43 protein-coding genes and 1 tRNA gene (1 of these 44 only partly in view) are annotated in these 47,284 nt (G+C 64.9%); 24 read left to right on the top strand and 20 right to left on the bottom strand.

Annotation, left to right across the window (positions count from 1 at the left end; translation table 11 throughout):
• Positions 1–98 precede the first annotated feature (98 nt).
• Both metH and FFS68_RS09200 read left to right on the top strand, forming a co-directional pair.
• Positions 99–2,720, top strand: coding sequence for a methionine synthase (gene metH, locus FFS68_RS09205; RefSeq protein ID WP_137752888.1), 2,622 nt, complete (start codon positions 99–101; stop codon positions 2,718–2,720).
• A 93-nt stretch (positions 2,721–2,813) separates the two neighbouring features.
• Positions 2,814–3,767: a right-handed parallel beta-helix repeat-containing protein gene (locus FFS68_RS09200; RefSeq protein ID WP_137752887.1), complete on the top strand. Its 954-nt coding sequence runs from the start codon at positions 2,814–2,816 to the stop codon at positions 3,765–3,767.
• Positions 3,768–3,831: 64 nt separating this feature from the next.
• Here the strand turns inward: FFS68_RS09200 and FFS68_RS09195 are convergent, their stop codons facing one another.
• The 5 genes from FFS68_RS09195 to FFS68_RS09175 all read right to left on the bottom strand — a co-directional run bounded on the left by FFS68_RS09195 (position 3,832) and on the right by FFS68_RS09175 (position 8,245).
• Entirely contained in the window at positions 3,832–4,338 is a 507-nt protein-coding gene (locus FFS68_RS09195; protein WP_137752886.1) for a YbjN domain-containing protein, read from the bottom strand.
• Positions 4,339–4,473: 135 nt separating this feature from the next.
• Complete coding sequence (locus FFS68_RS09190; protein ID WP_137752885.1) at positions 4,474–4,815, bottom strand: accessory factor UbiK family protein; 342 nt, start codon at positions 4,813–4,815, stop codon at positions 4,474–4,476.
• A gap of 37 nt (positions 4,816–4,852) precedes the next feature.
• Complete coding sequence (locus tag FFS68_RS09185; protein ID WP_137752884.1) at positions 4,853–5,404, bottom strand: TspO/MBR family protein; 552 nt, start codon at positions 5,402–5,404, stop codon at positions 4,853–4,855.
• Positions 5,405–5,465: 61 nt separating this feature from the next.
• Positions 5,466–6,206 carry a TlyA family RNA methyltransferase gene (locus tag FFS68_RS09180; protein ID WP_137752883.1) on the bottom strand — a complete coding sequence of 247 codons (741 nt, stop codon included), beginning with the start codon at positions 6,204–6,206 and terminating at the stop codon, positions 5,466–5,468.
• On the bottom strand, positions 6,206–8,245 hold the full coding sequence (locus FFS68_RS09175; RefSeq protein WP_349290377.1) for a thioredoxin family protein: 2,040 nt from the start codon (positions 8,243–8,245) through the stop codon (positions 6,206–6,208). The genes FFS68_RS09180 and FFS68_RS09175 overlap by 1 nt, the downstream gene beginning before the upstream one ends.
• A 128-nt stretch (positions 8,246–8,373) precedes the next feature.
• Between FFS68_RS09175 and FFS68_RS09170 the strand changes: the two genes are divergently transcribed.
• Together FFS68_RS09170 and proC are read left to right on the top strand one after the other, a co-directional pair.
• Positions 8,374–10,047 (top strand): alkaline phosphatase family protein, encoded by a 1,674-nt coding sequence (locus tag FFS68_RS09170; RefSeq protein WP_137752882.1) that lies wholly within the window; start codon positions 8,374–8,376, stop codon positions 10,045–10,047.
• A gap of 20 nt (positions 10,048–10,067) precedes the next feature.
• Positions 10,068–10,898, top strand: coding sequence for a pyrroline-5-carboxylate reductase (proC, locus tag FFS68_RS09165; RefSeq protein ID WP_137752881.1), 831 nt, complete (start codon positions 10,068–10,070; stop codon positions 10,896–10,898).
• Here the strand turns inward: proC and FFS68_RS09160 are convergent.
• Positions 10,895–11,407 carry a MarR family transcriptional regulator gene (locus FFS68_RS09160; protein WP_137752880.1) on the bottom strand — a complete coding sequence of 171 codons (513 nt, stop codon included), beginning with the start codon at positions 11,405–11,407 and terminating at the stop codon, positions 10,895–10,897. The genes proC and FFS68_RS09160 overlap by 4 nt on opposite strands.
• Before the next feature lie 78 nt (positions 11,408–11,485).
• On the opposite strand from FFS68_RS09160, the gene FFS68_RS09155 reads away from it, so the two are divergent.
• From FFS68_RS09155 to FFS68_RS09100, 12 genes are all read left to right on the top strand, one after another.
• Positions 11,486–12,571 carry a branched-chain amino acid aminotransferase gene (locus FFS68_RS09155; RefSeq protein ID WP_137752879.1) on the top strand — a complete coding sequence of 362 codons (1,086 nt, stop codon included), beginning with the start codon at positions 11,486–11,488 and terminating at the stop codon, positions 12,569–12,571.
• Between the two features lie 56 nt (positions 12,572–12,627).
• A tRNA-Gln gene (locus tag FFS68_RS09150) sits at positions 12,628–12,702 on the top strand.
• Between the two features lie 411 nt (positions 12,703–13,113).
• Positions 13,114–15,417 (top strand): TonB-dependent receptor, encoded by a 2,304-nt coding sequence (locus tag FFS68_RS09145; RefSeq protein WP_249340100.1) that lies wholly within the window; start codon positions 13,114–13,116, stop codon positions 15,415–15,417.
• 16 nt (positions 15,418–15,433) lie between these two features.
• Positions 15,434–16,684 (top strand): MFS transporter, encoded by a 1,251-nt coding sequence (locus FFS68_RS09140; RefSeq protein WP_171003794.1) that lies wholly within the window; start codon positions 15,434–15,436, stop codon positions 16,682–16,684.
• Between the two features lie 108 nt (positions 16,685–16,792).
• Positions 16,793–17,986 (top strand): amidohydrolase family protein, encoded by a 1,194-nt coding sequence (locus FFS68_RS09135; protein WP_137752877.1) that lies wholly within the window; start codon positions 16,793–16,795, stop codon positions 17,984–17,986.
• A gap of 80 nt (positions 17,987–18,066) precedes the next feature.
• Positions 18,067–18,972 (top strand): LysR family transcriptional regulator, encoded by a 906-nt coding sequence (locus FFS68_RS09130; protein ID WP_137752876.1) that lies wholly within the window; start codon positions 18,067–18,069, stop codon positions 18,970–18,972.
• Positions 18,973–19,111: 139 nt separating this feature from the next.
• Positions 19,112–20,122 (top strand): Rieske 2Fe-2S domain-containing protein, encoded by a 1,011-nt coding sequence (locus tag FFS68_RS09125; RefSeq protein WP_212742337.1) that lies wholly within the window; start codon positions 19,112–19,114, stop codon positions 20,120–20,122.
• 69 nt (positions 20,123–20,191) lie between these two features.
• A complete protein-coding gene (locus FFS68_RS09120) occupies positions 20,192–20,992 on the top strand; it encodes an acetoacetate decarboxylase family protein (protein WP_137752875.1) in 801 nt (266 codons plus the stop codon).
• The gene (locus tag FFS68_RS09115; protein WP_137752874.1) at positions 20,992–21,861 is read left to right on the top strand and encodes an SDR family NAD(P)-dependent oxidoreductase; all 870 of its coding nucleotides are present in this window, start codon (positions 20,992–20,994) and stop codon (positions 21,859–21,861) included. The genes FFS68_RS09120 and FFS68_RS09115 overlap by 1 nt, the downstream gene beginning before the upstream one ends.
• Positions 21,855–23,192 (top strand): MFS transporter, encoded by a 1,338-nt coding sequence (locus tag FFS68_RS09110; RefSeq protein ID WP_137752873.1) that lies wholly within the window; start codon positions 21,855–21,857, stop codon positions 23,190–23,192. Before FFS68_RS09115 ends, FFS68_RS09110 begins: the two co-directional genes overlap by 7 nt.
• A gap of 114 nt (positions 23,193–23,306) precedes the next feature.
• Complete coding sequence (locus FFS68_RS09105) at positions 23,307–24,785, top strand: NAD(P)/FAD-dependent oxidoreductase (RefSeq protein ID WP_349290376.1); 1,479 nt, start codon at positions 23,307–23,309, stop codon at positions 24,783–24,785.
• A gap of 26 nt (positions 24,786–24,811) precedes the next feature.
• On the top strand, positions 24,812–25,684 hold the full coding sequence (locus FFS68_RS09100) for an SDR family NAD(P)-dependent oxidoreductase (protein WP_137752871.1): 873 nt from the start codon (positions 24,812–24,814) through the stop codon (positions 25,682–25,684).
• On the opposite strand, the gene FFS68_RS09095 is transcribed toward FFS68_RS09100, so the two are convergent.
• Genes FFS68_RS09095 through FFS68_RS09070 form a run of 6 tightly spaced genes read right to left on the bottom strand, consistent with a single transcriptional unit; the run spans position 25,681 to position 31,965 of the window.
• The gene (locus tag FFS68_RS09095; RefSeq protein WP_137752870.1) at positions 25,681–27,153 is read right to left on the bottom strand and encodes an FAD-dependent oxidoreductase; all 1,473 of its coding nucleotides are present in this window, start codon (positions 27,151–27,153) and stop codon (positions 25,681–25,683) included. The genes FFS68_RS09100 and FFS68_RS09095 overlap by 4 nt on opposite strands.
• Complete coding sequence (gene dmpG, locus FFS68_RS09090; protein ID WP_137752869.1) at positions 27,150–28,196, bottom strand: 4-hydroxy-2-oxovalerate aldolase; 1,047 nt, start codon at positions 28,194–28,196, stop codon at positions 27,150–27,152. Before dmpG ends, FFS68_RS09095 begins: the two co-directional genes overlap by 4 nt.
• Positions 28,193–29,137, bottom strand: a complete 945-nt coding sequence (locus FFS68_RS09085; RefSeq protein ID WP_137752868.1) for an acetaldehyde dehydrogenase (acetylating) — start codon at positions 29,135–29,137, stop codon at positions 28,193–28,195. The genes dmpG and FFS68_RS09085 overlap by 4 nt, the downstream gene beginning before the upstream one ends.
• A 9-nt stretch (positions 29,138–29,146) precedes the next feature.
• Positions 29,147–29,938 (bottom strand): fumarylacetoacetate hydrolase family protein, encoded by a 792-nt coding sequence (locus FFS68_RS09080; RefSeq protein WP_137752867.1) that lies wholly within the window; start codon positions 29,936–29,938, stop codon positions 29,147–29,149.
• Positions 29,925–30,743 (bottom strand): alpha/beta hydrolase, encoded by an 819-nt coding sequence (locus FFS68_RS09075; protein WP_137752866.1) that lies wholly within the window; start codon positions 30,741–30,743, stop codon positions 29,925–29,927. Before FFS68_RS09075 ends, FFS68_RS09080 begins: the two co-directional genes overlap by 14 nt.
• A 13-nt stretch (positions 30,744–30,756) precedes the next feature.
• Positions 30,757–31,965 carry an acyl-CoA dehydrogenase family protein gene (locus tag FFS68_RS09070; RefSeq protein WP_137752865.1) on the bottom strand — a complete coding sequence of 403 codons (1,209 nt, stop codon included), beginning with the start codon at positions 31,963–31,965 and terminating at the stop codon, positions 30,757–30,759.
• A gap of 377 nt (positions 31,966–32,342) precedes the next feature.
• Between FFS68_RS09070 and FFS68_RS09065 the strand changes: the two genes are divergently transcribed.
• From FFS68_RS09065 to FFS68_RS09050, 4 genes are read left to right on the top strand one after another with little or no spacing between them, the layout of a single operon-like run.
• Entirely contained in the window at positions 32,343–33,233 is an 891-nt protein-coding gene (locus tag FFS68_RS09065; RefSeq protein ID WP_137752864.1) for a VOC family protein, read from the top strand.
• Between the two features lie 41 nt (positions 33,234–33,274).
• Entirely contained in the window at positions 33,275–33,652 is a 378-nt protein-coding gene (locus FFS68_RS09060; protein WP_137752863.1) for a nuclear transport factor 2 family protein, read from the top strand.
• A 1-nt stretch (position 33,653) separates the two neighbouring features.
• A complete protein-coding gene (locus tag FFS68_RS09055; RefSeq protein WP_137752862.1) occupies positions 33,654–34,859 on the top strand; it encodes an acetyl-CoA C-acyltransferase in 1,206 nt (401 codons plus the stop codon).
• 16 nt (positions 34,860–34,875) lie between these two features.
• Positions 34,876–35,631 carry a glucose 1-dehydrogenase gene (locus tag FFS68_RS09050; protein ID WP_137752861.1) on the top strand — a complete coding sequence of 252 codons (756 nt, stop codon included), beginning with the start codon at positions 34,876–34,878 and terminating at the stop codon, positions 35,629–35,631.
• 223 nt (positions 35,632–35,854) lie between these two features.
• On the opposite strand, the gene FFS68_RS09045 is transcribed toward FFS68_RS09050, so the two are convergent.
• Positions 35,855–37,540 carry an FAD-dependent oxidoreductase gene (locus FFS68_RS09045; protein ID WP_249340099.1) on the bottom strand — a complete coding sequence of 562 codons (1,686 nt, stop codon included), beginning with the start codon at positions 37,538–37,540 and terminating at the stop codon, positions 35,855–35,857.
• Positions 37,541–37,763: 223 nt separating this feature from the next.
• On the opposite strand from FFS68_RS09045, the gene FFS68_RS09040 reads away from it, so the two are divergent.
• Positions 37,764–38,285 (top strand): Lrp/AsnC family transcriptional regulator, encoded by a 522-nt coding sequence (locus FFS68_RS09040; protein WP_037511520.1) that lies wholly within the window; start codon positions 37,764–37,766, stop codon positions 38,283–38,285.
• Entirely contained in the window at positions 38,282–38,752 is a 471-nt protein-coding gene (locus FFS68_RS09035; protein ID WP_137752859.1) for an Lrp/AsnC family transcriptional regulator, read from the top strand. The genes FFS68_RS09040 and FFS68_RS09035 overlap by 4 nt, the downstream gene beginning before the upstream one ends.
• A gap of 223 nt (positions 38,753–38,975) precedes the next feature.
• On the opposite strand, the gene FFS68_RS09030 is transcribed toward FFS68_RS09035, so the two are convergent.
• From FFS68_RS09030 to FFS68_RS09005, 6 genes are read right to left on the bottom strand one after another with little or no spacing between them, the layout of a single operon-like run.
• The gene (locus FFS68_RS09030) at positions 38,976–39,443 is read right to left on the bottom strand and encodes a nuclear transport factor 2 family protein (protein WP_137752858.1); all 468 of its coding nucleotides are present in this window, start codon (positions 39,441–39,443) and stop codon (positions 38,976–38,978) included.
• Complete coding sequence (locus FFS68_RS09025) at positions 39,430–40,518, bottom strand: DUF1214 domain-containing protein (RefSeq protein ID WP_137752857.1); 1,089 nt, start codon at positions 40,516–40,518, stop codon at positions 39,430–39,432. Before FFS68_RS09025 ends, FFS68_RS09030 begins: the two co-directional genes overlap by 14 nt.
• Positions 40,519–40,520: 2 nt before the next feature.
• On the bottom strand, positions 40,521–41,306 hold the full coding sequence (locus FFS68_RS09020; RefSeq protein ID WP_137752856.1) for an SDR family oxidoreductase: 786 nt from the start codon (positions 41,304–41,306) through the stop codon (positions 40,521–40,523).
• Positions 41,290–42,558, bottom strand: coding sequence for an NADH:flavin oxidoreductase (locus FFS68_RS09015; protein WP_171003793.1), 1,269 nt, complete (start codon positions 42,556–42,558; stop codon positions 41,290–41,292). Before FFS68_RS09015 ends, FFS68_RS09020 begins: the two co-directional genes overlap by 17 nt.
• 33 nt (positions 42,559–42,591) lie before the next feature.
• Positions 42,592–43,386 (bottom strand): glucose 1-dehydrogenase, encoded by a 795-nt coding sequence (locus FFS68_RS09010; RefSeq protein WP_137752855.1) that lies wholly within the window; start codon positions 43,384–43,386, stop codon positions 42,592–42,594.
• A 35-nt stretch (positions 43,387–43,421) separates the two neighbouring features.
• Complete coding sequence (locus tag FFS68_RS09005) at positions 43,422–44,501, bottom strand: Rieske 2Fe-2S domain-containing protein (protein ID WP_137752854.1); 1,080 nt, start codon at positions 44,499–44,501, stop codon at positions 43,422–43,424.
• 139 nt (positions 44,502–44,640) lie between these two features.
• Between FFS68_RS09005 and FFS68_RS09000 the strand changes: the two genes are divergently transcribed.
• Positions 44,641–45,417 (top strand): SDR family oxidoreductase, encoded by a 777-nt coding sequence (locus tag FFS68_RS09000; protein ID WP_137752853.1) that lies wholly within the window; start codon positions 44,641–44,643, stop codon positions 45,415–45,417.
• Between the two features lie 28 nt (positions 45,418–45,445).
• Here FFS68_RS09000 and FFS68_RS08995 read toward each other — a convergent pair whose 3' ends face one another.
• Positions 45,446–46,381, bottom strand: coding sequence for an alpha/beta hydrolase (locus FFS68_RS08995; RefSeq protein ID WP_137752852.1), 936 nt, complete (start codon positions 46,379–46,381; stop codon positions 45,446–45,448).
• On the opposite strand from FFS68_RS08995, the gene FFS68_RS08990 reads away from it, so the two are divergent.
• Positions 46,380–47,284, top strand: partial view of a LuxR family transcriptional regulator gene (locus tag FFS68_RS08990; protein WP_249340098.1) — the 5' portion only. It continues 283 nt past the right edge of the window; the window shows 905 of its 1,188 coding nt (coding positions 1–905); the start codon lies at positions 46,380–46,382; its stop codon lies beyond the right edge, outside the window. The genes FFS68_RS08995 and FFS68_RS08990 overlap by 2 nt on opposite strands.

The following is a 47,284-nucleotide window of genomic DNA, read 5'->3' as shown; positions in this document are numbered from 1 at the left end:
CTCCCCGTCAGGGGAGGGGTTGGGGTGGGGGTCGCAGCTCTATGCTGCGACCCCCACCCCAACCCCTCCCCTGACGGGGAGGGGCTCGAAAGCATGAGATGACCGAGACCCTTTCCGCTACCAATTTCGTCAATATCGGCGAACGCACCAACGTCACCGGATCAGCGGCGTTCAAGAAATTGATCCTCGCCGACGATTACACCGCGGCGGTCGAGGTCGCGCGCCAGCAGGTTGAAAATGGCGCGCAGGTGATCGACGTCAATATGGACGAAGGCCTGCTCGACGCCGAATATGCGATGACGACTTTTCTGAAGCTGATCGCCGCCGAACCCGACATCGCGCGCGTCCCGGTGATGATCGACAGCTCGAAATGGTCGGTGATCGAGGCAGGGCTGAAATGCGTCCCCGGCAAGCCGATCGTCAATTCGATCAGCATGAAGGAGGGTGAGGAGCCCTTCCTCGAACACGCCCGCAAATGCATGGCCTATGGCGCCGCGGTCGTCGTGATGGCGTTCGACGAGGTCGGGCAGGCCGATACGATGGAACGCAAGATCGAAATTTGCGCGCGCGCCTATGACCTGCTGATGACGATCGGCTTTCCGCCCGAGGACATCATCTTCGACCCCAATGTCTTCGCGGTCGCGACGGGGCTGGAAGAACATGACAATTATGCGGTCGATTTCATCGAAGCGGTCAAGGTCATTCGCGTCCGCTGTCCGCACGTCCATTTCTCGGGCGGGCTGTCGAACCTATCGTTCGGCTTTCGCGGCAACGAGACGGTGCGCCGCGCAATGCACAGCGTGTTCCTCTATCACGCGATCCCCGCCGGGCTCGACATGGCGATCGTCAACGCGGGCCAGCTCGACGTGTACGACACGATCGATCCCGAACTGCGCGAGGCGTGCGAGGATGTCGTGCTCAACCGCAAAAAGGATGGCGAGGTCGAAAGCCCGACCGAGCGGCTGATCGCACTCGCCGAACGCTATAAGGGCACCAGCCCGGCGCAGGAAAAGGCCGCCGAAGAATGGCGCGGGTGGGACGTTGCCAAGCGGCTCGAACATGCGCTGGTCAAGGGCATCGACGCCTATGTCGTCGACGATACCGAGGAAATGCGGCAACTGCTGCCGCGCCCGATCGAGGTGATCGAAGGGCCGTTGATGGACGGCATGAACGTCGTCGGCGACCTGTTCGGGTCGGGCAAGATGTTTCTGCCGCAGGTCGTGAAATCGGCGCGCGTGATGAAGAAAGCGGTCGCGCATCTGCTGCCCTTCATCGAAGCCGCGAAGGAGCCGGGTGCAAAGGGCAAGGGCAGGGTCGTGATGGCGACCGTCAAGGGCGACGTCCATGATATCGGCAAGAATATCGTCGGCGTCGTGCTCCAGTGTAACGGCTTTGAAATCGTCGACTTGGGCGTGATGGTGCCTTGGTCGAAGATCCTCGAGGCGGCGAACGAGAATGACGCCGACATGATCGGCCTGTCGGGCCTGATCACCCCCTCGCTCGACGAGATGGTGACGGTGGCCGAGGAAATGCAGCGCGCCGGGATGACGATGCCGCTGCTGATCGGCGGCGCGACGACGTCGAAGGTCCACACGGCGCTGCGCATCGATGTCGCCTATCAGGGGCCGGTGCTCCACGTCCTCGACGCCAGCCGCGCGGTGGGTGTCGCGACCGCCTTGGTCAGCGACACCGGGCGCGACGCCTATGTGCAGGGCTACAAGGACGATTACGCCCATATCCGCGACGTGCGCGCGGGCAAGGGGCAGAGCGTGTTGCACAGCCTGGAGGAGGCGCGCGCCAATTATTACGACGCCTATCTCAGCGATAAGCCGCCGCCGCCGCTGCATCCCGGCTTGCATCGCTTCGACGACTGGTCGCTCGAAAATTTGCGCGAATGTATCGATTGGACGCCTTTTTTCCGCGCGTGGGAATTGCATGGCACCTGGCCGTCGATCATGGACGACGACGTCGTCGGCGAAACCGCGCGCGCGCTCAAGGCCGATGCCGATGCGATGCTCGACCAGTTGATCGCCGAAAAATGGCTGACCGCCCGCGGCGTGTGCGGTCTTTGGCCCTGCGCGCGTGACGGCGACGATGTCACCATCCACCTCGCCGAGGAAGAACGGCATGTCACGCTCTCCTTCCTGCGCCAGCAGATCAAGAAGAGCCGCGACCGCGCCAATATGTGCCTTGCCGATTTCATCGATCCGGCGGGCGACTGGATCGGCGGCTTCGCCGTCGGCATCCATGGCATCGAGCCACATTCCGAACGCTTCCGCGCCGACAAGGATGATTATTCGGACATCTTGCTGAAGGCACTCGCCGACCGCTTTGCCGAAGCCTTTGCCGAACGGCTGCACCAGCATGTTCGCACCGATTTGTGGGGCTATGCCCCCGGCGAACAGCTAACCAATGAGGCGCTGATCAAGGAGGAATATCGCGGTATCCGTCCGGCGCCGGGTTATCCTGCCTGCCCCGACCATAGCTTGAAGCCGATCCTGTTTGATCTGCTGGCGGCGGGGGAGAATGCCGGGCTGGTGCTCACCGAAAGTTTTGCCATGTTGCCGACCGCCGCGGTCAGCGGATTCTATTTCGGTCATCCGGAAAGCCAGTATTTCGGTGTTGCCCGGATCGGCAGCGACCAGCTGGAGGATTATGCGCGGCGGCGCGGGGTCGATATCGACACCGCAACGCGCTGGCTGCGGCCCAATCTGGATTAACCTGGGCGAATACGTCTGTCCGACAACGGGACGCGCCGCCGGTTAACCGCCTTCGCGAACGACTGGCGGCGCGAAACGCGTTATAAGGCTTTCATGGTAAAGTCTCTTTTTCGTCGGCCCATGTTGCCGCTGCTCGCCCTTCCGCTGCTGTTCGCCCCGGCGCCGCTGCCGGCGCAGACCGGCGGCGCGCCCTATGGTGTCGATGGCCGCAGTTTCGGGCGTCTGCAGGACGCCGTCGATGCGATCGGCGAAGGCGAGGGGACAATCAACATCGCCCCCGGCTATCACCGCGACTGCGCGGTACAGACCGCGGGCCGCATCGCCTTTGTCGCGGTAGAGCCCGGCCGCGCGATCTTCGACGGGGTGGCGTGCGAGGGCAAGGCGGCGCTGGTGCTGCGCGGTGCGGGCGCGCGGGTCGACGGGCTGGTGTTCCAGAATATGCGGGTGCCCGACGGCAATGGCGCCGGCATCCGCCTCGAACAAAGCGACCTCGACGTCGTCAACAGCCTGTTCCGCGCCAGCGAGGAAGGCATATTGACCGCCGACGATTCCGACGCGACGCTGACGATCGACCGCTCGACCTTTTCGCGCCTCGGTCGCTGCGACCGCGGCCTCAGCTGTGCGCACAGCGTCTATACCGGCCTCTATGGCCGCGTCGTCGTCACCCGCACCCGGTTCGAAAAGGGCAGCGGCGGCCATTATCTGAAAACCCGCGCGATCACGGTCGACATCAACGACAATAGTTTCGACGACACCCAGGGGACGGCGACCAACTATATGATCGACCTGCCGTCGGGATCGGTCGGCCGGATCGCGAACAATCTGTTCGTGCAGGGGCGCGACAAGGAAAATTACTCGGCGCTGATCGCGGTCGCCGCCGAGGAACGCAAGAACCCGTCGCGCGGCCTGTCGATTGTCGGCAACCGCGCCAGCCTGCCCGCGGGCTTGGACCGCAAATCGGTGTTTGTTGCCGACTGGAGCGGCGAGGCGCTGGCGATCGGGGCGAATGAGCTCGGCGCGGGATTGATGCGGTTCGAGAAAAGATAGCGCCGACGTTTTAAACTCGTTCGTGTCTCGACTTCGCTCGACACGAACGGATCAGGGGTGAGCGTTAAGCCTCGCCGCGCGTTTCGATCAGCGATGCGGCCAACGCCTCGGCGGGCGATTTGCCGCCCCACAGCACGAACTGGAACACCGGATAAAAGCGCTCGCACTCGTCGATCGCGCTTTCGATCAGCGTTTCGGTCATGTCGAGCGCCAGCGACGCGTCGCTGCCGAGCAGCATGCCGTGGCGGAACAGGATCGTCCCACTGTTCGACCACAGCTCGAAATGGCCGAGCCACAATTGTTCGTTGATCAGCGCCAGCGCTTCATGCGCCACGGCGCGTTTTTCCTCGACGACGCGGATGTCAGGAAAGGCGAGCAACTGGATGACGCCGTCGTCGGCGCGCCACACGGCGCGCAGCTCATAGGCGGTCCAGCTGCCCTGCGCGGTCGCGACGATCTCGTCCTCGCCGACCATTTCGTGCGGCCAGTCGTGCGCGGCAAAATAGGACGCCAGCATGTCCATCGGTGCCGCGTCCTGGCCGTCTTCGTCGTCGTAAATATCTTCGCTCATGGGGGCGCTTTAGCGAGTGTTCGATCTGGTGGCGAGTCGCTATGCCCACCACCAATCGTCATCCCGGCGAAGGCCGGGATCTCGCCAGTGCGCAAAGGCGCGAGGATGAGACCCCGGCCTTCGCCGGGGTGACGACTATGCTTTGGGCGCAGCTTTCGGCTTCGCGGCAGGCTTTGCCGCTGCTTTCGGCGCGGGCGCAGGCTTCGCAGCCGCGGCCTTGGGCGCACCCGCAGACTTCGCTACGCCTTCCAGCTTGTCGAGCCGCGCCTTCAGCGCTTCGGTTTCGGCGCGCGCGGTTGCCGCCATCTGCTTCACCGCTTCGAATTCTTCGCGGCTGACGAAATCCATCCGGCCGACCCATTCCTTGGCGCGTTCGCGCATCGCGGCTTCGGCCTCGCGGCCGGCACCGGCAACGGTTCCGGCAACGCCGTTCACCATCTTGGCCAGATCGTCGAAAAAGCGGTTTTCGCTCTGCATCTTAAAATTCCTTTGTCGGACGTTCAGTCCCTTGCCGTCACCCTATCTGGGTGCTGGCGGCGGTGGGGACAAGGGTTTCGGCGTCGGGATTGCGCTGATCGATCTGGAAATTCAGGATCGCGGCAAAGCTCAGCCAGACCATATAGGGGACGAGCAGCCACGCCGCCGCCTTGCGGATCGGGGCAAAGGCAAAGGCGGTGGCGATCGTCACCATCAGGATGAAAATGATCAGATAAAGCGCGCTCGTCACCTGATATTGGCCAAAGAACAGCGGCGACCAGGCGAAATTCGCGATCAGCTGGACAAAGAACAGCAACAGCGCAAAGCCGCGCCCCTTCGCGCCGCGAGCATGCAGGATCATCGCGAGCGCCAGCCCGAGCATGATGTAGAGGACCGGCCACACAACCCCGAACACCCAGCCCGGCGGGGTGATCGCGGGCAGGTCGAGCGATGCGAACCAGCGATTGCCATAACCGCTGTTCGACAGCATCCCCATCAGGCTGCCGACCAGGACGATCGCGGGGACGGTCACCAGCGCCCAGCGCAGATACGACATGCGAAGCTGGCCCGGCGTAGCGATCTCGGTCATGCACATGGTCCTTTGCGCGGGAATCGGCTGGTCAAGGGTGTCGCGGGTGGCGGCGCAAGCGTCAAGCGGCAGCTTTTACGGCGACGATCAGAAATTCGACATTGCCCTCCGGCCCGGTGATCGGGCTTTCGACCGTGTCAACGACCGTCCAGTGCTTGTGTTCCAGCCAGGCTCGCACTTCTTCGCACACCCGCGCGTGCACCGCAGCGTCGCGGATCACGCCTTTTTTGCCGACTTCGTGTCGCTCGGCCTCGAACTGCGGTTTGATCAGCGCGACCATCCGCGCGCCGTCTTTGGCAAAACTCATCGGCACCGGCAGCACCTTGGACAGCGCGATGAAGCTCGCGTCGCAGACGATCAGGTCGACGGGTTCGGGGATATGCGCGGCGGTCAGGACGCGCGCGCTGGTCTGTTCGTGGACGATGACGCGGTCGTCCTGGCGCAGCTTCCACGCGAGCTGGTTGGTGCCCGAATCGACTGCATAGACGCGCGCCGCACCGCGACTGAGCAGCACATCGGTGAAGCCGCCGGTCGACGACCCGACATCGATCGCAACCGCGCCCGTCACATCCCAGCCGAGGTGGGTCAGCGCATGGTCGAGCTTGATGCCGCCGCGCGACACCCACGGATGGTCGCGGCCCTTGACGCTGATCTCGGCGTCGTCGGCGACCTGTTGTCCGGCCTTGTCGATCTTGCGGTCCCCGATGAAGGCGAGCCCGGCGAGGATCAGCGCCTGCGCCCGCGTCCGGCTTTCGGCGAGGCCGCGATCGACGAGCAGCTGGTCGGCGCGTTGTTTGGCCATCAGCCGCCCGCCTGTTCGACGAGCAACCCGGGAGTCAGGATTTGCGGCAGGATCTCGGGTTTCGTCGCACCGGGCGCATACCACAGGTAAAGCGGTACGCTGTTGCGGCCATGGTCGGCCAGGGTGCGGGTGATCACCGGGTCGCCGTTGGTCCAGTCGCCGACCAGCGTGACGACCCCCGCCTTGCCGAACGCCTCCTGCACCGTCTGACGGTTGATCGCGCCGGCTTCGTTCGCCTTGCACGACAGGCACCAGTCGGCGGTGAAATAGACGAACACCGGTTTGCCGGTCGCGCGGGCTTTGGCGAGGGCGGCGGGGGAGAAGGTCGATCCGCTCGCCGCGGTCGTGCGTTCGGTGTCGGCAACTTCCGTGACGGTGCCGCCAAGGCCAACCACGAAGAGCAGCCCGGCGGCGATCAGCAGCCAAGGTCGCCGGTCGCCGCGCTGCATCGCGCCATAATGAGTGAGCACGACCAGCGCCATGGCGACCGCGACGATCGGCCAAATGAGCTGCGACCCGCTGCCCAATTGCCGCCACAGCAGCCAGCCGAGCGCGAGCGCCGTCAGCCCCATCGGCAGCGCCATCCATTGGCGAAACCGGTCCATCCACGGCCCCGGCTTAGGCAGCCGGTTGCGCAGCGCCGGGACGAACCCGATGGCAAGGAAGGGGAGGGCGAGGCCGAGCCCTAGCCCGCCGAAGATCGGGAGCGCCGCCCAGGCCGGTAGCACGAGCGTGGCGCCCAGCGCGGCACCGAGCAGCGGGCCGCTGCACGGGGTTGCGACAAAGGCGGCGAGCGCGCCGGTCCAGAAACCGCCCGCCGCGCCGCCCGTGTCCGCCAGCGCCTGCCCGCCGCCAAAGGACGGCAGTTCATAGGCGCCGAGCAGGTTCAGGGTGATCGCGAGGGCGAGGATCAGCAGCGCGAGCACGCTGAGCGGATGCTGCAACTGAAACGCCCAGCCGACCTGCTCGCCCGCCGCGCGGAGAGCCAGCAGCGCGCCGCCGAGCAGCAGTGCAGTGACGACGGCGCCCGCGGTATAAGCGAGCGCCTCGACCTTCGCCGACCGTGCATCACCGCCCGAGCGCGCGAGGCTGAGCGCCTTGAGGCTGAGGATCGGAAAGACGCAGGGCATCAGGTTGAGGATCAGTCCGCCAAGGATTGCGCCGCCTAGCGCGGTCCAGAACAGGGTGATGTCGATGCCGCGGCTTTCCGTCCGGATCGCTTTGCCGGCCGCCGCGACGGTGCCGGGTTCGAAGCGCACCGAAAGTCCGCGCCCGTCGCCGAGCTTGAGCAACGCCGCAATCGGCCCTTGCACCTCGCCCTTGGTGCGGGTCTCGACGATGATCTGGTCCCCGTTGCGGCTGAAACTTTGCCGCGCGGCATAGTCGACAAGATTCTGCGTTTCGACAAACAGATGCGGCGCATCGAGCGCGGCGCCTGCGGGCAAGGGGACGCCAAAGCGCACCATGTCGCCGCGCCGCTCCCACGTGCCGCTGCGGTCGAGCGGCTGCGGCAGCAGCGCGCGCCAGCCGTCGAAGCGCGCGCGCGCTGCGGCCGGAACGGCACCGTCGCCCGCCTTCAGCGCGACCGAAATCACCGCCCTTTCCGGCACGCACACCTTGTCGGTGCAGGCGAGCCAGTTTGCGACCCCCGACAGCGTCAGGTCGGCGCCCGGCGCGATGCGGTCGTCGATCCGGACGTCGGCGATCAGCGCATAGGGATGCTCATAAACATGGTTCATCATGCCGAACAGGATCAGCGGTTCGGGGACCGGGTAGCGGAAGGGCGCGACGGTGACGCCCTCGGGCGCGTTCCATTCGACCGACGGCCCGAAACCGGCATCGCCGCCATTGACCCAATAGCCGTGCCAGCCCGCGTCGGGGGTCATCGTGAGCGCCAGCGTCGTCGCGCCGCCGGGTGTGGGCGCAGCGGATTCGGCGACCAGTTTCGGCTGGATATGCGTCGATTGCGCCCTTGCGGGGCCAGCCGCGAGCAGCGCGAACGCCAGCAGCGCCAGCGCCGCGCGCCAAAGGCTTGTCACAAAAACGTCCTTGCCGCGATCCATGCCGGTTCTGCTGTCATCCATCTCTCGAGGCTTGCCATATAGGCGGCTTTCGTCGAGAGGACAGCCCGCGCTGACACCCCTTCGCAACGGAGACGCCGCTCGTGATGCTGAAACATCTCAAAATCGCCCTGGCCGCTACACTCTGTGTAGGCAGCGCCAGCACCGTGCTTGCGCAAAATTCAGCGCCGCCGGTCGCGAAAGTGACCGCCGCGACGCCGCCGCCCAAACTGATTGTGATGGTCGCGGTTGACCAGCTGTCGGCCGACCTGTTCGCCGAATATCGTGACAAATTCACCGGCGGCTTCGCACGGCTCGCGTCGGGTGTGGTGTTTCCGTCGGGCTATCAGGCGCAGGCCGCTACCGAAACCTGCCCCGGCCATGCCACGATCCTGACCGGCAGCCACCCGGGCCGCGCCGGGATCGTCGCCAACAATTATTTCGACCTGTCGGTCGCGCGCGACGACAAGCGCATCTATTGCGCCGAGGATGAAAGTGTCGCCGGTACCGCATCGGGCGGCGGCAAATATGCGCCGTCGGTGAAGCATCTGCTCGTCCCGACGCTCGGCGACCTGATGAAGGCGCGCGACCCCGGCGCGCAGGTCGTTTCGGTTGCCGGCAAGGATCGCGCCGCGATCATGATGGGCGGGCGCCAGGCCGACGAGCTGATGTGGCTCGTTCCCGCCGGTCTCACCAGCTATCGCGGCACCACGCTGTCGCCAACCGCGACGCAGGCGGGCGCGGCGATTGCCGCCGCGATCGCGCAGCCGCGCCCGGCGATGACCCTGCCCGCCGACTGCGCGAACCACGACATCGCCATCCCGGTCGGCGACAAGGGTGCCACCGTTGGCACCGGCCGTATGGCGCGCGATGCGGGCGACTTTCGCCGCTTCCTGGCGTCGCCCGAAGCCGACGGCGCGGTCCTCGCGACCGCCGCGGCGCTGCGCCAGGCGCGCAAAATGGGCGAGGGCAGCGGCACCGATTTGCTGATCGTCGGGCTGTCGGCGACCGACTATGTCGGCCACGGCGCGGGCACCGAGGGCAGCGAAATGTGCCTCCAGATGGCGGGGCTCGACCGCGAGCTCGGCGATTTCTTTGCCCGGCTCGACGCGACCGGGATCGACTATGCCGTCGCGCTGACCGCCGACCATGGCGGGCACGACATGCCCGAACGCAACCGCCAGAACGCCTGGCCCGCCGCGCAGCGTGTCGATCCGGCGCTCGATCCCGACAAGCTGGGCAAGGCGGTCGCCGAAAAGCTAGGCCTGCCGCAGCCGCTGCTTCATGGCGACGGCCCGTTCGGCGACATGTATCTGTCGAAAGCGCTGACCGCGGCGCAGCGTAAGACCGCGCTCACCGAAATCCTCGCGCGGCTGCGCGCGCATCCGCAGATCGAAGCGGTGGTGACCGCCGACGAACTGGCGAGCCGCCCCATGCCGAAGCAGGCGCCCGATACCTGGAGCCTGCACGACAAGCTGCGCGCGTCGTTCCACCCCGCTCGCTCGGGCGATTTCGTCGTGGTGCTGAAACCGCGCGTTACCCCGATTCCCGAATCAGGGCTCGGCTATGTTGCGACGCACGGGTCGGTATGGGATTATGATCGGCGCGTGCCGATCCTGTTCTGGCGCAAGGGGCTGGCCGGGTTTGAACAGCCGAATGCGGTGATGACGGTCGATATCATGCCGACGCTCGCGGCGCTGATCGGGGTGCCGGTCGATGCGGGCCAGATCGACGGGCGCTGCCTCGATCTGTTGTCGGGTGCTGACAGCAGCTGTCGTTAAGGATCAGAAAAGAAACGACTATGAAAAAGGTTTTGCAGGACTTTTCCGGCCGGCTGCTGCTGATCGGCTGCGGCAATATGGCAGGCGCGATGCTCGATCGCTGGCTCGCCGCGGGGCTCGATCCGGCGCAGGTCGCGATCGTCGATCCGCTCGCGGCGCCGCGCGCCGGCGTCGTCCAGCATGCGTCGATCGGCGAATGGCAGGCCGCGGACGGCGCCGCCGACTGGATCATGCTGGGCATGAAGCCGCAGCAACTGGGCGATGTCGCCGATGTCCTCGCCCCGCTGGTCACGGGTGGCGTCCATTTGCTGTCGATCCTCGCCGGGGTGTCGCTCGCCGATCTGGCAGCGCGTTTCCCCGACGCGGGCGCGCAGGTTCGCATCCTGCCCAATCTTGCGGCGCGCATCGGCGCCGGGGTGTCGGCGGTCGCAACCTTGGGCGACGCCGATGAACGGGCCATTGCGGCGCTGCTCGGCCCGCTGGGCCAGACGGTGACGCTGGCCGACGATTCGACGATGGATCTGGTCACCGCCTTTACCGGCAGCGGCCCGGCGTTCGTCTTTCGCCTGATCGAATCCTACGCAGCAGCGGGTGAGCGGCTGGGCCTGTCGGCCGACGATGCGCTGGCGCTGGCCACCGCAACCTTTGGCGGCGCCACCGCGCTGCTCGCCGACAGCGGCGAAAAACCCGGGGTGCTCACCGCGCAGGTCGCGAGCAAGGGCGGCACGACGCAGGCCGGGCTCGATGTGCTCGACGGCGACGGGCAACTCGCCGCGCTGCTCACCAACGTGCTGCGCGCGGCGCGCGATCGCGGGCGCGAGCTGGCGGATATTGCGCGCGGCGAAGGCTAAGCCGGATCGCGCCCCAGCGCCGCAATGCGTTTGCGGTCGCGTACCGGGACGAGGGCCTCGCTGACGTGCCAGAATCCGGTCACCGCCTGTTGTCCGGCATGGGTATAGGCGCGGCTCATCGTGTCGCGCAGCAGCGCAAAGATTGCGGCTTCGATCGTGCGGCCGGTCTCGGTCAGGCGCAGTTCCTTTTGCCGCCGGTCGCGATTGCCGGGCCGTGTGGTCAGCATGTCGCGCGCTTCCAGCTCTTTCACGACCCGCCCCAGCGACTGTTTGGTGATGCCCAGCAGCGCGAGCAGGTCCGAAATCGTTAGGCCGGGTTGCCGCGCGATGAAATAGAGCGCGCGGTAATGTGCACGGCCCAATTCCTGCTCGGCGAGCTGCGCGTCGATCGAGCGCCACAGCGAGGCGTGCGCGAAAAACAGAAATTCGATGCCGCGGCGCACTTCGTCTTCGCGCAAGAAAAGAGCAGACGCAGCGGGGACTTGTGAAAGAAAATTTTCCTCGGCCATGGTGACTATCGTTGCGCGCCGCGCCCGTCTTTGGCAAGAGGCGCGCTCCATAGACCGCTCAGCCACAGGTGTTTTCGCATGTCCGCTCCCGCATTTACCCATCTGCCGCACCCCAATCGCGTTGCGGACGATGTACGCGCGGCAGCGATCGCCGATCCGGTGTTTGGGCGCGTCTTTACCGATCATATGGTGTCGATCCGCTACACCGAGGGCAAGGGCTGGCACGACGCGCAGGTGATGCCGCGCGGGCCGCTAACGCTCGATCCCGCGACCGCGGTGCTCCATTATGCGCAGGAAATTTTCGAGGGGCTGAAGGCGTATCGGCTCGACGACGGGTCGATGGCGCTGTTCCGGGTCGAGGCCAATGCGGCGCGCTTCAACGCCAGCGCGCGGCGCATGGCGATGGCCGAAATGCCCGAGGATTTGTTCATCGCGGCGGTCAAGGAAGCCGTCGCTGCCGACGCCGCCTGGTTCCCGCCGGTTGACGGCGGCGCGCTGTACCTGCGCCCCTTCATGTTCGCGAGCGAGGTGTTTCTGGGGGTGAAGCCCGCGGCCGAATATCAGTTCCTCGTCATCACCTCGCCGGTCGGCAATTATTTCAAATCGGGCGCGCCGGCGATTTCGCTGTGGGTGTCGGAAGATTACACCCGCGCCGCGCCCGGCGGCACCGGCGCTGCCAAATGTGGCGGCAATTATGCCTCCAGTCTGATCGCGCAGCGCGAGGCCATTTCCAAGGGGCACGACCAGGTCGTTTTCCTCGACGCCGCCGAACATCGCTGGATCGAGGAACTGGGCGGGATGAACATGTTCTTCGTGTTCGATGACGGCAGCATCGTTACGCCGCCGCTGACCGGCACGATCCTGCCCGGGATCACGCGTGACGCGATCATCACGCTGGCGCGCGGCGCCGGGTTGACGGTGCGCGAAGAACCCTATGCGATCGACCAGTGGCAGGCCGATGCGGAAAGCGGCCGCCTGACCGAGAGCTTTGCCTGCGGCACCGCCGCGGTGGTGACCCCGGTCGGCAAGGTGACGCGTGGGCAGGACAGCTTTACCATCGGCGCCGGCGGTCCCGGCCAGGTGACCGGAATGCTCAAGGACAAGCTCGTCGACATCCAGCGCGGCCGCGCCGCCGATCCGGACCGCTGGGTGACCCGGCTCTAAGCGCCGCCTTGCAATAGGCGGCGGCGCGTTATAGAGCGCGCCTCGCACCGGCCCGTTGGGGCGTCGCCAAGTGGTAAGGCAGCGGCTTTTGATGCCGCCATTCGCAGGTTCGAATCCTGCCGCCCCAGCCAGCCGGTGCCGGAAGTTTCGGCTGAAAACATAGGGATGCCGGTGCAGAATGCGGTCTGTCAGCTAGACAGATTTCGCCAGCTTTGGACTGGTTTCCGCGCCAATAATGTCCTGATTTCTTACCCGTTTTTCTTGGATTCAAGCCGAAGGTGGGACGTCCCTAGTCCAAAAGCCAGTCTCACGCCCGCTGCCCTTGATGCCCTTTGTGAAGGAAGCGTCATCGACCCCGAAACGAGCGGCTTGAGTGCCCCGGCACATCGCCCCTATTCGCCACCGGGGTGAACAGTGTGGCCACCATGGCGCGCTTTACCGTCGTGGCTCCTCGATTATCCTGAGAGCAGCTATCGGGCCGAACATGGAGAAGCCTGAAGCGCGATGGTTGAACCCAGCCGTCGCGGGACGAGGGAGGAATTATGGCAATTCTGAAAGCCGCTTTGGCGGCGGTCATGGTCGCGACTGCGTTGAGCTCGTCGCTGGTGCTGGCCCAAGAGGCGGAGAGTCAGGATGCTCAGGCCGGCGATGGAGAGATCGTCGTTACCGCGCAGCGCCGCGAGGAACGGCTGATCGACGTACCGATCTCGGTTTCCGCGGTTGGCGGCGCGGCGATCGATCGGGCGCAAGTCCGGACTGTCACCGACATCGCGACCATTGTTCCGAACATCCAGATCAACGAAACGATCGGCAACAGTTTCGGCCCGTTGATTACCATTCGCGGTCTTTCTCCCTCGGCTGACACCAGCCTCGCCCGCGATCAGCCGGTCGGTCTTTACATCGATGGCGTACCGATCGGAAAGTCGACCGGGGCGGCCTTCGACACCGTCGACCTGGAGCGGGTCGAGGTGTTGCGTGGGCCGCAGGGCACCCTGTACGGCAAGAACACGATCGGCGGCGCGGTCAATCTGATTACTCGCAAGCCGAGCGGCGAATTCGGCGGCCAGTATCTGGCCGGCGCCGGAAGCTGGGGCCAGTTCAACCAGCGGATTTCGGTCGACCTGCCCGAGGTGGCCGGTTTCAGCGCCAAGGTCGGCCTGATCACCAAGCTCGACGGCGGCTATTATCGCAATTCGGTGCGCAAGCAGAATTTCGGCGAGGAAGAATTGTGGGCAGCGCGCGCTGATCTTTTGTGGCGCCCGTCGGGCAGCTTTAGTGCGCTCTACAGCTACGACATTTCGGACAGCAAAGGCACGCCGAACCAGCTTGCCGCCACCGCGGTCACCGGATCCGGCGCGACCGCGTTCGTCAACGCGCTGCTCAGGCCCTATGTCGTGAGCGGACGGACGCGCGAAATCGGGGCGCAAAGCGCGCTGCGCAGTGACTATCGCACCAACGGTCACGCGCTGACGCTCGAATGGGAACCCGGTATCGGCGACCTCACGCTCAAATCGATTACTGCACGGCGGACCGCAATAACCCGGTCGGCGAGCGATTTCGACGGCAGCCCGCTCGACCTGCTGCGCATCATTCTCGACAATAATTACAAGCAGTTCACCCAGGAACTGCAGGCGATCGGGACCGTCGGCGACTTCAAATACACGCTGGGCGCCTTCTATCTCGACGACGATTATGACGTGTTCAATCCGCGCTGGAACTTCCAGTTCGGGGGCAATGCCTTCGACATCAGCGAACGCGGAGGCGGGTCCAGATCCTATGCCGGCTATGGCCAGCTCGCTTGGACACCGCGGGCGCTCGACGAGAAGCTCACGGCATCGGTGGGGCTTCGCTATACGCGCGAATCCAAGCATGCTCATGAGTTGCTGCTTTCCAACTCTGCCTATCGCGTCAATCCGGCCGCCCCGGGGTCGGGCGTGTTCCTGCGCGACGTGAACGGCAATCCGGTCACCCGCAGCGGCGGCCCGGCAGCGGGCGCGCGACCGGGCGCGGGAGGGATCGGCTATACCGACCTCAGCCCGCTCGAAAATTCCGGAGTTTGGAAGCGGTTCAACCCTGAACTCAACATCCTCTATAAAGTCCAGCCCGATTTCTCGATCTATGGGCGCGTGGCGACTGGTTTCAAGAGCGGCGGGATCAACGATACCGCTGCGACCAACGCCGCCTTCCTGACGCCCTATAATCCGGAAAAGCTGACATCGTTCGAGCTCGGGGTAAAATATGGGGGCTTCGGTAACGCGCTTAATCTCAGCGCAGCGGTCTATCATTCGATCTACAAGGATTTTCAGGCCGGCGTGTTCGTCCCGTCGCTGGTGACGACGAACATCATCAACGCGGGGAAGGCGAAATTCACCGGCTTCGAGGTCGAAGGAACGTTGCGCCCGGTCGAGGGGCTGAGCTTCAACTTCGGCGGCGGTTACGTCGATGCGCGCTACACCGATTTCATCCTTCCCGACGGCACCGACGTGACCGACACCTATGTGCTCTCGCGCGTACCCAAATGGAATTATCAGGCCGGCGCGCTCTATCGCCACGATGTCGGCGCCGAGCGGCTGGAGACAAGCCTGAACTACAGCTGGCGGAGCAGCCAGTTCTCGTCGATCACCCCCGATCCACTGGCCAAGATGCCGTCCTATGGCCTGCTCGACGGGCGCATCGCGCTCATAGGGATCGAACTCGGCGGCGGGACGACCGCCGAACTTGCGCTGTGGGGGAAGAATCTGACCGACAAGGAGTATAAAGTCAGCGCGATCAACCTCGGCGTCCTCACGCTCGGCCAGTACGGCGATCCGCGCAGTTTCGGCGGCGAACTTCGCATCCGCTTCTAACCGCGGCGGGGTCGGCGTGTCAGTGGTTCTGGATCCGCCGCGCACCGGGTCGCGGTGGGTCCTGCCCTTTCTCGGGGCGGTGACCTTCCTCACCGCGATCGGCAATATCGGGCTGGTGTCGATCATGCCGACGATCGGCCGGATGTTGCAGATTCCGGATTTTCTGGTCGCGGGCATCTTCTCGCTATCGGCGCTGACCTGGGCGATCAGCGCCCCATTCTGGGTGTCGCGGATCGAGCGCAAGGGCCCCAACCCCTATATCCGGGCGGGGCTCGTCGGCTTCGTCGTGTCGATGAGCGGCTGCGCGCTGTCGGTCGAACTTGGCCTGCTGGGGCTGCTCACGCCTTTCGCCGCCTTCCTTCTCTTTTCGATATTACGGTCGACCTATGGCCTGCTCGGCTCGGCGGCCGCCACCGCGACGCAGGCGCTGATCGCGGCCGAGACTACCGGCGCCGCGCGAACGCGGGCGATCACGACGCTGGCTGGCGCACTTAGCCTCGGCACAATCGTCGGACCAGCGATCGCGCCCGCGATGATCGTCGATCCGCTGGGGCCGCTCGGACCGATGCTCGGCTTTGCGCTGCTCGGCGGTTTCGCTCTTGCCGGGGCCTTCGTTTGTCTCCCGCGCGACAGGCTTGATGGTGCGTCGGTACCCGGGGGCGCGCCGAATATGTCGCTCGCGCAGGTGTGGCGGCGCAAGGGGGTTGGGCATCATCTGAGCTTCGGATTGCTGCTCTGCTCGGCGCAGGCGATCAACCTCTATACCATCGGTTTCGTGATCATCGACCGGATGGCCGAAGATCCGCTGGCGGCACAGCGGATGATTGGGCTTGCGATGACTGCCGCCGCCGCGGCCGCGCTGCTCGGCCAATGGGGCTTCGTCCGGCTGTTTTCTCCATCGCCGCTCGCGATGATGCGGATCGGCACCGGATTTGCCTTTGCCGGTAATCTTCTGGCCGTATTCGACGGAGGTGTGCAGGCCGCCGCCTTGGGCTTTGTCCTTGCCAGTTTCGGCTACGGACTGGCCCGCCCCGGGTTCAGTGCGGCGGCGTCGCTCGCGGGATCGAGCGAGGATCAGGTAGCGATCGCCTCGGCGATCACCTTTATTGCCGGGGCATCGATCACCCTACCGCCGGTCCTCGCATCCGCCGCCTATCAATGGTCGCGTCCGGCGCCGTTCGCGATTGCCGCGGCAATCGGCGGCGCCTTGCTGCTGAGCCATCTGCTGCCTGCGCTCGTCCGGCATATTGTCCATGACGAGCGATAGATCGTTCGCGCCGACCCGCTTTATCCGGCGGGCGAAGCGCATAGTGTCTGACCATGGCGTGCGCGGCGAATGATGGCCGTGCGCGGGGATGAAAACTGGAGAGAGAGTGTGGATCGTTATCTTGTCATTTCGTCGGACGGCCATGTCGGCCTGCCCCCCGAAAAATATCGGAGCTATCTGGAATCGAAATATCATCAGCAGTTCGACGAGACGGTTCAGCTCGAGATCAAGGCGCGCGAAGAGCATGAAAAACGCTTCCTGATCGACGACTTCAACAACAAGTGGCGCGCCCGCGTCGGCGACGGGCTCGAGGGCGCGTGGGATGGCACCATCCGCAACCGCGTGCTCGACGGCGACGGTGTCGCCGCCGAAGTCCTGTTTCCCGACGGGATCACCGAACGCAACGCGCCGCCCTTTGGCGCCGACATTGGCCTCCGGCCTTCGGCTTCGCGCGCCGAGCTGCAATGGGCCGGCGCGCGGGCGCACAATCGCTGGCTTGCCGAATTCTGCCAGGACGACCCGCACCGCCGCATCGGGCTCGCGGTCATCCCGGCGCTTTATGACATCGACGAGACCGCGAAAGAGATCGAATGGGCGAAGCGCCACGGCCTGAAGGGCGTGTTTTTCCCTGCGCTCACCGACGGCTACGACCTCTATAATCACACCAAATATCACCGCATCTGGGCGATGCTCCAGGAAATGAACATGCCGCTTCATTTCCACTCGGGCGCCGCGCCTGCCTATGACACCACGCAGCCCGGCTGGATCGGTACCTTCCTGTGCGAATTCGCTTTCTGGATGACGCGGCCGCTGTGGGCGATGACCTTTGGCGGCGTGTTCGAGGAATATCCGAAGCTGAAGGTTTGCTTCACCGAGGCGGGCGGCGAATTCTGGTTCCCGTGGGTGATGCAGCTGATGGATATCCGCGCTTCGGCCAAGCATACGAGCGGAAAGCTCGGCGATTATTATGCCAATATGAGCATGAAACCGAGCGAGTATTTTGCGCGCAACATCTGGGTCGGCTGTTCGGCGCTGCCCGACGAGGAAACGACGCAGGCCTATTATGACATTGGCGTCGATCGCATCCTGTGGGGCACCGATTATCCGCATCCCGAAGGCACCTGGCCGCACACCTTCGAAAAAATGTCGGCCAGTCTTGGCGGATTGCCTGACGACGATATTCAGGCGATGCTCGGCATCAACGCGCTCGACGTCTATGATGTCGATGCCGACGCGCTTTGGAAAATCGCAGGCGAAATCGGCCCGCGCCGCGAACTGTTCGTCAAGCAGGCGGCCGAGTAGGCCGCCTGCGCCGGGTGCGGGAATAGGCGATTGCATTCAAGCGATGGGGGCTGATACATCCCGGCCTTTAAGGTGGGTTGATGTCAAGCTGGCGCGGGATCGAGGAATTTCTGGCGGTAGTCGATCAGGGCAGCTTCACGGCTGCGGGCGATCAGCTCGGCCTTTCCAAATCCTATATCAGCAAGACGGTGCATGAACTGGAAGAGCGGCTGGGCGTCCAGCTGCTCGTCCGGACGACGCGCCGCCTGTCGCTCACCGGCGCGGGCGAGAGCTTTCATCGCGAATGCGCGCAGCTGCAACAGCGGCTGGGCGAAGTCGAAAAGCAGGTCGGCCTGTACAGCACCGAGCCGGTGGGGCGGTTGCGGATCGGGCTGAGCGATATCTTCGGTTCGGATTATATGTCGGCGTTGCTGGCGGAGTTCAGCACCGAACATCCCGGGATCATGATCGAGCCCATCGCTTATCTGAACGAGAATGAGATCGTTCAGGAAAGCTTCGATATCGTCATTCGTTATGGCGTGTTGCCGAACTCGAACCTGCGCGCGCGCACCTTTGGCTATCTCTCCTATTGCCTGTGCGCAGCGCCCGAATACGTCGCCGCCCGCGGTTGGCCCAAAAAGCCCGAAGATCTAGCGGAACATGACTGCCTGACCGACCGCAGCGCGTCGATCACGTTCAACGACGGCGTCGGCGTCCGGGTTCAGCCCCGGTGGGCGAGCAACAGCGGCATCGCGCTACGCAGCGCGGCGCGAAAGGGTCTCGGCATCGCCAGCCTGCCGGTCAGCGTCGTCCGCCAGGATCTGGTCGAAGGGCGGATACTCGCGCTTGAGGAGGAATGGTCCTTCTATGATCGGGAATGCTGGGTCGTCTATTCACCGGGTATCATGTCCGTCGCGACGCGCGCCTTCATCGACTATCTGGTCCGCCGAACGTCGCGCGTGAAAATTCGTCCGTCGATGGCCGCATCGCTCGCCGCGCGCTACTAGGGTTCGGACCCTGAACCTCTCCATTGTTCGCGAGCACGCACAAACTGTGCGCGATTTTGATCTTACCTCTTGGCGAACAGGCGATACACTTCCTGACCAAGGCCGTCGCTCAAAGATGGCATGAACTGGGAGACTGACGATGCCAAAGGTCGATCGCTTTCCGATGCCCATTCCGCATGGCTGGTTCGGGATAGGCTATGGCTCCGACCTCGCGGTCGGCGATGTGCGGCCGGTCCGCTATTTCGGTCGCGACCTCGTCCTGTTCCGTAACGAGCAGGGAGAGGCTGGGCTTCTTGATGCCTATTGCCCGCATCTTGGCGCGCATATGGGCCATGGCGGCACGGTCGAGGGTGACAGTATTCGCTGCCCCTTTCATCACTGGGCATTCCGGCCCAACGGCTTTTGCAGCAGCATTCCCTATGCCAATGCTTTCCCGCCGCGCGCTAAGCGCGAGGCGCTCGCCCAGTCCTATCCGGTGACCGAAAAGAGCGGCGTCATCTGGGCCTGGTATCATCCCGATGGCGCCCTGCCGACGTTCGATGTCATCGACTATCCCGAATTTACCGACGCCGACTGGGCCACACCGATCAAGCGCGAATGGCGCTTCGCCAGCAATCCGCAGGAAATCGCCGAGAATGGCGTCGATGTCGCCCATTTCGCCTATGTTCACGCGATGGACGCGGTGCCCGAGGGCGAGACCGATTATGAGGGTGTCCGGCGGCGCAGCGTGGCGCGCGGGCATCGCACCATCGATCTGCCGTCGGGCGAGCGCAAGCAATTGAGCTATTCGGTCGAAACGATCCAGAACGGGGCGGGGCAGAAGTTCACGCGGCTGAGCGGGCTTGTTGAGCTGTCGCTGCTGGTCATCGCCAGCCCGGTCGAAGCCGACGATGTCGAACTGCGCTTTTGCTTCACGCACCCGAAGGTTGCGCCGGGTTCGCCCGAGGAAAAGGCGATCGAGCAGGCGATCGAGAATACCTGCGGGCAAAAGGGCGTCGAGGGCGATATTCCGATCTGGCACAACAAGATCCACCGCGCCCAGCCTTATCTGTGCGATGGCGACGGCCCGATCCTGCGTTTCCGCCGCTATTTCGAGCAATTTTATGCCGATGGCCCCGACGGAAACCGTCTCGTCGAAGCCGCCGAATAAGGCCTCCGCGCTCGCGGAAAACCATCACCGTCAACTAGCTGCGCCTGGGGCGCCATAGGGAGAATTGCGATGTCCAGACTGCGTTATATTCAAGGATCCGTCGAAACCCGCGCGCCCGGTATGCTGCGCAACACCGTATACGGAATTCGCGCGACATATGAGACCGATCCCGAAATCATCGCGGCGCTGTTGCCGCAGCCGCTTGTTGCCGCTGAACGGCCCGAAATCTGGCTGCAGATGGCGCATGTCACGATGCATGTGACCGAAACCGACACCGTCGAAATCGGTGCGCTGACCATGGGGGTCAATTGCACCCACGAAGGCGCGCCGGGCGCTTATTGCTTCCACATGGCGATGGAGGGCGAAACCGTCGTCACCTCGGGACGCGAACGCTTCGGAGAGCCGAAAAAGATCGCGGAGACGCATTTCGAACGCAATGGCGATCATCTGCGCGCGACCTGTTCGCGCCACGGCGTCACCTATTTCGAAATCGAAGGCACGATCGGCGAAGCGATCGACCAACCGCTGAAATTCGAAGAGCATCTCTTCTGCTACAAGGGCATGCCATCGATCGACCAGCCGGGGCAGTTCGACGGCGACGTCTTCCTTACCCGCCTCAACTGGGAACGCAATTACAACGCCCGCCGCGCGATGACGGGGACGATCACCTTGCGTGATTCGGCCTATGATCCGCTTGCTGACATCCCCGTTCGTCGCCTCGTCGACATGCAATATGTCGAGGGCGGCACCGCGACCGGCGGCACACTGCTGCGCAAGGTGCCGGGCGAGTGGATCGCGCCGCACTGGGTCGGGCGGCACGACGACCCGCGCAATGTCGGGGTTGAGATCGGCGAGCGGAAGGCTGCCTGATGGATGATTTTACCGGCCGGGTGGCCGTCGTAACGGGTGGTGCGAGCGGGGTCGGCAAATGTCTGTGCGCCGACCTCGCGCGCGCCGACGCGCATGTGGTGATCGCCGACATCGATCCGGCACGGCTCGAAACCGTGCGCGGCGAGATTGATGCGCTGGGGTCGGGACAGGTGCTGGCCATCACGTGCGACGTGACCCAGGAAGCGTCGGTACGCGCGCTGGCGGATCAGGTTTTTGGGCACTTCGACACGGTGCATATCCTGTTCAACAATGCCGGTGTCGGTCTGGGTGAGGCGCAGCGCAAACTGTGGACGCTGCCGCTCAGCGACTGGCGTTGGGGCATCGACGTCAATATACTCGGCGTCGTCCACGGGATCGCGGCCTTCGTGCCCCGGATGATCGAAGCGGGGCAGGAGGGCGTCATCGTCAATACCAGCTCGACCAACGGCGGGCTGCGCTCGCTACCCAATACCCCCATCTATGCCGCGACCAAGGCAGCGGTGACCAGCATCTCCGAAGTGCTGCACCAGCAATTGCTGCGCGAGGGGGGCAAGCTGCGTGCGGCCACGCTGTTTCCGGGGCCGCACACGGTCAACACGGCGATCATGGCATCGGGCGAGGTCCGCCCCGCGGACTATGTCGAGAATGAAGCGCAGACGAAGGTGGCCTATCGCACGATGGAAGATCTGGTCCGCATGACAGGCCTCAAGCTCAAGCTGACCGAGCCCACGGAGGTCTCCGCCTTCGCACTCGACGGCATCCGGGCAGGGCGTTTCTGGCTGCTTCCCGAAAGCGAGGAGAATGACAGGTTGATCGCCGCGCGCACCGAACAGATATTGGCGCGGCGGGATCCGCCGTCGGCATGGTGACCGAAGCCGTTGCCGAAGAGTCGGCGCGCACCGCGGTCACGCGCGACGGCGTCTATCGCTGGCTGGTCGTTGCGATCCTGTTCGTCGGCTATTGCTTCAGCGCGATCGACGCCCGCGTGCTGACGCTGATGGTCGAACCGATCCAGCGCGACCTGAACCTCAGCGATTTCGAAATCAGCCTGCTGCAGGGCTTTGCTTTTTCTCTGCTCTACAGCATCGCCGCGCTGCCGATCGGTCGCTACGTCGACCGGACCAAAAGGCGCGCGACGCTGATCGTCTGGGGGGTGCTGTTCTGGTCGGCGATGACCGCCGCCTGCGGCTTTACCAGCAGCTTCATCGGCCTCTTCCTCGCCCGCGTCGGCGTCGGGGTGGGCGAAGCGACGCTCAGCCCGACCGCCTATTCGCTGATCAGCGACTATTTCGAGCGGCGCCGGCGGGCGCTGGCGATCAGCTTTTATGCGATCGGCTATCCGATCGGCGGCGGCTTGGCGCTGTTGATCGGCGGCTGGCTGCTCGCGCGCTTCACAAAAACCGGCGGCGCGACCTTGCCGTGGCTCGGCAGTTTCGAACCGTGGCAAATGGTGTTCCTGTGCGTCGCCGCGCCCGGATTGATCGTCGCCGCGATGATGATGACGATCCGCGAGCCGGCGCGGCAGGAACTGGCGGCGACCCTGTCGGTGCAAAGCAGCCTGCGCGAGGGGTTCGACTATATTTCCGAGCGCTGGGCGCTGTTCGGTTCGCTGATCGGGTCGCTCAGCCTGATTGCGCTCCTCGCGATCGGCACCGCCCTGTGGTTTCCGACCTTCCTGATCCGCAGCTATGGCATGAGCCCCACCGAGGTGGGGACGTCCTATGGGATCATCATGCTGACCTGCGGCACTATCGGCACGCTGTCCGGTGGTTGGCTTGCGGGACGGCTGATGCAGGGCGGCCGGGCCGACGCCAATATGCGGGTCGTGCTGATCGCGACCTTGTTGAAGGGCGTGCCGCTCATCATCGCGCCGCTGATGCCGACGGCCTCTCTGTCGCTGACGATGATGGCGATCGGTACGTTGATCGGGCAGGCGTCGCAAGGTGTGATGTTAACGGCAATCCAGGATGTGACGCCGAATCAGCTGCGCGGACAGGTCACCGCGATCTCGCTCTTGTGCGTCAATCTGGTGGGGATGGGGCTGGGCGCCAGCGTCATCGCCGCGATCACCGATTTCGGTTTCGGCGATCAGGCGGCACTGGGCTATTCGATCGCGATCGCGGGTGCGGTCGTGCTGCCGCTGATCGTCGCGCTGTTGCTCGTCGCGCTCCCGCACTATCGGCGCGCGGTCGAAGGCTGACCTACCACTCCAGCTGCTTTTCCTCCCGTTCCGATCTCGTCCGTTTGAGTGATGTGAGCGCCTGGCGCCGCCCCTAGGGAAGGGAGCAAGTCAAACGGACAAATGGAGTGGATAGTGGAGCGCAATCTGGACCTGCGATATGTCGTCATTGGCGCGGGCATGTCGGGGATATTGGCGGCGATCCGCCTGCGCGAGGCAGGCTGTCGCAACGTCACGCTTCTCGAAAAGGCACAAACCGTCGGCGGCACCTGGCGCGAAAATCGCTATCCGGGGCTCAACTGCGACGTGCCCGCCCACGCCTATACCTACAGCTTCGCACCCAATGCCGAATGGAGCAGCTATCTGGCGCCGGGCCCCGAAATTCAGGACTATTTCGAAGATGTGACCGACCGTTTCGGTCTGCGCGAGATCGTGCATTTCGGGCAGGAGGTCGAGAGCTGCACCTATCGGGACCGCGTCTGGACCATCACGACCAAGGCGGGAATGACCGTCGAGGCCGATGTCGTCATCACCGCGACGGGCGTCCTCCATCATCCGCGGATGCCCGAGATCGAGGGGCTGGGCAGCTTCGCCGGCACCGTGGCGCACAGCGCGCGCTGGGACGATGCGATCGCGCTCGACGGCAAACGCATCGGCGTCGTCGGCAGCGGATCGACCGGCGTCCAGCTCGTCTCGGCGCTCGCCGGGCGCGCGAGCAAGCTCGGCCATTTCCAGCGCTCGCCGCAATGGATCATGCCGATGCCGAACACGCCCTATAGCGAGGAGCAGCGCGAGGCGTTCCGCCGCGACCCGGCATTGATCGACGCCGTCCGCTACGATCCCGAATATCAGGCGAATGTGCTGCGTTTCACCGCGGGGATCATCAAGCCCGACAGCGAAGAGATGCACATCATCGAGACGATCGTGCGTGACAATCTGGAGCAGGGGGTCGCCGACCCGGTGCTTCGCGAGCGGTTGCGGCCGAATTACCGCGCGGCGTGCAAACGGCTGATCTTCTCGCCCGACTATTATCAGGTCGTCCAGCAGTATGACGTCGACATCGTAATCGAGGGGATCGAGCGGATCGAGCCGCAGGGTATCCGCACCAGCGACGGCGTCCTCCACGAACTCGACCTCATCATCCTCGCGACCGGCTTCCACGCCGATCGCTTCATCCGCCCTGCGGTCGTGACCGGGCGCGGCGGTGCGTCGCTCGACGACATGTGGGCGAAACATACGACCGCGTACAACGCGATCTCGCTACCCGATTTCCCGAACTTCTTTTTCCTCAACGGGCCGACGGGGCCGGTCGGCAATTTCTCGCTGATCGACGTCGCCGAGCGCCAGTGGGGCTATATCGAACAATTGCTCGACAAGGTGACGAGCGGCGAATGTGCCGAAATCTGCGTCACACCCGATGCCATGACGCGTTATGACGACGCGCGCACCGAAGCCGCCAAGGGGACGATCTTCGCGTCGGGCTGTTCGAGCTGGTATCTCGGCAAGGATGGCGTCCCGATGACCTGGCCGTGGAGCTATGGCCGCTTCGCCGAAGTAATGGCGAAGCCCGACTTCGACGATTTCGAGATGGTGAAGGCCGAGGTTGCCGCCTGAAGGCGGGGGTGCATCGGGAGAGTGAAATGACAAATCCGGCAATTGCGGTCGTAACCGGCGCCAGCCGCGGCGCGGGCAAGGGGATTGCGATCGGTCTCGGCGAAAAGGGGATGACGGTCTACGTCACTGGCCGCAGCAGCGATCACAGCAATGCGACGGGATGGGACGGCGCGCCGCTGGCAGGAACCATCCACGAAACCGCCGCGGCGGTGACGGCCGCGGGCGGCAAGGGCATCGCGGTCGCCTGCGATCACGCCGACGATGCGCAGGTCGCGGCGCTTTTCGAACGGGTGCGCCAGGATTCGGGGCGGCTCGACATCCTTGTGAACAACGCCACCTATATCCATCACCAGCTCATCACGCAGGCGCCCTTCTGGGAAAAGGAGCTTGCGGCGGTCGAAATCCTCAACGTCGGATTGCGCTCGGCCTATGTCGCGAGCTGGCACGCCGCCGCGATGATGGTGGCGCAAAAATCGGGGCTGATCGCTTTCACCTCCTCCTTCGGCGCGAGCTGCTACATGCACGGCGCGGCCTATGGCGCGCAAAAGGCGGGCGTCGACAAGCTCGCGCACGACATGGCAGTCGACTTCCGCCCGCATGGCGTTCGCGCCGTCTCGATCTGGCTCGGGCCGCAGATCACCGAGCGCGCCCTGGGCGCGGCCGAGGTCCATAAGGAACAATATGAAGGCTTTATGGCGATGGCTGAGATGCCCCAGTTCACCGGGCATATCATCCACGCGATCGCCAGCGACCCCCAGGGCGACGAGTTGTCGGGGCACACGGTCATCGGCGCCGAGATCGCCGAACGCTATGGCATCACCGACCGCGGTAAGACGCCGCCCTCGCACCGCGAGATGCTGGGCAGCCCACGCGATCCGAACCCCGCAATCGTCTATTAGCCGGGCGTAGCAGTTGCCGCCTGCCGCCCCGCCATGCGCCCAAAAAGGGTGCAGTCAGCGAGGCTGAGACCCGAGCTATAGCCATGCCCCCAGCGCGGCAGGCCCGACGTGGCGCGGCCCGCTGCATAGAGGCCGGGAATGATATGGCCGGCGCGATCGAGCACTTCGCCCGACGGGCGGGTGTTGAGGCCGCCAAGGGTGAAGAAGGAAAAGAAGCTGGTGCGGATGTTGAGTTCGAGCGCCGCGAAAGGCCCTTCGTCCAGTATTTTCAGCCACTCGGGCGCCTTGTTGAAGATCGGGTCATGGCCTTCGGCGGCATAGCGATTGAAGGTGTGGACGGTCGGCGCCAGCGTGTTCTCGGGCATGCCCAGCTCGCGTTCGACCTCTTCCCAGCGGTCGCCCACCGCGGCAATCTCGATCCGCGCAAGGTCGAGCGGGCGCGCGAAAATCGCATTGTCGACGAGCAGATAGACGCGCTCCCCCGGCTGGTCGAGCATCGTCCGGCTGACGCGCCCGTGATAGCAGTCCTCGTTGATGAAGCGCTGTCCGCGTTCGTTGACGAAAATGCCCTTCACCAGGCTTTCGGGCATGATCCACGGGCAGGTGGTGAAAAATTCGTCCATGTGGATCGCGTCGCCGCCGACGCCCATGCCCATCAAGATGCCCGATCCGTTATCATTTTCGCCGATCGGGTTCGCGAGGCGCAGCGTCTGCGGCGCATGGCGGCGGAGCATGTCGTCATTCATGCAGAAACCGCCGGTTGCGAGCACCACGCCCTTGCGCGCACGAATGAACTGCGGCTCGCCGTCGATGCGCACGACCAGGCCGGTGACGCGGCCGTCGGTGTCGGCGACGAGCGACAGCACGCGTGCATCGCATTGAACGTCGACGCCGAGCGCGCGAACCCGCCCCTCGAATATGTCCATCAGCTTGCGTCCGCCGCCCCAGCCCATGAACTGGATCGTGTGTCCGCGCGGCGCGGGGGCGGCAGTTTCCGAAAAGGGCCAAGCGGCCTCGCTGCCCGACCAGATCAGCGTGTCGTCCTCGGCGGGCTCGATGATCTTGCCGGGCAGGAAGCTGCCCTTGTAGGGGACGCCCTGATCCTTGAGCCACTGGTAATGGCCCAGGCTTTCGCGCGCATAGAGCGAGACCTTGGCGGCATCGGCATCGGGGCCGCCCGCCATCATCAGATAGGCTTCGAGCGCTTCAGTGGTGTCGGTAAAGCCCGCGGCGCGCTGCGCATCGGTACCGCCACCGCCGCCGAGATAGATTTCGCCGCCCGACAATGCCGAGGCGCCGCCGCTGCCCGACGCTGCCTCGAACAGCGTCACCGCGGCGCCGGCCTCGGCCGCCTCGATCGCCGCGCAGGCGCCCGCAGCGCCGAAGCCGACGATCGCGACATCGGTCTCGGCGTCCCAGCGCTCGACCCGTTCGTCAGGAAAAGGGCGGGCGGTGGAGAAATCGCTCATGCGGCGGTCTCGCGCGCCTTCAGCATGTCGAGCGCGACGTCGACGATCATATCTTCCTGCCCGCCGACCATCTTGCGGCGGCCGAGCTCGACGAGGATCGTGCGCGTGTCGAGGCCATAGGTCTCGGCCGCCTTTTCGGCGTGACGCAGGAAGCTCGAATAGACCCCTGCATAGCCGAGCGCGAGGGTTTCGCGGTCGACGCGAACCGGGCGATCCTGAAGCGGACGCACCAGATCCTCGGCCGCGTCCATCAGCGCGTTGACGTCGCAGCCATGGTTCCAGCCCTTGCGGTCGGCGGCGGCGATGAAGACCTCGAGCGGCGCGTTGCCCGCGCCCGCGCCCATGCCGGTGAGGCTCGCGTCGATGCGCACCGCGCCGCATTGCGCCGCGACGATGCTGTTCGCGACGCCGAGCGACAGATTGTGGTGCGCGTGGATGCCGCGCTGCGTTTCGGGTTTCAGCACGCGGTCATAGGCTTCGAGCCGGGCCTTGACGCCGTCCATGTCGAGCGCGCCGCCGCTGTCGGTGACATAGACGCACTGGACGCCATAGCTTTCCATCAGCAAGGCCTGCTGCGCGAGCGCCTCGGGCTCGATCATGTGGCTCATCATCAGGAATCCCGCGACGTCCATGCCAAGATCGCGTGCGATGCCGATGTGCTGTTTCGAGACATCGGCCTCGGTGCAATGCGTCGCGACGCGCACCGAACGCACGCCGAGGTCATAAGCGCGGCGAAGTTCCTCGACGGTGCCGACGCCGGGCAGGATCAGTGTCGTCAGCACCGACCTCGTCAGCACCGAAGCGACCGCCTCCAGCCATTCCCAGTCGGTGTGCGCGCCGAAGCCGTAGTTGAAGCTCGCGCCGCTCAGGCCGTCGCCATGCGCGACTTCGATCGCGTCGACCCCCGCGTCGTCGAGCGCCTTGGCGATCGCCTTCACTTCGTCGATGCCATACATATGGCGGATCGCGTGCATCCCGTCGCGCAGCGTGACGTCCTGGATATAGAGCTTGTCGCCCGCCTCGACGTTGAATGTCTTCGTCATGCGGTCACCTTCTTTCCTTCGCGGATACGCTCCGCGAGCAGTTCGCCGGTCGCCTTGGCGGCGGCGGTCATGATGTCGAGATTGCCCGAATAGCTGGGCAGGTAATCGCCCGCGCCCTCGACCTCGAGGAGGATCATCGTCTTGATCCCCGTGAACTCGCCTCGCCCGGGAATCTTGAGCTTGTTGTTGTCGCCGAAGCGCTCGAACTGTACTTCCTGCTTCAGGCGGTACCCGGGCACATACGCCTGCACCTTCTTCACCATCGCCTCGACCGAGGCACGGATGGTGGCCTCGTCGGCACCTTCGGACAAAGTGAACACCGTGTCGCGCATGATCATCGGCGGTTCGGCGGGGTTCAGGATGATGATCGCCTTGCCCTGCGCCGCGCCGCCGACCTTTTCGATCGCGCCGGCGGTGGTGCGGGTGAACTCGTCGATATTGGCGCGCGTGCCGGGCCCCGCCGAGCGCGACGAGACCGACGCGACGATCTCGGCATAATGGACCGTCGCGACCTGGCTCACCGCGGCGACCATCGGGATCGTCGCCTGTCCGCCGCACGTCACCATATTGACGTTGCCGGCGTCGAGATTGTCCTCACCGTTGACGGTCGGGATCGTATAGGGGCCGATCGCGGCGGGGGTTAGGTCGACCACCTGCTTGCCGTCGGCGCGCAATGCCGCGTCGTGCACCTTGTGGGCGTAGGCGCTGGTCGCGTCGAAGACGATCCCGATTTCTGGATAGACGTCCATCGCCCGGAGCCCGTCGAGCCCTTCATGCGTCGTCGCGACCCCGCGTTCGCGCGCCATTGCGAGCCCTTCGGATTTCTCGTCGATGCCGACGACCGCGACCAGTTCCATATTCTGCGGATATTTGATCATTTTGACCATCAGGTCGGTGCCGATATTGCCCGATCCGATGATCGCCGCCTTCACCCGTGTCATTGCCATTCCTTATACAAAGCGCGCGACGCAATGGCCGAGCGTGCGGCGTCCGTCGCCGAGGATCATTTCGAAGATGTCGCCATTCACCGCCGGTTCGAGCGGCACGAGGCTGCCCGACAGGATGATGTCGCCGGCATCGAGCGTCACGCCGTGCGCGCCGAGCGTATTGGCGAGCCACGCGACCGCCTGCGCCGGGTCGCCCTGCACCGCATGGCCATAGCCTTCGGACAGCGGCGATCCGTTCTTCGCGACCGCGACATGCAGGTTCGGAAGATCGAGCGCGCGCGGATCGAGACGCTCCTTGCCAAGCACAAAGACCCCGCAGGAAGCGTTGTCCGCCACAGTATCGACGATGCCGATCTTCCAGTCGGTGATGCGGCTGTCGACGATCTCGAAGCAGGGGGCGATCGCCTCGGTCGCGGCGAGCACATCGGCGGCGGTCACGCCGGGGCCTTTCAGTGGCGCTTTCAGGATGAAGGCGATCTCCGCCTCGGCGCGCGGCTGGATCAGGCCGTAGGTGTCGACGTCGATCGTGTCGTCTGCGACCTGCATCGCGTCGGTGAGGAAGCCGAAATCGGGCTGATGGACGCCCAGCATGTCCTGCACCGCCTTCGACGTTACGCCGATCTTCTTGCCGACGACGCGCTCGCCATCCTTCAGCCGCCGCGACAGGAAGTCGAGGCTGATCGCATAGGCGTCGTCGATCGTCAGCGCACCGTCGCGGGCGATCAGCGGTGCGATGGTGCACCGGGCGCGCAGTGCCTCGTAAAGCTCGCGTCCCCAGGTTTCAGCGATGCTCATCGAGGAACTCGATTGCATAGCGGTTGAACTCGCTTGCTCGTTCGACCTGCACCCAGTGGCCGACCTTGTTGAAGGTCACGCAGCGCACATCGTCGCACGCTTCGAAGAAATACTGGATGCCCGAGAGCGGCATGAAGCGTTCGTTCTGGCCCCAGAAGAGCAGGATCGGGACCTTGATCTCGCCGAGCCGCGGGCGGACATTGTGCGTCCGCATCCGCGCGATCACCTCCTTGGGCTGCTGGCGTGCGACCGCGAAGCGTTCCTCGACCAGCGCGTCGGTGATATGTTTCGGGTCGTAAACCAGATTTTCGCCGAGGCGGCGCTGGTCGGCGAGGCTGAAGTCGGGGCTGCCGAAGGAGGAGCGCATGTCGGCGATGCCGGGCATCGCGAAATAGACGTCGAGTTCCTCGATGCAGCCGGGCGCCATCAGGATCAGCCGTTCGGTGAATTCGGGATGGTCCTGCGTCATCTGGATCGCGACACCGCCGCCGAGTGAATTGCCGATCAGCGTCGCCTTGTCGATCCCGTGCGCCTTCAGCGCCTCGTACAGCGTGTCGGTGAACAGGGTCAGCGTATAGTCGATATCGGCAGGCTGCGAGGAGGCGCCATAGCCGATCATGTCGGGCAGGATGACGCGGTAGCCGGCATTGACGAACGCATCGACATTCTGCCGGAAATTGGACAGTCCCGATGCGCCGGGGCCGCTGCCGTGGACGAACACCAGCGCGGGGCCTTCGCCCGTTTCCTTGATGTGGATGTCATAGCCGCCGGCAACCCGGTGCGTCGCTTCCTTCATCTCTCCCATCGACATTTTCCTTTTACATGAAGGTGAATGCGGGCGGTTCGCCGAGCTGCGTCATCACGACATCGGTGACGCGATTGCCGGGGTCGTTCGCGACGTGTGCGCGCGCCGCGTTGAGGTCGAGCCACGGCTGGATGATCGCGCTCGACATATAGATGGCGCGGCCGCCGAGCAGCTGGACCATGCCGTCGACGAGCTCGGCGAGCCGCCGCACGACGGTCGAGCTTTGGTAGGCGTAGAGGGCGCGTTCCTCGAGCGTGATCGGCTCGCCGCTCTCCGACTTCGCCATCAGCCGGTCGAAGGTCGTCTGGTGCGTCAGCTCCATTTCGAGGATCTGCGCGTGGGCCTTGGCGATCGCGCCATGGAGCAAAGGATCGGCCTTCGACGCCTTGCCGGTGTTGGTCGAAATGCGGCCCTGCATGATCTCCATCGCCGCATTCACCGCCGCGCGGGCGCCGCCGAACGCCGCGGTCGACACCGAGCGGACGAAGATCTGCGCCCAGGGCAGGCGATAGAGCGGGCCATCATTCTCGGCCTGGCCGGGATTGGTGCAGGCGAAGCCGTCGCTCGCGCGGTGGGTGCGATGTTCGGGGACGAAGACGCGCTCGACGAGGATGTCGAAGCTGCCGGTGCCCTGGAGACCGAAGACGTCCCACGTTCCTTCGATGACCTGATAGTCGCCGCGCGGGAGCAGGAAGGTGCGCATGTCGGGCGGGCCGCCGTCGGTATCGAAGTTGAGCGCGCCGAGCAGCACCCAGCCGCAATGCGTCGAACCCGACGAAAAGCCCCAGCGACCCGAGAGGTAAAAGCCGCCCTCGACCTTCTCGACCTTGCCCACCGGCTGATAGGTCGACGAGACGAGCATGTCGTCCTTGTCGCCCCACACCTCACGCTGGGCTTCATCGTGGAAGAGCGCGAGCTCATAGGGGTGACAGCCGAGCACGCCATAGATCCAGCCCGTCGACATGCAGCCCTCGGCGAGCGCCTTCTGCACCTCGAAGAAGACATTGGGGTGCATTTCATAGCCGCCCCAGCGCTTCGGCTGCAGAATGCGGAAGAATCCCGCGTCCTGCATCTCGGCGACGGTTTCGGCGGGCACATTGCCGCCGAGCGTCGTCTGGCGTGCGCGCGCCTTCAGCGTCGGGATCATTGCGCGTGCGCGCTCGATCAGCGCGGCGGGGGTGGGCGGCGCGGTGTCGGCGGCTTGCTGCGGGGCGGTGGCCATAAGCTCTCCTCGGGATATTCATGCGCTTGCGGGAGGCCGCGTCGCGATATCACTCCTGTATTCGTAGTGAATGATGCATTTCTCTACGCAAGCTGTCAATCCAGATTCTATGCAAAATACCGCCTCGGGCCATTCGAAGGATCAGGCTGCGTATCGAGGCGCGCAGCACGATACGCAAAGTGTCGCTTGCCGTAGCGGCGTTCAGGGCCCCGGATTGAGCGATCGACAGCGATAAGCGCAATCTGAGAAGGCAAAATATACGGTTTGCGTAAATTTTTACGCATATTTCTACGTATCATACTTGATATGGCGCGTACTCGCCTGTAGCTTGCGCTCGATTCAGGGTGCCGGAGCACCCGTCCGTAGGGGATGAGTGAATGGCAATCAGGTCACTGGCCTATGTCGTGGTCGATACGGCCGATGTCGAAGCCTGGCGCGCCTATGCCGAGCAGGTGTTGGGTATGCAGGCGATCGACCATGCGGGCGGGCTGCACCTCAGGATGGATGAGCGTCCGTTCCGCATGCTGATTCGGGCAGGCGATGCCGAGCAGTTTCACGCCGCGGGGCTCGTCTATCCCGACAAGGCGGCGTTTGATCGCGGCGTTGCGGGGCTCCGCGACGCGGGCATCGCGATCGAGCCCGCGTCCGAGGGCGAGGCGAAGGATCGCCATGTCGTCGAATTCGTTCGTTGTGCCGATCCCTCGGGCAACCGGCTCGAACTCGGCTGGGGGCGCGTCGTCGACGGCAACCCGTTCGTCTCGCCCGCGGGCGTCTCCGAATTCATTACGGGCGAGATGGGGATGGGGCATGTCGTCTTCCCCGCGGCCCGGCTTGCGGAGACGCGCGCTTTCTATATCGACCTGCTCGGCTTCGGCGACACCGACGAGATGCGCGTCTATATGCAGGGCGGCGGACCCGACGATCCGGGGCTCGGCCTCCATTTCCTTCATTGCGACAATCCCCGGCACCACAGCGTCGCGCTTGCCGAATTCCCGGTGCCGAGCGGGCTCGTTCACATGATGGTCGAGGTTCCGGGCCTCGACGACGTCGGCCGCGCGCTGGACCGCGCGAAGGCGGCGAACGTCCATATCTCGTCGAGCCTCGGCAAGCATATGAACGACAAGATGGTCAGCTTCTACATGCGCAGCCCCGGCGGCTTCGACATCGAATATGGCTTCGGCGGCATCCAGCCCGACTGGACCAGCTTCACCCCGACGATCAGCCTCAAGGAAGACGAATGGGGTCATCATTGGGATTTCGGCGGCTGACGCCGCACCGGTCCTTCACCCTTAGCCAAGAGAGAAACATCATGCCCACCCACGAGGAAATGGTCCGCGCCGTCGATCGCTATGTCGAGGCGTTCGACAAGGGCGACGCCGATATGGCGGCCAATTTGTACGCCGACGACGCGACGGTCGAGGACCCGATCGGCACCCCGATCCACCAGGGTCGCGACGCGATCCATGCCTTTTATTCGATGTCGATGCAGGCGAAGGCAAAGCTCCGTCTCGACGGCCCCGTCCGCACCGGCGGCGACTATGCGGCCTTCGCCTTCACCGTGCTCGTCGATTTCGGCGGCCCGAAGGAGATCGAGGTGATCGACACGTTCAAATTCGACGCCGAGGGCAAGGTGACCGAGATGCGCGCCTATTGGAGCCCTGCCAACATGCGCGCAGTCGAGGCCTGAGATGGCACGTGAAGCCGCCATCGTTTCGACTGCGCGCACCGGCGTCGGCAAGGCCTATCGCGGTGCGTTCAACGACACCGAGGCGCCCGTGCTGGCGGCGCATGTCGTCAACGCCGCGATCGCGCGCGCCGGGATCGATCCGGCGCGGGTCGACGACGTCTATCTGGGCGTCGGCAATCACTGGAACACGCAGAGCTACAATCTCGGACGGCTGGCGGTCCATGGTTCGGTGCTCCCTGACTCGACCGGCGGCTTTACGCTCGACCGCAAATGTTCGTCGGGGCTCAACGCGCTCGCGCTCGCTGCGCGCGGCATCATCGCCGACGAGATCGACGTCGCGGTCGCGGGCGGGATGGAGAGCATCTCGCTGACGCTAAACAAGCACACCCCCGCCTTCCGCAACCGGTCGGAGTTCATCAAGGCCGCCGACCCCCACGCCTATATGGCGATGATCGAGACCGCCGAGATCGTCGCCGACCGCTATGGCGTCACGCGCGAGGCGCAGGACGAATTTTCGGCTGTAAGCCACCAGCGCGCGGGCGCGGCGCAGGCTGCGGGAAAGTTCGCCGACGAAATCGTGCCGATCACCGTCGAGAAGGCGCTGTTCGACAAGGAGGGCAATGAGACCGGCAAGGAAGCGGTGACGCTGGCGCATGACGAGGGCGTGCGCGGCGACACGACCGCCGAAAAGCTCGCGGGCCTGAAACCCGTGTTCAAGGACGGGTTGGTCGTCAAGGAAGGCCGTCATATCACCGCGGGCAACGCCAGCCAGCTCTCCGACGGCGCCTCGGCACAGGTCGTGATGGACCGCGCGATGGCCGAAAAGGAGGGGCTCCCGATCCTCGGTATCTATCGCGGTTTTCAGGTCGCGGGGTGCAAGGCCGAGGAAATGGGCATCGGCCCGGTCTTCGCGATCCCCAAGCTGCTCGAACGCGCGGGTCTCAAGATCGACGACATCGGCCTCTGGGAAATCAACGAGGCCTTCGCCAGCCAGGCGCTTTACTGCCGCGACACGCTCGGCATCGACCCCGACAAGCTCAACGTCAACGGCGGCGGCATCGCGATTGGTCATCCGTTCGGGATGACGGGCTCGCGCCTCGTCGGCCACGCATTGATCGAGGGCAAGCGCCGCGGCGTCCGCTATGCGGTCGTCTCGATGTGCGTCGCGGGCGGCATGGGCGCCGCGGGCCTGTTTGAAATCGTCTGATCGGTGGGAGGCAGCAATGGCACTGTTGTTTGAAGGAAAAACCGCATTCGTCACCGGCGGGGGCAGCGGCATCGGCCGCGCCGCCGCGCTGGCCTTTGCCGCCGAGGGCGCGAAGGTCGCGATCGGCGATCTTAATGGCGACAGCGCCGCCGAAACCGCTGCGCTGATCGCCGCAGAGGGCGGCGAGGCGCATCACGGCGCGCTCGACGTCACCGACGCGAGCGCGGTCGACGCCTTTGTCGACGACATTGTCACGCGCTGGGGACGGCTCGATTGCGCCTTCAACAATGCCGGCGTCTCGGTCGAGGGGGTGGAAACCCCCTGGGGCGACCTCGCCGCCTATGATCGCACCATCGCGGTCAACCAGCGCGGGTTGCTGCTCTGCATGGCCGCGGAACTCCGCCATATGGAAAAGGCGGGGCGCGGCGCGATCGTCAACACCGCATCGATCGCGGGCATGGCGGGCGCCGGGGGCGCCGGCTATTGCGGGTCGAAGCATGCGGTCGTCGGGCTCACCCGCTCGGCGGCGATGCGCTACGCCGCACAGGGCATCCGCATCAACGCCGTCTGCCCCGGCGCGATCCGCACCCCGATGGTCGATGCGGTGGTGAAGGAGGAAGCCGCGGCGCGCTTCGTGGCCGAAATGCACCCGATGAACCGTATCGGCGAAGCGCATGAAATTGCCGACGCGGTGATCTTCCTCTGCTCGGACAAGGCGAGCTTCATCACCGGCCACCCGCTCGCGGTCGACGGCGGCTATCTGGCGCGCTGAGCAAGCATCCGTCACCGGGCTTTCATCGGAATGACGGCTTTGGGGTAGGGAGCTGCCGATTTTACCTAACTTTGTCATCCCCGCGAAGGCGGGGATCCCGCTTTGCAACGGTGAAGAAAAGCGGGATCCCCGCCTTCGCGGGAATGACGGTAACGGTCGAAAGCCGCCTTCCCGCCTTTGTCCGTAACCGGCCGTTTCCTTGTTCGCCGGGATGAAGTTGGATTTATTGATTCACCCGCGTCGCATGCCGCGCGGCGAGCCAGCCGAAGGTCATCGCCGGGCCGAGCGTCGCGCCCGCGCCCGGATAGGTCCGTCCCATCGCGGCGGCCGAGGCGTTGCCGATCGCATAAAGCCCGCCGAGCGGCTTGCCGTCCTCGCCGAGCACCCGGCCGTTGTCGTCGGTGAGCAGCCCGCCGTTGGTGCCAAGGTCGCACGGATAGATGGGGATGGCATAGAAGGGCGCCTCGGCGATCGGCGCGAGCGTCGGATTGGGCGTCACCGACGCATCGCCATAATGCCGGTCATAGGCGGAGGCGCCGCGGCCGAAATCGGGATCCTCGCCCTTGAGCGCGTTGGCGTTGAAACGGGCAATTTCCTTGGAAAGCACCGCGGCGTCGACGCCGATCTCCTTCGCGAGCCCGGCAATAGTTCCGGCCTTCTTCAAGATCTTGCGCATTGCCTCGGGGATGCGGCCGTCGGCCGACGGTTTGCCCGCCATCATCGGCCCGAGCATATATTTGCCGCGATAGCGCGCGTCGAACACGAACCAGGAGGGGGCGGTCGGCGCCTCGGGGGTGTTGCAGCGGTGCATCTCGCCCCCCGCGACATGATAGGATGCCGCCTCGTTCATGTAACGCTTGCCCGCCTGGTTGACGATGATCGACGAGGGGAGCGCGCGTTCGACGAACATGATCCGCGCCCGGTCCTCGCCTTCGAGCAGGAAGCCGGGACCCCACCACGCCGAATCCATCAGCGCGGTCGCGGCCCCCACCGCGAGCCCCGCCTTCAGCCCGTCGCCGGTATTGCTCGGCACTCCGGCGCTCCACTCGGCTGAGGTGGGTTGCGGCAGATATTTTTCGCGCAGCGCGGCATCATGGTCGAAGCCGCCGCTCGCAATGATCACGCCGCGGCGCGCGCGGACCTCGATCCGCTGGCCGTCGCGTTCGACGATCGCGCCGGCGATTCCGCTCTTGTCCCGGACCAGCTCGATCATCGGCGCACCCAGCCAGAGCGGTACGCCCTTTTCGTCGATCGACAGCTTCAGCCGTCCGATCAGCGCATTGCCGCCGGTGAGCCGCCGCGAGCGCTTGGTCTTGAAGCGCCAGGGCAGGTCGAACATATATTTGAGCATCAGCTTGAACAGCAAAGGCTTGGCGCCGGGGCTCATGGTCAGGAGCAGCTTGGCTTCCGCCATCGTCCAGGTGAAGCGGCCAAAGGTCAGCGTCAGCGTGTGCGGCGGTTCCATCCGCTCGAAATCCGCGCCGAGCCGGTCGGCCATCAACGGGATCGGATCGTGCGTCCGCCAGCCGTCGCGCGCGCCGGCGACGTCCATATGATAATCGGAATAGGCATAGGCGGTGTAGCGAACCTCAGACCGTTCCTCGAGATAACGCAGCATCCGGTGCGCATTGTCGACATAGGCCCTGAGCTTGGTTTCGGGCACGTCGTCGCCGATCAGCGTCTTGATATAGCCCAGCGCTTCCGCCGGGTCGTCGGCATGGCCCTTCGCGCGCGCGTCGTCGCTGCCCGGAATCCAGATGCCGCCGCCCGAGGTGGCCGATGTCCCGCCGTAACGCGCGCTTTTCTCGACCACCAGCACGTCGGCGCCGGCGTCGGCCGCGGTGAAGGCCGCGGTCAGCGCCCCCGCGCCCGATCCGATCACCAATATGTCGACTTCGTGAACGGTCACCCCATTACTCCTGCATCGGAAAACTTGCTCTTTCCGGTCCATGTGTCGTTCTACATAATGATTGCGTTTTTGAAACATAAAATTTTTACGCAAACTGTTATATATTCTGCACCGTATTCGATGAATGTTGACAGAGGCGCGGCGATGCGGTCTGTGGGAAGCTATATGGATGACGTCGATGCGCCGTCGCACAGGGTGCTGGTTTAGCTGGGGAGAATAGGCGTTGCGCACCGCAACCAAGGCCGGAAAAAGGACGCGGGGCAAGGCCGCGAACGCGAACCAGGGGGACGGGCTGCCGGCGCTCGACGATGTCGATGAGCAGATCATCGCCGCGCTTCGCAAGAATGGCCGGATCGCAAACCGCGACATCGCGCGCGAGATGGGGCTGAATGAAGCGACGGTGCGCACGCGGCTGCGCCGGCTGGAGGATGCCAGCATGGTGCGCGTCGTCGCGATGCGCGACCTTTCGGCGATGGGCTTTGGCTATTTGGCGCCCGTCGGGGTGCAGGTGAAGGGACGGTCGGCGGGCGATGTCGGCGCCGAGATCGCCGAGCTGGAGCGCGTCATCACCGTCAATGTGGCGATCGGAACGCATGACCTCGAAATCCAGGTGGTGGCCGAGACGCTGGAGGAGATGCAGCATCTTCTGACCGGTGTGATCGCCAAGATCGACGGGGTCGAACGGCTGTTCCCCAGCCTCGCGCTCAAGGTTTTCAAATATAATCCGGAGTGGGCACCGCTATGAGCGCCAGGATCAGCCTCGACGAGCTCGATCACAAGATCATCGAACGGCTCGGCCATGATGCGCGGGTGTCGAACCGCGAGATCGGCCGCGAATTCGACCTGACCGAAGGCACGATCCGTTCGCGCCTCAAGCGGTTGCTCGACAACCGGGTGATCCGCGTCGCCGCGGTCACCAACGCCAACCGGCTGCGCAATCCGATCCTCGCCTATCTCTGGGTCGAGGCGGACAGCGCCGCGGACATCGAGAAGGTTGCCGAGAGCCTGGCGGGCCTCCCCGAGATCGGTTTTGTCGCGACGACGCTGGGGCGCGCTGACGTGCTGGCGATGACGCTGGTCGAAAACGGCAATGAGCTGACCGATTTCCTGCATCAGACGATCGACAAGATCCCCGGCGTCCGGCGCGTCCGCTACAGCCTGGGGCAGAATTTTATCAAGCACGATTATCGCTGGTGCGCGCTGGTCGATTGAACGCGGTCTTTATCGATTGCAGAAAAATGCCCCGAAATGACCGTTGACGGGTGGAAAGCGGCCGTTGCTCTATCTCCCTTCGTCATCCCGGACTTGATCCGGGATCCCGCTTTTCTTGACGCGTCGATCGGCTTCGGCCTCAAACTGGACCCCGGATCAAGTCTAACGAGCCACGTGTCTCGTTAGAGGGTGACGATGATGGAGAGCGTGGCAACCGATCGTTTTACCCCGCCACCCAGCCCGCCTTGATCCCATCTTCGGTGAGCGTGCCGTCGACGATCGCGCGCGGCTCCGAGCGCGTGTAGCAGATCCGCCACCCCTTGGGGGTGCGGCGATAGCGGTCGTGATAGAAGTTGGCGAGCAGCCGGAAGCTCCCGGTGCGCGGGTCATAGGTCGCATAGCCCAGATTCCAGCGCGCGCTGGCTTCATCGCCATTCACTTCGATCTCGGCATTATGCCCCTGATGGACGTCGGTGATCGGGGTGGTCGCCGCCATCTGCGTGAACACGCCGATCAGCCCGTTGAGGTCGAATTCGCCGACGGGCGGAAAATCGATCACCGCGTCCTCGGTGAAACAGGCGCGGATCGCGTCCACATCCTTGGCGTCGCAGGCGTTGAGGTAACGCGCCTTCAGGCGGCGGATGTCGCTTTCGGCTTCGAGGCGCGCGATGCGGGATTCAAGGTCGGTCATCGAGGGGGATTATCCTGCTTTCGGGAATGGGATGGTCGTCGGCGCCGATCCAGCGCAGCAACATGGTGCCCTGATGGTGCCCCGCGGTGTCGATCCAGTTGCCGAAGCCCGGATCGTGCGACGCGACGATCAGCGTCAGCGTGCCGTCGTCGTTCAGCCGCGCGCTATGCCCGTTCACATGGATGCGGTGATGGCGATAGTCGAGCGATTCCATCCAGACATTGTCGAGCTGGAAGTTCCAGAAGCTGCATCGGGGCACGCGCGTATCGATGCGTAGCGCTTCGCCGGGCTCAAGCTGCCACCAGCCATGGAGGTAGAAGATCGACGGATCGCCGCCCGCGCGGAAGAAGGGCGCCTGGTCGATCGTCGCCAGCCGGTTCATCTGGTTGGTCCGAAAATCCTCGGCCCACTGGACAAAGGTGCGCGCCGTGCCGGCAACAAAGGCGGTGGTGCGCTCCAGCGCCGCCGCGAGCTTGTCGGCGGAGAGCGGCGCGGGGTGGGCGGGGCCGTCGAGCGCTTCGATCTCCACCGTCGCCGGCACTTCGTTCGCGCGGTCGAGAAAGGTCTGGCGCACGATCACCATCGAGCTGTCGTCGGCGAGAGGGAGCCAGTTGCTATCTGCCTTTTCGCGGCTGACGATGATCTCGAATGACCCGTCGGGGGCGATCGCCAAATCGGCCGAATCGATCTCGCCGGTCGAGGCCATCGTTCCGTCCACGGCATAGCGATTGGCCTTGGTGCCGAAACTCAGGATCGGCACGCTGCCGCGCCGACCCCGGATGCGATAGCGCCGCGCGCCCGAAACGCTCGCGTTCATATAGATATTGTCGGGGTTGTCGGCGCCGATCTTCGCGGTTTCGTGCGACGCGGCATAGAAGCTGGGGAAATCGGGGTCGGCATGTTCAAGCTGCATGTCGAGCGCGATGCGCAGCAGCCGCGTGAGGTAGCGATAGCCCTCGGCGCGGTCGAGCGGGTTGGCGGCGGCTTCGACGTCGGTGATAATCTCGCCCGCGGCCTCCAGCCGCCGACAGAAATCGCGCCAGACATCGGGCGACAGGATGCGATCCTCCGTCATCGTCATGGCGCCATATACTGGCCGCCGTTGACGTCGAGCGTCGCGCCGGTGACCATTTTTGCATAATCGGAGAGGAAGAAGAGCACGCTCTTCGCGCAATCCTCCTCGGGCGGAATGACGCCGAGCGGGATGCGCCCGGTGATCTCGCCGATCACCATATCGCGGTCCTGTCCGCCCGCGGCCGCACGGTCGATATAATCATAGACGGGCTTGCCGCCGATCCAGCCCATCCGCGTCGCGTTGACCCGGATATTAAAGCGGCCAAGATCCTTGGCCATATGTTTCGTCATGGTGGTGAGGCCGCCCTTGCCGGTGGCATAGCCGCCCTCGCCGGGAAAGGGATTGACCTGTGACATGGTGGCGACATTGACCACCGCGCCGCCGCCTTGTGCTTTCATCGCGGGAAGCACCGCCTGCGTCATCCTGAGCGCGCCGAGGCAATTGACGTCGAACACCCGCGCCCAATCCTCGGGATCGGCCTCGTCCACCGTCACCCATTCGCCGTGGATATAGGCGGTGTTGACCAGTCCATCGATCCGGCCGAACGCGTCGGCGGTTGCTTTCGCCAGCGCCGCGCATTGGCCCGCATCGCCGACGTCGGTCGGCACCGCGACCGCTTCGCCGCCGTTCGCGCGGATCTCATCGGCGACTTGATCGATGAAATCTTTGTTGCGCGCGCCGAGCCCGACTTTCGCGCCCTCGGCGGCGGCGATCCGCGCCATCGCCTGTCCCATGCCGGGGCCGACCCCGCTGATCATGATGACCTTGTTCTCAAGCAGGCTCGGCATATTTCTCTCCCGCAAATATGTCCTTGAGTCCGGGATCGAACGCGTTGCCGACCTCCGGACAATGCGTTCCCGACGGGCCGTACATCGCGGCGACGCAGCGGTTGCACGCGGTGCAGCCCGAAACATCACTGGCCCCGCTCTGCCATTTTGCGATCAATCCGGGATCGTGGATCAGCGCGCGCGCCAAAGCGATCGCATCGAACCCTTCGGCCGCCGCTTGCCGTGCCCCGGCTAGCGACTGGATGCCGCCCAGATAGGCGAGCTTCATCGGCGTCCGGCCGAGCGCCGCCTTCAGCTTCAGCGCGGGTTCCATCAGGTAATTTTCGTTAAACGGGGGCAGCTTCGGCACGCTCCGCTTGAGGATCGCGAATTGGAGTTTCGCCAGCAGGCCGCCCTGCATCGCGGCGAGGTCGTCATAGGGCAGCGCGCTGCCGAACATCGCCCAAGTGCTTTCGATGTTGCGCCCCGCCGACAGCACCAGCATGTCGGCGCCCGCCGCTTCGAGCGCGCGCGCGGTTACAATCGCATCGTCGACCGTCGCGCCCCCCGGCACCGCATCCATCAGGTTGATCTTGGCGAGGATCGCGAGCCGCCCGCCGGTCGCCCGCTTGACCGCCGCCAGCACCTCGGCCGGAAAGCGCACGCGGTTCGCGGCCGATCCGCCATAGCCATCCTTGCGGAAATTGGAGAGCGGGGAGATGAACTGGTTGAGCAGATAGCCATGCCCCATATGGATTTCGAGCGCATCGAAACCAGCTTGTTCGGCAAGCTCGGCGGCGCGCACGAACTCGCCCGTCACCATCTCCATGTCGGCGTGCGTCATCGCACGCTGGAAAAAGCGGCCCTTCAGCACCCCCATCTTGTCGATCCCGGCCGATGCCGACATCGCGCGCGGGGTCGACAGGTCGTCGATCTGGCAAAAGCTGCCGCCGTGGGTGATCTGCGCCGACGCCTTGGCGCCTTCGGCGTGGATGGCATCGGTGACCGCGCGGTAATGCGGCACGCTGTTGCGGCTCAGCATCCCCTGTCCGGGCAGCGTGCGCCCGTCGGGCGAGACCGCGAGATAGGCGAGCGTCGTCATCCCCACGCCGCCGCGGGCATAGGCGCGGTGGAAATCCATCAGCGCGCGCGTGGGGAAGGTTGCCTTGCTCATCATCTCGTTCGCGCCCGAACGGATGAAGCGATTGCGCAGGCTGATCGGCCCGATCTGGACCGGGGTGAACGGGTCGGCGATGCCGACAGACGTTTGCATCGCCGCCCGTCCCTCAGCCCAGGTTCGCGCGCATCACGGCTGCCCCATCAGGCTTGCTGGGGCGCCGGGCAGGAAGGGCTGATAATAGCCCGCCGACCAGCCGCCATCGACGGCCAGTTCGGCGCCGCTGATATAGCTGGCATCGTCGGACGCGATGAACAGGCTGGCGCGCGCGATTTCCTCGGGCTCGCCGATCCGCTGAAGCGGCACGCGTTCATAGCCGATGTTGAGTGCGTCGCCGGTGAGGCCCGTCGGATTGCCCATCTGCGTGTTCACGCCGCCGGGGTGGACGGTGCAGACGCGAATGCCGCGCGGGCCCAGTTCATAGGCGAGCGACTTCGACAGGCCGCGGACCGCCCATTTGCTCGCGGTATAGGCGGACAGGCCGTTGCAGCCGCGAAGACCGTCGACCGACGAGATGTTGACGATCACGCCGCGCCCGGCCTCGGTCATCGCGCGCGCGGCATATTTGGCGCCGAGCATTGTTCCCATGACATTAATCGCGAGGACGCGTTCGATGTCCTCGGCGGGCATCGCCTCGATCGGGCTGAAATGCACGACCGCGGCATTGTTGATGAGGATGTCGAGCTTGCCGAAGCGCGCGACCGTCGCGGCGACGACGCGTTCCCAGTCGGCTTCCGATCGCACGTCGAGCTTCTCGAAGACGGCACCCTCGCCGATGTCGCGCGCGGTTTCCTGCCCCTTGTCCTCGATCACGTCGCAGAGCACCACCTTGGCGCCCTCGGCCGCGAAGAGCCGCGCGGTCGCGGCGCCCATGCCCTGGGCGCCGCCCGTTATAATCGCAACTTTACCCGCGAGTCTTGCCACGCATTTTCTCCTGATTTCTGTATGTTATGTCGCCGTCAGGCGACCTTCTGTTCGAACGGCGCGGACAAGGTGCCGCGGGTGACGTGCGTGCCGTTGACGCGCTTCTGATATTCCTCGGCGCGCGCCCGGCTGTTGTAGAATTGGCGATACCAGATGCGGAGCTTGCCGATCGGGCCGTCACCCTGCACCGCCATGGGGTTGATGCACGGTTTCTTGTTCGACCAGATTTCGAAATCCTGCGCAAAGGCGGCGCAGGCCGCGGCCTGATAGGCGCGCGCCATCGCGACGTCGTCCGCTGTCGGCTCGGCGTTGGGCACCTTGACCAGCAGCGCGTGCCACACCTTCACCACGCCGTCGTCGACGGGGGTGTGGGCGATCATGATGATCGAGGGAAATTGCCCCGACATGCGCGATTGCAGAATGCCCGGACCGGTATACCAGGTGTCGGTTTCGAGCGGGGCGTCGCCCTGGAGCGTGCGGTGCCCCGCGCGCAGCCGCTGGACGACGCGGTGGCCGTCGAAATCATTTTCAAAGACGTCGACGGCGTCATTGCCGTGGACGGGTTCGAAATGGGCGCGGTCGGCCATATTGTCGAGGATCTCGACGGGATGGCTGGCGAGCTCGCCCAGCCGGTCGAGTTCCCATTTTACCCAATGCGGCTGATCATATTCCTCGAAGGACGGCAGGTCATATTCGGGCTCGAGCCCCTCGGGATCGTGCCACATCCAGATGCAGCCCGCGCGCTCGATCACCGGCCAGTTTTCGAGCTTCGCCGCCGCCGGGATTTTCTGCGGCGAATAGGGGATCTGGTTGCACTTGCCGTCGGGGCCAAAGCGCCAGCCATGATAGGGGCAGCGGATCGATTCGCCCTGCACATGCTCGTTGTCGCGGATCACGAAGCTCGTTTCATTCTTCGCCAGATGCGCGCCCATATGCGGGCAATAGGCGTCGACCAGATAAACTTGTCCCGACTCGCCGCGATAAAGCACCCGGTCACGGCCAAAGAAGCGGACGGCGAGCGGGGTCGTCCCTTCCAGTTCGGCGGCGGCGGCGATCATGAACCAGCCGCGCGGAAAGACCTGGTCGCCCAGTCCATAGTCTGCGGTTGTCGCCATTGAAAATCTCCCATCATGCCCGGTTTGCATCAGGCATTGTCGTTTTGCGTTTTCACAACTTGTGAAATCATCGCATTTCGATAACATATCTCACTATTGCCGACATTATGCAATATTTTGTGGATCAAGGAGGGTGAAGATGGGTGAAGGTTCGCAGTTTCCCGAGGGCGCGACGCTGATTTTCGGCGCGACCGGCGGCATCGGTGCCGCAGTCGCGGGCGAATTTGCCGCCGCGGGAAGCGACGTCGCGATCGTCTGGCGCTCGAAACAGGCGGACGCCGAAGCGCTCGCCCGAAACATCGAGGCATCGGGCCGCAAGGCGAGCCTGCACCAATGCGACGTCACCGATGACGCCGCGCTGGCCGCCGCTATCGCCGACGCCATCGCGGCGCACGGGCGCATCCACACCATGCTGTGGGGCGCCGGCCCGCTCGTCGCGCAGGTCCATCTCGCCGAGACGACGCCCCAACAATGGCGCCGCGCGATCGACGTCGAGGTGCACGGCTTTTTCTTCGCCGCGCACCTGATCCTTCCGCACATGCGCGCGCAGGGCGGCGGCTCGTTCGTCCATCTGGGGTCGGCGGGCGACCTGCGCTGGCCCGACAAGGACGGCCTGTCGGTTGCGCCGAAGGCCGCGAATGAAGCGCTGGTCAAGGGCATCGCGCGCGAGGAGGGCCGATATGGCATCCGCGCCAACTCCATCCTCGTCGGCGTGATCGAGGCGGGGATGTTCCTCGAGCTGTCGAAACAAGGCGTGTTCGACGACGCATGGACCGCCGAGGTGCACAAGAACCTCGCGCTCAAGCGTTGGGGTCGTTCCGAGGAAATCGGTCATGCCGCTGTCTTCCTTGCTTCGTCCAAAGCTGCCTATGTCACGGGGCAGCAGATTGCGGTCGCGGGCGGTTACGGGGTCTGACGCGACGGCGCAGATCCCGGCACCGCCGTTACGCCACGGCTTCCATCGCGAAGGCGGCCCGCAATCCCCGGGCCGCCGTTCCCACCGCGACATCGGCCTGCGGCAACATGCCCAGCATGCTGGCAAAGCCGTGGATCACGCCGGGGAAATGGTCGTGCGTCACCGTCACGCCCGCCGCCTTCAGCCGCTCGGCATAGGCGATGCCTTCGTCGCGCAGCGGGTCATACTCGGCGGTGACGATGGTCGCCGACGGCAGGCCGGCGAGGCTGTCGGCGCGGATCGGGGTCGCGAGCGCGCCAGCGGCGCGACCGGCATCGCCCAGATATTGCGCCCAGAACCACTGCATCATTTCGCTGCTCAGCATATAGCCGGTGGCGTTTTCGATATGGGAGGCGCGGGTGAAGTCATTGTCGATGACGGGATAGAGGAGCAGCTGGTGCGCGATCGCGGGGCCGCCTTCGTCGCGCGTCGCGAGGCACAGAGCGGCGGACAAATTGCCGCCCGCGCTGTCGCCGCCGACCGCGATCCGGCTAGCGTCGATGCCGAGGGTGCTGGCCTCTGCGGCGGCAGTCACCACGGCGGCGCGGACGGTATCGAGCGCGGTCGGAAAGCGATGCTCGGGCGCGCGCGGATATTCGAGCGAGAGCACCGCGACCTCGGCGGCGGCGGCGAGCGCGCGGCACAGCGGATCATGGGTGTCGAGCGTCCCGAACACCCAGCCGCCGCCGTGGATGAAGACGAGCAGTGGCAGCGTCGTGCCGGGCATGGGGTGATAAAGGCGCGCCTTCACGGCTCCGGCGCTGGTGTCGAGCGTCACATCGCGGACCTCGGCCACGCCGGCCTTGGGGACAGGCATCGGCTGTTCGTCAGCGAGGCGCAGCGCGGCAGGATCGAAGGGCGCGTTCATGTGCGGCAGCGCGTTCATCATGTCGAGCAGCGGCGCGAGGGCAGGATCAATGGGCATGGCAAAGCTCTCCGGCTTGTGGGATGGAATGGATGGAAATGAAGGTGCGATGGTGAAGGCAGGCGGACCGACCGCGGAATTTTCGAAGCTGCTCGCCGACCTGTTCGGCGGTTTGCTGGCGGACACGCCGTGGGAGGATTTCCTGCGCGGTCTCGCGCTCTATCTCGACGGCACTTACGCGACGCTGATCCTGACAATGCCCGGCACGCGCAAGCCCGGGACGATCGTCACCCCCGACGCCGATCCGCAAACCAGCGAAGATTATGCCGAAAGCTTCTTTGCCAACGATCCGTTCAAGGGGCTGCCCGAAGGCAAGGTCATGTCCTTTAGCGACTTTGTCCAAGGCGCGGCGCGCGCGAGCGATTTTTGGCGCGACTTCCTCGAAGCCGCGGGAGGCGACCAGATCCTCGGCGTCGACCTGCGTTTCGACAGCGGTTTCGAGGCGCGGCTTCGGGTGACGCGCGACAGCAGCCGTCACGATTTCGGCGCCGCCGAACGCGATGCGTTGCAGACGCTCGTCCCGCATCTGCGCCATGCGATCCAGCTGTTCGAACGGTTGCAGGCGTCGGGCGCCGAACATGGCGTCTATCGCGGCGTTGTCGAACAAATGGGCGTCGCGGCGATCACGCTCGACCACGACGGAAAGGTGATCCGCACCAACGCGGTTGCCGAGCGGTTGCTGGCCGAGGAAGACGGGCTGACACTGGCGGGCGGGCGGCTCCGGCTGGCGGCGGGTACGGCGCACCGAACGCTCGAAAAACTGCTTAAATTGCTCGATGCCGAGACTGATCCCGCCGCCTCGCCGCCGCAGCGCTTCCGTATCGAGCGGCCCTCGGGACGGCGCGATCTGGGCGTCGTCGCCAAGGCGGTGACGACGCCCGCCTTCATGCGCGGCGGCAAGGG

This window comes from Sphingopyxis sp. L1A2A (genome assembly GCF_005502465.1).
Classification (GTDB): domain Bacteria; phylum Pseudomonadota; class Alphaproteobacteria; order Sphingomonadales; family Sphingomonadaceae; genus Sphingopyxis.
Note: the sequence above shows the minus strand (reverse complement) of the source record. Positions and strands in the feature narration are given on the sequence as shown.

Coding starts and splice junctions, on each gene's coding strand:
- FFS68_RS09200 (WP_137752887.1), top strand. CDS start 2,814: ATGGTAAAGTCTCTTTTTCGTCGGCCCATGTTGCCGCTGCTCGCCCTT.
- FFS68_RS09020 (WP_137752856.1), bottom strand. CDS start 41,306: ATGCCGAGCCTGCTTGAGAACAAGGTCATCATGATCAGCGGGGTCGGC.
- FFS68_RS09055 (WP_137752862.1), top strand. CDS start 33,654: ATGGCACGTGAAGCCGCCATCGTTTCGACTGCGCGCACCGGCGTCGGC.
- FFS68_RS09185 (WP_137752884.1), bottom strand. CDS start 5,404: ATGACCGAGATCGCTACGCCGGGCCAGCTTCGCATGTCGTATCTGCGC.
- FFS68_RS09085 (WP_137752868.1), bottom strand. CDS start 29,137: ATGACACGGGTGAAGGCGGCGATCATCGGATCGGGCAATATCGGCACC.
- FFS68_RS09120 (WP_137752875.1), top strand. CDS start 20,192: ATGTCCAGACTGCGTTATATTCAAGGATCCGTCGAAACCCGCGCGCCC.
- FFS68_RS09080 (WP_137752867.1), bottom strand. CDS start 29,938: ATGAGCATCGCTGAAACCTGGGGACGCGAGCTTTACGAGGCACTGCGC.
- FFS68_RS08995 (WP_137752852.1), bottom strand. CDS start 46,381: ATGCCCATTGATCCTGCCCTCGCGCCGCTGCTCGACATGATGAACGCG.
- FFS68_RS09190 (WP_137752885.1), bottom strand. CDS start 4,815: ATGCAGAGCGAAAACCGCTTTTTCGACGATCTGGCCAAGATGGTGAAC.
- FFS68_RS09130 (WP_137752876.1), top strand. CDS start 18,067: ATGTCAAGCTGGCGCGGGATCGAGGAATTTCTGGCGGTAGTCGATCAG.
- FFS68_RS09110 (WP_137752873.1), top strand. CDS start 21,855: ATGGTGACCGAAGCCGTTGCCGAAGAGTCGGCGCGCACCGCGGTCACG.
- FFS68_RS09070 (WP_137752865.1), bottom strand. CDS start 31,965: ATGGCCACCGCCCCGCAGCAAGCCGCCGACACCGCGCCGCCCACCCCC.
- FFS68_RS09060 (WP_137752863.1), top strand. CDS start 33,275: ATGCCCACCCACGAGGAAATGGTCCGCGCCGTCGATCGCTATGTCGAG.
- FFS68_RS09065 (WP_137752864.1), top strand. CDS start 32,343: ATGGCAATCAGGTCACTGGCCTATGTCGTGGTCGATACGGCCGATGTC.
- metH (WP_137752888.1), top strand. CDS start 99: ATGACCGAGACCCTTTCCGCTACCAATTTCGTCAATATCGGCGAACGC.
- FFS68_RS09180 (WP_137752883.1), bottom strand. CDS start 6,206: ATGGCCAAACAACGCGCCGACCAGCTGCTCGTCGATCGCGGCCTCGCC.
- FFS68_RS09050 (WP_137752861.1), top strand. CDS start 34,876: ATGGCACTGTTGTTTGAAGGAAAAACCGCATTCGTCACCGGCGGGGGC.
- FFS68_RS09030 (WP_137752858.1), bottom strand. CDS start 39,443: ATGACCGACCTTGAATCCCGCATCGCGCGCCTCGAAGCCGAAAGCGAC.
- proC (WP_137752881.1), top strand. CDS start 10,068: ATGAAAAAGGTTTTGCAGGACTTTTCCGGCCGGCTGCTGCTGATCGGC.
- FFS68_RS09095 (WP_137752870.1), bottom strand. CDS start 27,153: ATGAGCGATTTCTCCACCGCCCGCCCTTTTCCTGACGAACGGGTCGAG.
- FFS68_RS09195 (WP_137752886.1), bottom strand. CDS start 4,338: ATGAGCGAAGATATTTACGACGACGAAGACGGCCAGGACGCGGCACCG.
- FFS68_RS09035 (WP_137752859.1), top strand. CDS start 38,282: ATGAGCGCCAGGATCAGCCTCGACGAGCTCGATCACAAGATCATCGAA.
- FFS68_RS09170 (WP_137752882.1), top strand. CDS start 8,374: ATGCTGAAACATCTCAAAATCGCCCTGGCCGCTACACTCTGTGTAGGC.
- FFS68_RS09075 (WP_137752866.1), bottom strand. CDS start 30,743: ATGGGAGAGATGAAGGAAGCGACGCACCGGGTTGCCGGCGGCTATGAC.
- FFS68_RS09155 (WP_137752879.1), top strand. CDS start 11,486: ATGTCCGCTCCCGCATTTACCCATCTGCCGCACCCCAATCGCGTTGCG.
- FFS68_RS09015 (WP_171003793.1), bottom strand. CDS start 42,558: ATGCAAACGTCTGTCGGCATCGCCGACCCGTTCACCCCGGTCCAGATC.
- FFS68_RS09145 (WP_249340100.1), top strand. CDS start 13,114: ATGGCAATTCTGAAAGCCGCTTTGGCGGCGGTCATGGTCGCGACTGCG.
- FFS68_RS09000 (WP_137752853.1), top strand. CDS start 44,641: ATGGGTGAAGGTTCGCAGTTTCCCGAGGGCGCGACGCTGATTTTCGGC.
- FFS68_RS09005 (WP_137752854.1), bottom strand. CDS start 44,501: ATGGCGACAACCGCAGACTATGGACTGGGCGACCAGGTCTTTCCGCGC.
- FFS68_RS09115 (WP_137752874.1), top strand. CDS start 20,992: ATGGATGATTTTACCGGCCGGGTGGCCGTCGTAACGGGTGGTGCGAGC.
- FFS68_RS09160 (WP_137752880.1), bottom strand. CDS start 11,407: ATGGCCGAGGAAAATTTTCTTTCACAAGTCCCCGCTGCGTCTGCTCTT.
- FFS68_RS09100 (WP_137752871.1), top strand. CDS start 24,812: ATGACAAATCCGGCAATTGCGGTCGTAACCGGCGCCAGCCGCGGCGCG.
- dmpG (WP_137752869.1), bottom strand. CDS start 28,196: ATGACGAAGACATTCAACGTCGAGGCGGGCGACAAGCTCTATATCCAG.
- FFS68_RS09125 (WP_212742337.1), top strand. CDS start 19,112: ATGCCAAAGGTCGATCGCTTTCCGATGCCCATTCCGCATGGCTGGTTC.
- FFS68_RS09025 (WP_137752857.1), bottom strand. CDS start 40,518: ATGACGGAGGATCGCATCCTGTCGCCCGATGTCTGGCGCGATTTCTGT.